This is a genomic window from Rhodococcus sp. NPDC006774 (genome assembly GCF_040636045.1).
Lineage (GTDB): Bacteria > Actinomycetota > Actinomycetes > Mycobacteriales > Mycobacteriaceae > Rhodococcoides.
In genome coordinates, this window is sequence record NZ_JBEYIW010000004.1 from 341,168 (window position 1) to 398,417 (window position 57,250).

Consider the following 57,250-nt stretch of genomic DNA (forward strand, 5'->3'; position numbering starts at 1 on the left):
GGACAGCAGCTCGTCGAGCGAGATGCTGGCGGGGTCCTCGTTGGTGCCGTCGGTGAGGATGATGACGCTGTTGACGGCATCGGGGTCGTAGCCCTGCTGCACGGTGCGGAACGCCGCCAACGTGGTGTCGTAGAGACCGGTACCACCTCCGACCAGTGTCGGAAGCGTCCGAGTCTGCTGCAACAGCACCTCACGCTGCGTGGTGTTGCCGACCTGCTCGTCCATTCGCCGGATCGGTGCGAGCTCACGGTAGTCCTGCGATTCGCCGCCGAGTCCGATCGAGAACGCCCACAAACCCATCGACGCGTTGTCGGGAAACAGCCGATTTCCGGTCTCACTGGCCTGCACCGTCATGGCGATGCGTGTATTCGCCCCGGCGCTGTAGTTCATCGACCCGGAGACGTCCTCCATCACCAACGCACGAGAGGGCAGAGCCAAGACCTGGTACTGACGCAACGTCGACTCGGCGGCCTGCTGGTCGGCCACGGTCAGTGACGTCACGTCACCGATCCCACGACCGGCATCGAGGGGTGCGTTGTCCGCCGATCTGAAGCCGGCGTCGGACAGCGCCTGCTGCCCCAGCTCGGATTCGATGGCCGTGGCCAGTGCCGTCCCGACGGACTTCGCGGCCTCGTGTCGATCGCCTGCGGGTTCGGTCACCGCCAGCGGAAAGTTCAGGAAGATGGTGCCCGTCGGCGGCACCGTCGCGCCCAGTTCGACGCTGTTGTCCTGCTGGTAGGCCAGGAAAGCCTGTTCGGAGACCACTGCGACGCCTCCGTCGGCGACCAGATCGTCGAGCCGTACCGTCGGATCGGCCTCACCACGAGTGGCGGCCTGAGCCTGAGCGATGGGGACGAGCGCCGTCCCGACCGAGTCGAGGGCGGTCTCGTCCGATCCGGCCTCGGCCACCGCGCCCAGGATGGCCGCGTCGGACGTGGTGTTGGCCAACGGGTTACCGATGCGCAGACCTTCGAGCTTCAGGGCAGTGAGCCAGGTGTCGAAGAAAGGCACCTCGTCCTTGCGTGCCGCGAGCACGGCCGGGGTGGCGGCCACCGACTGACTCGCGAGGTCGATCAGTGTCGCGGTCGACCGTACGGTCTTGCCGACCCACAGCGATGAATCCGGGATCCAGAGTGAGGGGACATCGTCGCCCTTGGCAACCGCCGCCGAGACCTGACCGGACTCGGTCGCCGTGACCTCGATCTCGGCGCACCCGAGACTTTCCGCGGATGTGTCGTCGACGATCTTCTGCAGCACAGGTGCGATCGCCGGGTCCGCGGCCAGAGAGTACGACGCGGGGTCGCCGCATTCGGACCCGAAGGCCTTCTGCGCGACGACCACGCCGCCGCCGACCACGAGCAGGACGGAAACGGCCACGACACCGTACTTGGCGAGTCCTCTGCTGCTCGTCGCGGACGACGGCGCACTGTGCCTACCGGGCATGCATCTCCACTCCTACACCGTCAGGCGTAGATCTTGACGAACGTCTTCAACGAGTTCTCGATGTCGCCTTTGAGCGCGCGGGCGACGCCGGAACCGATCGGACCGAACAGCGGCGCACCGCCGAGGTTGATGTCGATGGTGATCTCGGAACCGTCACCCTTGGATTTCACGGACATGTTCAGGCCGATCTTGACGCCGCCCTTGCCGTTGCCCTTCAGCTCGAGCTTCTTGGGCGGATCGTAGGACTCGATCTTCCAGGACACCCGGTTGCGCATGCCCTTCACGCTGGCGATGGAGTCGAGGGTGGTGCCGACGGCCAGCTGCTCGGGCAGCTCACCGCGCCACGCTTCGTGGATGGAGAGCCACTGCTCGTATCCGGACAGATCGGACGCGTGCGCCCACGTCTGCTCGGGGGTCAGCGGGACGTCGAGGGAAACCTTCAGCTTGGCCACAGCAGGGATGGTAACCGCTGAAACGAAAATGCCCGCGTGAGGCCTTCCTCACACGGGCATTTTCGATGGTGCTGCGATCGATCAGTGGGCGCTGGCCTTCTCCGCACCGATACCGGTGAGGGAGCGAACCTCCATCTCGGCCTGCTTGTCGGTGCTCTCGGTGTCCTTCGAGATCAGAGTTCCGACGATGCCGAGGATGAATGCGAGCGGAATCGACACGATGCCCGGGTTGGAGAGCGGGAACCACGCGAAGTCCGAGCCGGGGATCATCGACGTCGGCGATCCGGAGACGGCCGGGGAGAAGATGATCAGCACGATCGTCGAGATCAGGCCGCCGTACATGCTGAACAGTGCGCCGGTGGTGGTGAAGCGACGCCAGAACAGCGAGTACAGGATGGTCGGCAGGTTCGCGGCCGCAGCGACGGCGAACGCGAGTGCCACCAGGAAGGCGATGTTCTGCCCGTTGGCGAGGATGCCGAGGCCGATGGCGAGCAGGCCGATGACGACGGCGGTGATGCGCGAGACCTTGACCTGCTTCTTGTCGTCGACCTTGCCCTTCTTGATGACGCTCGCATAGATGTCGTGAGCGAACGACGCCGACGCGGTGATCGTCAATCCGGCGACCACGGCCAGAATGGTCGCGAAGGCGACCGCCGAGATGACACCGAGCAGAATGACGCCGCCGAGTTCGAAGGCCAACAGCGGAGCTGCGGAGTTCTGACCGCCGGCCGAGGCCAGGATGCGGTCGGGTCCGACGATCGCTGCGGCACCGTAGCCGAGCACCAGGGTGAACAGGTAGAACGCACCGATGAGCGCGATGGCCCACACGACGCTGCGACGAGCTTCCTTGGCGGTGGGCACCGTGTAGAAGCGCATCAGCACGTGCGGCAGACCCGCGGTGCCGAGCACGAGTGCGATACCGAGCGAGAGGAAGTTGATCTTCGAGGTGGCGCTGCCGCCGTACTGAGCGCCTGGCTCGATGACGTCACGTGCTGCCACGGCCTCGTTGGCCGATCCGGCCACCATGGCCTGTGCGCTGCCGAGCAGCTCGGAGAAGTTCAGGCCGAACTTCGCGAGAACCAGAACGGTCATGAACGCCGCACCTGCGATGAGCAGAACGGCCTTGATGATCTGCACCCAGGTGGTGCCCTTCATGCCGCCGATGAGCACGTACGCGATCATCAGCACACCGACGATCGCGATGACGATGGACTGCCCGGTGCGGTCGGAGATGTCGAGCAGCAGTGCGACGAGTCCGCCTGCACCTGCCATCTGTGCGAGCAGGTAGAACAGTGACACCGTCAGCGTGGACAGAGCAGCTGCGGTACGAACCGGTCCTTGCTTGAGCCGGAAGCTCAGCACGTCCGCCATCGTGAATTTGCCGGTGTTCCTGAGCAATTCGGCGACGAGGAGCAGTGCAACGAGCCAGGCGACGAGGAAGCCGATGGAGTACAGGAAGCCGTCGTAACCGTAGACGGCGATGGCACCGGCGATGCCGAGAAAGCTTGCGGCCGAGAGGTAGTCACCGGCGATGGCGACGCCGTTCTGCGGTCCGGAGAATCCGCCGCCTGCGGTGAAGAACTCCGCGGAGGTCGCATTCTTCTTCGATGCGCGGATGACGACAGCCATCGTGATGATGACGAACGCGCCGAAGATCGCGATGTTGACGAGTGGTTCGCCGACGGTGGTGCTTGCTGCTTGCGCGAGATTCATCGCTTGGCTCCCTGGGAGGCTTCCATCTCGGCGCGCAAGGCTGCGGCGCGAGGATCGAGTTCACGGTTGGCGAACTTCACGTAGATGCCGGTGATGGCGAACGTGGTGACGAACTGGCCGAGGCCGAGCAGCAGGCCGATGTTGATGTTGCCCCACACCTTGGTCGACATGAAGTCGACCGCGTAGGTGCTCAGCAGCACGTACAGGACGTACCAGACCAGGAAGAACCCGGCCATCGGGAACACGAAGCTACGCAGGCGTCGTCGGAGTTCCTGGAACTCGGGACTGGCCTGCATGTCGACGAACGCTTGCGCGTCCGGTGGCGAATTGGTTTCCGATGCGGTCACCTTGGACTCCTGAAGTAGATGTGAGCTGTAGCTGACTCGGAACAGTAATGAGAGTCAGGTCACAAAATCAGGAGGTGGTGTCGATCACACGATGGGCTGCGGGAGTGTGCGACGAGCGGTCGAGAATGGCAGTTGAGCGGCTCTGCGGGAGTGGAGCCTGCGGAATGACCCAGTGGTCTCAGAGCTCGCGCTCTCGGTCTTTGCCCATGTCGAGGCCTTCCGGCAGGTGCAGTCGCGCGAAGATGCGGGAGATGTCCGACGGGATCGTTCTTCTGGTGGCGAGGCTGACGGCGATCATCGAGGCGAAGGCGACGGGGACGCTGACGGCGGCGGGGTAGCCGAGGATCGCTGCCGCCCAGCCGCCGAGGACGCCGTCGGAGATGGGGGTGACGACGGAGATCGACGCGGCGACGAGTGAGATGCCGCCGCCGAGGAGCAGTCCGGTCGCGGCTCCGGCTGCGGTGAGGCCGCGCCACCAGATGCCCAGTACCAGCAGTGGGCACAGGGTGGATGCGGCGACGGCGAACACGAGCCCGACGGTGCGCGAAAGATCGAGTGAGACAACGCCGATCGACAGTGCCAGCGGCACGGCACCGGCCAGAACGGCAGCGACGCGAAAATCTCGGACCTTGCCCGAGAGGACGTCGGTACTGAGCACACCGGCGATGCTGACCAGCAGGCCCGACGACGTGGACAGGAAGGCGGCGATGGCACCGGCGGCCACGAGTGCGGCGAGCAGTTGGCCCGGTATTCCGGACAGCACCGAGCCGGGCAGCAGCAGCACCGCTGCGTCGGATGCCCCGGTGATCAGCAGTTGTGGCACGTACAGCCGGGCGAACACTCCGAGCACCGTCGGGAACAGGTAGAACATGCCGAGCAGCGCGAGGACGGTGAGCGAGGTCAGTCGCGCCGCTCGGCCGTCGGGGTTGGTGTAGAAGCGCACCAGCACGTGCGGCAGGCCGAGGGTTCCGAGGAACGTGGCCAGAATCAGCGAGTACACCTGATACAGCGGGTGTGCCCCGCCCAGTCCCCCGCCGGGTATAGCCCACGCCCGGTCGGTGGTCGGCGCTCCCGCGACGACGGGGACGGGCGATCCGGCGTCGAGGGTCAGCAACGTACCCGAGCCCAGCCGGTGTTCACCTGCGTCCAGCAGGACTCGCCCGTCGACGCTCTCGTCGTCGAGAGTCCCCGTCACGGCGACGACGATCGGCGAATCCACCTGTACGAGAACATCGATGGTGATGTCGACGGCGGTCTGTTCGGTCACCGTGGGTGGGGCCGGACTGCCGACGTCGCGGTCGTCGGAATAGAAATGCACGGCCAGCACCAGTGCCGGGATGGCGATTGCGGTGAGCTTGAGCCAGTACTGGAACGCCTGGACGAAGGTGATGGAGCGCATGCCACCGCCGACGACGTTCGCGATGACGATCAGCCCCACCGCCAGGGCACCGACCCAGCCGGGCACTCCGAGCAGAATGTTCAGGGTCAGGCCTGCGCCCTGGAACTGCGGCACCAGGTACAGCGCGCAGATGACCACGACCACCAGCATCGCCACGGTCCGCAACCACGGTGCGCCGAGCCGGAATTCGACGAAATCGGGCACCGTGTACGCGCCGCTCCTGCGCAGCGGTGCCGCGACGAACAACAGCAGACCCAGGTAGCCGGCGGTGAAGCCGACCGGGTACCACAGCGCATCGGCTCCGTACTTCGCGATCAGACCCGCAACCCCGAGAAACGATGCAGCGGAGAGGTATTCACCACTGATGGCGGCAGCGTTCCAGCGTGGTCCGACGGTACGCGAGGCCACCAGGAAGTCGGAGGTGGTGCGAGCCAGCCGAACTCCGTAGATACCGATGCCCACCGTGGCCACGGCGGCCACCAGCAGCGCGATCACCGTCGCGATCGGAATGGATTGGTTCACTGGACGGCGATCTTCTGATCGTGGATCCCAGCGGCGAAACTCATGTGGTGATCGGTTTCGCGGTGGGACACTGAGTGTGTGCACGTGCCGAGCGCGACCCGATGACGGTATCGGCGGCCGTCGCTGCGTGTCTGCCGTTCGCAGCAGGTGCTGTGTTCGCGCATCTGCCCACGGCCGCTGTGGCGGCCGGTCTCGGCTCTCTGAACACCGGTTCCGTGCTCGCTCGGTTCACTGCCGGATGGCTGGCAGGCGTCGCGGCCGTCACCGCCGCGGGGCTGGTGATCGTGGACACCGCAGTCCTGGCGTCGGACTCGTCCGGCTGGGTGCGGTGGCTGAGGGTGGCTCTCGGTCTCGCTCTGCTCGTTCTCGGCGTCCGCAAGCTGGTCGGGCGGGTGCGGAACGGCCCGGCGCAGGAAGAACCGGGGTGGGTCGGGACGGCCCGAAACCTCAGCGGAGGCAAGGCTTTCGTCACTGCGTTCCTGCTCGGATCGGTGAATCCGAAGAGTGCCGTCATCGCGCTCTCCGCCGTAGCGGTGATCGTCGACGCGTCCTCGGTTGTGGCCGTCCAGATCACGGCCGCGGTGGTGTTCGTGGTGGTGTCCAGCCTGGGCGTCGCTGCGCCTGCCGTCGCGCTGCTCGTCTTCCGCGACCGTGCCCGACGTCCCATGAGCACCGTGGTCGACCGGTTCGTCGCGTACAGCGACGTCGTCTTGATCGCGATACTCCTGGCCCTTGGCCTGTACATGACAGTGAACGCTATCTGATCATCGATCGAGTCAATCGTCCATCAAGACGGTGAAGTCGTGTTCGTTGCGTTCGGCTCTACGCACGTACATCCAGCCCACACCGAACAGCATCGGATAGATCGCTGCTCCCAGCACCACCCACGACAGCCCGATTCCCAGCAGTGGAACGTCGGTGACACGTGCGAGGAGCAGCCCCAGCAACGGAATTGCGAACAGAATCGACAGCGTCATCACCGCCAGGCGCACCGACAGCAACAGCTGCGCGCGAACCAGGCTACGGACCAGGGCGTCGCCGACCTCGGTTTGTTCCTGCACTTCGACGCGGGTGCGCACCATCCGTGCGCCGCGACGTTGCGAGAGCACCACCCGCTGTCGGTGCGGCTGGCTCACTGCGTACTCCTCGTCACCGGGACGACCACGATTGCAGCGGCCCGCGGACCAGTCTGTCCTTGAGTTCTCTGGCGTGCCGTCGGCTCACCGGCAGTTCGCAGGCAGCGAGGTTTCCGCTGGCCCGCAGACACACCACCAGACCCGAACCGACGCTGCGGATCCCCGTGACCAATCGCAGCGAGACCAGGTACGAGCGGTGCACGCGGAGGAATCCGGCATCGGCCCAGCGACTTTCGAGGGCCGAGATCGGTATACGCACCAGGTGCGAGCCGTTGGAGGTGTGCAACCTCGCGTAGTCGCCGTCGGCCTCCACCCACGCGACCGACGACCGGTGCACCAAGGTGGTGGTACCGCCGAGTTCGACGGGGATGACCTCGTCGGCCGACGTGTCCGTCGACTCCGCGGGTCGACGCCGCGCCAGCAACACCCGGCGCAGTGCCTCGGTGAGCCGATCCTCTCGCAACGGCTTGAGCAGGTAGTCGACGGCACCGAGATCGAAGGCGGCCAGGGCCCGGTCGTCGTGGGCGGTGACGAACACGACGGCGGGTGGCCGCGCGAATGCCGACAGGATGCCGGCCAGTTCGAGGCCGTCGAGCCCGGGCATGTTGATGTCGAGGAACACCGCGTCGATCGGTTGCGCGGAGGTCTGCTGCAGCTGCCGCAGTGCGGTGGTGGCGTCCTGCGCGGTGAACACCTCGGCGACGGTGTCCTGCTGGCGCAGCAGAAAGGCGAGTTCGTCCAGTGCCGGGCGCTCGTCGTCGACGGCGAGGACGATCAACCCACGGCCGGGGGTGGCAGCCTGCGTCATGCCCGCACACCCGGCCTGAATTTGGGCACCCGCATGCTCACTTTGGTGCCTGCGCCCGGTGCGGTGTCCACCACGAGACCGTAATCGTTCCCGAAGGCTGCCCGCAGCCGATCGTCCACGTTCGCCAATCCGACATGGGCCGCGTCCTCGGTGTGCAGACTTCCCGAGCGCAACACTTCGGGATCCATCCCCACACCGTCGTCCTCGATACTGATCACCGCGTCGGTGCCCTCGTCGGCGGCGATGATCGTCACTCGGCCGCCGTCGGCCTTACCGGACAGGCCGTGGCGGACGGCGTTCTCGACGAGCGGCTGCAGCGCGAGAAACGGCAGTGCTACGCCCAACACCTCGGGAGCGACCTGCAACGTGACCTGCAGGGAATCGCCGAAGCGGGCGCGTTCGAGCGTCAGGTACCGATCGATGTTGCGCAGCTCGTCCGCGAGCACCGTGAACTCGCCCGCGTTGCGGAACGAGTATCGGGTGAAGTCCGCGAACTCGAGCACCAGCTCCCGCGCCCGATCCGGGTCGGTGCGCACGAACGACGCGATCGTGCCGAGTGCGTTGTAGATGAAGTGCGGGCTGATCTGTGCGCGGAGGGCCCGCACCTCGGCGCGGTCCAACCGCGCCCTCGACGCGTCGAGTTCGGCGAGCTCGATCTGACCGCAGGCGTAGCGCGCGACCTCGGCGATGGCCCCGAGCATGCCCGGTCCGGGCTCGGCGACGACAGCGGCGCCCAACACCCCGACCACCGGAGACTCGTCGACGACCAACGGCTGCACCACCAGCGCTCTGACCTCGTGGATCGAACCGAGCGGCAGACGCACCAGGACGCGCCGCTGCCCGTCCACGGCCCGTTTCGCCGCCTCGACGAAGGCCGGCGTCAGCTCGTCCCACGGGCCGTCCCAGGCCAGCAGCGAACCGTCGGGATCGCAGATGCCCAGTGCGTCCGCACCCGTCAGCACCCGCAGATGCGGCGCGGCCGCGGCGGCCGAACGAGCGTCGAGGCCGTCGCGCAGCGGCTTGGCCGCCAGCGAGGCGGTATGCAGGGTGGCGTGGACGGCGCGCTCGGCAGGTGTGGTCAGGTCCCGTCGCCCGCGCAGACTGATCACGGCGATCACCGAGACGATCACGGCCACGATCACCGCCATCGTTGCCAGTGCCGCGGTCATCGCGCGCACGTGGTCGAGGTGGGCACGTTCAGGAAGCGTTCGACGAGCCAGTCGACTCCGATGCCGTTGGCGGCCAGTTCGGCATGGCCCTGCTCCGGTTCGGAGCGAAGCTCGACGTCGTCGCCCAATGCGCAGGCCTCGGCCACCGCGTCGCGGGTCCACTGGGGATCGATGAGGTCGTCGCGTTCGCCGACCAGGACCAACAGCGGTACCCCGGTGCGGGAAGTCGGAACCGCAACCGATTCGAGCCACTGCGTCATCCGATCCGATGCCTCCTCGGAGTCCGGGAGAGCATCGGCCGGATCGAGGACGGCTCCGGCGTCGGCCTTGGAGAAGCCGAGGAGGTCACTGCAGGCGGTCAGTGCGGACACGTTGTCGGCGAACGTGCCGCGGATGTAATCCGAACGTTCGGCAGTCGGATCCACGGCGTGCAGACCCTCGTAGAGATACGGCACCAGCAGTTGACGCGGCACGGTCTGCTCGGTCTCGGGTGCGAAGAAGCGAGTGGCATCGGCCACCGGAGAGAGCGCCGCGGCACCGACCAGTTGCAGACCGTCGCCGTAGTCGCCACTGCGTTCGGCTGCCGCCCAGACCGCTTGTCCACCTTGAGAAGTGCCTACTGCGCCCCACCTGGTGCCGACGTCGGGAACCACGTTGCGGGCCGCACGCACCGCGTCGATGACGTCGTACGCTGCGGCGTCCCGGTCGAGGTAGGCGGGATCTCCCGGCGTCCCGAGGCCCTGGTAGTCCGTCACCACGACCACCGTGCCGCGTTCGAGGAACGGCGTCACCAGGCCGATGGTGCCCAACAGGTTGGGGTACAGCGACGGCGCACACTCGTCGGTGACACCGGTGGTTCCGTGCCCGACGGAAACGATCGGCCAGCCTCCCGGCGGCGCAGACCCCTTGGGCACGAACACCGTTCCCGAGGTTTGCGTGCCGCCTCCGGTGATCCCGTCGGTGGTGCGGTAGACGATTTTCGTGGCGGTCCCGCCGAGGTAGGCGACACCGATGTCGACCTGTCCCAGCAGCATCGACGACACGATCTCACCGCGTTCGAGGCCCTCGGGTGCCGCGACCGCAGTGGGGGCGGGGTCGACGGGTTCGGCGGTGGGACTGCTGCACGCGGCAAGGGCGAACACCAGTGCCGCGGCGACCACCGGTCCGGTCGACCTCACTGTCTCTGCGCTCCTACGGTGTACGTCGTGCGATGCGAGCCTCCGCCGCAATTTCTTCCACGTCCAAGCCATTCAACACTGCCCGCAGAGCTTCGTCTTCCAACTCCCCCGAGTCGCGGGCCGCGATGAGCGCCGCCCGCTGCGCGACCAGCACGTTGTGCCGCAGCGAATCGAACAACGCCCCTGCCGCCGCGATCCGCTTCTCGCGATCCTCGGTCTCGTCGGCATCCAACCGAGCGCGCACCGAACGTCGGACGCGCTCGATCACCTCGTCGACGCGCTCGGCGTCCACTCCGGCAATTCCGTCCTTCGCCGCGCGCTGGAGGTAGTCCTCTGCCGCCGTGCGGGCAATGGCCTGCGAGAGCAGCCGCTGATTGTCGTTGCGCTGCTGCTCGAGTGGATCTGCGACGTCGAGTCGGCGGATCAACAGCGGAAGCGTCAGACCCTGCAGCAGCAACGTACCGACGGCAACGACGAAGGCCACGGCCTGAATCACTGCACGCCCGGGGAATTCGTCACCGAGCACCGTGGTCAGCGGCACACCGGCCGCTGCAGCGAGCGTCACCACCCCACGCATGCCCGCCCACGAGAGCACCAGGTTCTGCTGCCACGTGAGACCGGCGTCACCCGGCGACGATCGCCGGAACAGCTTGCGGAGCACTGTGTTTCGACCGGAATTGACGAAGATCCACGCCGGCCGGACGGCCATCACCACCACGAGCACCAGCAACGCATAGGCGAACACGTGGTGCACCGGCAGCCCTTCACGCTGGACTTCCTCGATGACGAACTTCAGCTGTAAACCCATGTAGGCGAACACGAATGCTTCGAGCAGAAGATCCAGCGTCGGCCACACCTGGCGTTCCTGCACCCGAGTGGAGACCGACACGTCGGCGGTGACGCGGCCCAACACGAAACCGGCGGTGACGACGGCCAGCACACCGGAGGCATGCAACTCCTCGGCCGCCAGATACGCCGTGAACGGCAGCACCAGACCGAGCACGGTCTCCAGCGCCGAGTCCGCGATGCGATTGCGGACGAACCGCACGATGCGAGCCAGGACCAGCCCCACGAGTACGCCGCCCGCGATCTCGTACAGGAAGAACAGCACCGGTGAACCCAGTTCGATCCGACTGCCTGTCACCGACGCCACGGCCAGGGTGAACAGGGTCAACGCGGCCGCGTCGTTCACCAGAGACTCGCCGGTGAGGATGGCCATCATCCGAGCAGGCAGGCCGAGCTTGCGGCCGACGGAGACCGCGGACACCGCGTCGGGCGGGGCAACGACGGCACCGAGCACCAGCGCCGCGCCCAGGGTCAGTTCCGGGATCAACAGATTCGCGAACCAGCCGACCACGAACGTCGTCACGATCACCATGACCAAACCGAGCCGGAGAATCTGGCCGAGGTTGCGCCGAAAGGTGACGAACGAGAAATCCAACGCGGCGGAGTACAGCAGCGGCGGAAGCACCACGCCGAGGATCAGCTGGGGCGAGAGACTGACGTGCGGTACTCCGGGAACGAACGAGGCAATGGATCCGACGGTGACCAGGACGAGCGGGACCTGCAGATCGATGCGCCTGGCGAAACCGGCGACCGCGATCGCGAAGATGACTACGAGAAGAAGAATCGGTCCGTCCACCCCGACGATTGTGCCGTCAGCCGCACCCTGGGGTACGACCGACGGCCACGATCACCGATGCGGGAGACCGAAAGATCCTACTTGTCCGGAATTGCCTTCTTGACTGCGTCCTGAACCTTGTCGACCTTGTCTGCGTACTTGCCGCCGGTCTTGTTGTCGATGAAGTCCCCCGCCTTCTCCACGACGTCGTCGATCTTGTCCGAGTTCTCGGCCGCAAGGTCCTTGCCCTTGTCGACCATGCCCTTCAAATTGTCTGCGAAGCCCATGAAACTCTCCTGCCGGTCGGGTGCAACGGAACACCCGAAAGCCTACGTTTTGTTCTGCCGATTGCGTAGCGCAGTGCCGATCCTGTTCGACACCTCGACGAGCGCGATACCGACGCCGCCGATGATCAACGCACTGGTGGTGGCTCCGACGTTCGACGGATCGAGCTTGAAGAAGGTGCGGCAGAACGGGATCGCGAACAACAGCAGGTAGCCACCGACCGATCCACCGAGAAGAAGGATCTTCCACCAGCTGTAGGGCCGCGCGACGACGGCCAACACCCACAGCGCGATCATGATCAAGGTGATCAGCGCGGTGGTACTGGCCTGCGTCACCTGAGTCTCGGTGGCGTTCGGGCCTGCATAGACCAGCAGGTAGGACACGAACGTGCACGAGCCGACGATCAAACCGGACGGAACCGCCAGTCGCATCACCCGCGAGACGAATCCACTGCGGGCTCGCTCGTTGTTGGGTGCGAGCGAGAGAACGAAGGCGGGGATTCCGATGGTGAACCACGCCGCGATCGTCACGTGCCGGGGCAGGAACGGATACGGAATCGGCTCGAAGTGGAAGATCTGCGACAGCACGCCCGAGAGCCCGATGAGGAACGCCAGCAGTACCGAGTACACCGTCTTGGTGAGGAACAGATTGGAGACGCGTTCGATGTTGCCGATGACCCGTCGCCCCTCCCCCACGACGTAGGGAAGCGTGGCGAACTTGTTGTCCAACAACACGATCTGCGCGACGGCTCGCGTGGCTGCGCTCCCCGAACCCATCGACACACCGATATCGGCGTCCTTGAGCGCGAGCACGTCGTTGACGCCGTCGCCGGTCATCGCGACCGTGTGGCCGCGAGATTGCAACGCGCCCACCATCGCCCGCTTCTGATCGGGCCGAACGCGGCCGAACGTGGTGGAGGTCGCCAGAGTGTCGGCCAGCTTCTCGGAGTCCTCGGGCAGCTCACGCGCATCGATCGGGGCGTCGCCGCCGGGCAGGCCGAGTGATCCCGCGACTGCGCCGACCGAGACGGCATTGTCGCCGGAGATGACCTTGACCTGCACGTGCTGGCTTGCGAAGTACTCCAGCGTGTCTCGGGCATCCTCGCGTACTTTCTGCTCGAGGACCACCAGCGCTCGCGGGGTGACGACACCGGGCGCATCCGGATCGTCGACGGAGATGTCACTGCTGGCAAGCAGCAATACCCGCAGCCCTTTCGAACCTGTGGATTCGGCGCGACGTGCGATGTCGGAGGAGGCGTCGAGCAACACGTCCGGGGCACCGAGGAGCCAGTTTCCGTGCTCGCCGTACGACAGTCCGCTCCACTTCTTGGCCGAGGAGAACGGGGCCACGGCCGTCTGCACCCACCCCGGCGCGTCCGGATACGCCTCGCCGACGGCCTGCACACTCGCGTTCGGCCGCGGATCGTCGTGGGCCAGGGACGCGAGAGCCGCTGTGACGGAATCGGAATCATGCTCGTCGATCAGCACCAACTCGGACAGCCGCATACCGTTCTCGGTGAGGGTGCCGGTCTTGTCGGCGCACACCACGTCGACGCGGGCGAGGCCCTCGATCGCAGGCAGCTCCTGCACCAGGCACTGCCGTTGACCGAGCCTGATGACGCCCACCGCGAACGCGATGGAGGTCATCAACACCAAACCCTCGGGGACCATCGGCACCAGGGCCGCGACCATGCCGTTGAGAGCCGGCTTCAAAGCCTGACCGCTGGAGAACAATTGGTTGTAGATGATCAGTGCGCCGGCCGGAATCATCAGGTACGTGACGAATTTGAGGATCTTGTCGATACCGCTACGCAGTTCGGACTTGACCAGCGTGAACTTGCTGGCCTCCTCGGCAAGCTTGGCGGCATAGGCGTCGCGCCCGACCTTCGTCGCGCGATACGCACCGCTGCCCGAGACGACAAAACTGCCCGAAAGTACCTGCGCTGCCAGAAGTTTGTGCACCGTGTCGGCCTCACCGGTGAGCAACGACTCGTCGATCTCGAGGCTCGCGGTCTCGATCACTTCACCGTCGACGACGATCTGATCGCCTGGGCCCAGTTCGACGATGTCACCGAGCACGACCTCGTCGGGCGGGATCTGCTTCGAGGTGCCCTCGCGTCGCACCTGGGGCTTGTTCTGCCCGACGATGGCGAGTCGATCCAGCGTGCGCTTCGCGCGGATCTCCTGCACGATGCCGATGCCGCTGTTCGCGACGATCAGCAGCCCGAACATGCCGTCGATCACCGAGCCTGTGGAGAGCACGATGATCAACAACACACCGAGAATGGCGTTGATTCGGGTGAACACGTTGCCGCGGACGATGTCGCGAACCGACCGAGAAGCGCGGGCCGGAACGTCGTTCGACTTTCCCTCGGCCCTGAGCCTGGCGACATCCGCCTCGGTCAGCCCGGTATCCCGCTGAGCATCGGCCTCGATAGACATGCGTGCAGCTTAAACCCGGTCCGGTCAGCCCAGCCGAGCCCACCAACGATCGTCGTGCAGCGTTCGCGTGCCGTCTATTCGCTGCCCCGGCATCGGCACCGCCACCTGAACTCCGACGTCCTGGGCGGCGGCATGCAGTCGCACTATCGGCTCGGACCAGGGGTGGAAGGCGAGATTGAACGTGGCCCAATGAATCGGGACGAAGATGCCCGACGCCGTCAGATCGATGTGCGCCGTGACCGCTTCCTCGGGATTCATGTGGATGTCCGGCCAGCGGACGTCGTAGGCCCCGACGGGCAGCAGCGTCAGGTCGAAGGGGCCGTAGTTGCTGCCGATCTCGGCGAACTTCGGTGTGTAGCCGGTGTCGCCGCCGAAGAAGACGCGTCGAACCGGACCGGCGAACGCCCAGGATGCCCACTGCGTCGAGTCCCGGGTCAGGCCGCGGCCGGAGAAGTGCCGAGCCTCGGTGCAGGTGACGGTGAGGCCGCCGAGGTTCGTCTGCTCGTCCCAGTCCAGCTCGATGATGCGATCGTCGGGCACCCGCCACTTGCGCAGGTGCGCACCGATGCCGAGCGGTACGACGAACGGGGCCGACTGTGTGCTCGCCAGCTTCTGCACCGTCGCCTTGTCCAGGTGGTCGTAATGGTCGTGGGAGATGACGATGGCGTCGACCTTCGGCAGATCGGTCAGCTCGACCGGCGTCGGATGCAGGCGCGCGGGCCCCACCACCGACGACGGCGAGACGCGATTGCTCCACACCGGATCGGCGAGGACGCGATAGCCGTCGACCTCGATGAGCACACTCGAGTGGCCGTACCAGGTGACGGCCAGCTCGCCCGCGTCCACCGGCGCGATCGGCGGTGCCAACGGAATCGGACGCTGCGGCCTGCCCTTGCCGCGTTCGGTGACCAGCGAGACGAACATGTTCTGCTGTCCCTTCTCGCCCCGCCCCGGTACATAGCTGGAACTGGGGTCGGAGTTGTGGAACCGGCGATCGCGGTAGCGCGGAGACGCGGCGGCGTAGGGGGTGATGTGCACGCGTCTGGCACCGATGGCCGACGGCAGACCCCACAGCGCACGCGCCAACCATGCCCCGCTCAGTGCTGCCGTGGCTCCCAGAACGAACTTCGTCTTCGTCACGGCCACCACAGTAGGCGGCGCCGACGTCTTCGCAGCTCACCCGTAGCCTTGCCGTAGAATATTCGCGTCGGTTTTGCTGCTAGAAGGGGAGACATTGAGTACCGAACAGCTCGAATTCCAGGCGGAGACGCGTCAGCTCCTGGATCTGATGGTGCACTCCATCTACTCCAACAAGGACAGCTTTCTCCGTGAACTGATCTCCAACTCCTCGGACGCGCTGGACAAGCTGCGCCTGGAGTCGTACCGCAACAAGGACCTGGACGTCGACGTCTCGGATCTGCACATCGAGATCGACATCGACGCTGCGGCCCGCACGCTGACCATCCGCGACAACGGCATCGGCATGTCGCGCGCCGAGGTCATCGACCTGATCGGCACGCTGGCCAAGTCCGGCACCGCGGAGGTTCGCAAGAAACTCAAGGAGGCCAAGGACGCAGCGGCTTCCGAGGAGCTGATCGGCCAGTTCGGCATCGGCTTCTACTCCACGTTCATGGTGGCCGAGAAGGTCACGCTGCTCACCCGTAAGGCCGGCGAGAGCACGGCCACCAAGTGGGAGTCCACCGGCGAGGGCACCTACGAGATCACCGACGTCGAGGACGCCCCGCAGGGCTCCTCGGTGACGCTGGCTCTCAAGCCCGCCGACGAGGAGGATCACCTCCACGACTACGCGTCCGAGCGCAAGATCAAGGAACTGGTCAAGAAGTACTCCGACTTCATCGCCTGGCCCATTCGCATCGACGTCGAGAAGCGCGTCAAGAGCCCAGCTGATGAGAATGGCGATGTCGGCGAGGACACGGTCACGATCGAGACGGAAACGATCAACTCGCAGAAGGCGCTCTGGACCCGCTCCAAGGACGAGGTGTCCGAGGAGGAGTACAAGGAGTTCTACAAGCACGTCAGCCACGCCTGGGACGAGCCGCTCGAGGTCATCCCGTTCAAGGCCGAGGGCACCTTCGAATACCAAGCGCTGCTGTTCATTCCGTCGCAGGCACCGTTCGACCTGTTCATGCGCGAGAGCAAGGCCGGCGTGCACCTGTACGTCAAGCGCGTGTTCATCATGGACGACTCGCAGGAACTGCTGCCCGAGTACCTGCGCTTCGTCAAGGGTGTCGTCGACGCAGCGGACCTCTCGCTCAACGTCTCTCGCGAAATCCTGCAGCAGGACCGGCAGATCCGCGCGATCCGTCGACGCCTGACCAAGAAGGTGCTCTCGACGGTCAAGGAACTGCAGAGCGAGCAGCCCGACAAGTACAAGACGCTGTGGTCGCAGTTCGGCACGGTCCTCAAGGAGGGCCTGATCTCCGACAGCGACAACCGCGAAACACTGCTGGGCATCGCGTCGTTCGCGTCCACCGACTCCGAGGAGGGCGTGACCACACTCGCCGAGTACGTGGACCGGATGAAGGACGGCCAGCAGCAGATCTACTACATGACGGGCGAATCCCGTCAGCAGATCGAGAGCTCGCCGCACATGGAGGCCTTCAAGGCTCGCGGGCTCGAGGTGCTGCTGCTCACCGATTCGGTCGACGAGGTGTGGGTCGGCAACGTCACCGAATTCGACGGAAAGTCGTTCCAGTCCATCGCCAAGGGCGAGGTGGACCTCGACACCGAAGAGGAGAAGAAGGAGTCCGAGGCCAAGCGCGAGGAGCAGGACAAGGAGTTCGCCGACCTGCTCACGTGGCTGACCGAGACCCTCGGTGAGGACGTCAAGGAGGTGCGCCTGTCGACGCGCCTGACGACATCACCGGCCTGCGTCGTCGGCGACGAGTTCAGCTTCTCCCCGCAGCTCGAGAAGATGTACAAGGCATCGGGACAGTTCGTGCCGACCTCCAAGCGCATCCTCGAACTCAACCCCACCCACGATCTGGTGACGGGATTGAAGAAGGCCCGCGAGGATCGCAGCGACGATCCGCACCTCGCCGAGACTGCCGAATTGCTCTACGCGACGGCCTTGTTGGCCGAAGGCACCGAGCTCAAGGACCCGGCGAAGTTCTCCCGATTGCTGGCGGATCGGTTGACGCGCACCATCTGAGCGGCTTCGCCGCATGTGAGTGGAACCTCGTAGCCTGCTACGAGGTTCCACTCACGACCCGAGCTGCACGAGAAGATGGAGGCCCCTCCCCGCCATGACCGACGCACCACTGCTGATCGAGCGAACCGGGGACATCGTCGCCTGGACGTTGAACAACCCCCAGGCCCGTAATCCCATCTCCGAGATGGAGACCATCGACGCTCTCGAGGCCGCGATCGCCGACGCGAACGGGGATCCATCGATCAGGGTTGCCATCCTGACCGGTGCCGGTTCGGCATTCTCGTCGGGCGGGAACGTCAAGCACATGCGGGACAAGCAGGGAATGTTCGGTGGTAGCCCGGCCGAGTTGCGGCAGGGCTACCGCCACGGCATTCAACGAATCCCGAAGGCGTTGTATCACTGCGAGATTCCCACGATCGCCGCGGTCAATGGCCCAGCGATCGGAGCCGGCTGCGATCTGGCATTGATGTGCGATCTTCGAATCGCCTCGACCACTGCGACATTCTCCGAGAGTTTCGCCAAGGTGGGCATCATTCCCGGAGACGGTGGGGCCTGGCTGCTCCCCCGGGCCATCGGCATGGCACGGGCGAGCGAGATGGCGTTCACCGGCGAGGCCATCGACGCCGCTACGGCATTGGAATGGGGCTTGGTCTCTCGGGTCGTCGAGCCCGAAAACCTGCTCGACGCTGCCCACACACTGGCTCGGCGTGTGGCGGCCAACCCACCGCAGGTACTGCGTATGACGAAGAAGTTGTTGCGCGAGGGCCAGCAGCAGAGTCTGGAATCCTTGCTCGAACTCTCCGCTGCCTATCAGGCCATCGCACACCACACCGAGGATCATTCCGAGGCTGTCAACGCGATGCTCGAGCGTCGCGATCCCGAGTTCCGAGGACGCTGACTCGCCAGGTGAGTGGAAACTCGCGCCCCACTACGAGTTTCCACTCACCTGCGACGAAGTCGCCTACTGCTCGGGCAGGATGTGCTCCCCCGTCTTGTCGGTACTCAGCGACAGTGAACTGATGTACTGCTTCTCCCCGTTCGGCCCGGGCACGTTGGACGCGATCATGTCGGGTCGCTCGAATTCCATTCCGCTGACGTGGCACATGACGAGCGCGTCGGACGGGTTTCCGTGCTCGTCGAACATCGGCAGATCGATGCCGTCGTCGGTGCGTCGCAGGTAGTACCTGCCCTTGGTCGCCACCGCCAGGATGGGCGGAAGAACAAGTGCGAGAACGAGAGCCACGATCGGCGAGTACGGCTTGATCGTCGATCCGAATGCCCCGAAGAACACCAGAATCGACAGGATCGCCGACGCCGCCATGGATCCGAAGCCCACCGGATTGATGTTGTAGAGCATGCCGCGTCGGAACTCGGGAACCTTGGGCGAGAGCTTGAGGATGTACTTGTTGAAGACGATGTCCGACGCCACCACGGCGATCCACGCGATACCGCAGTTGGCGTAGAAACCGAGGATGCTGTTGAGGAAGCTGAACATGTTGGCTTCCATCAGGATGAGCGCGATCGCGAGGTTGAACAGCACGAAGACCATGCGGCCCGGGTACGTCTTGGTGAGGCGGGTGTAGGAGTTGGTCCACGCCAGCGATCCGGAATAGGCGTTGGTGACGTTGATCTTGATCTGGCTGATGACGACCAGGATCACCGCGAGGGTCATGGCGAGCCAGCCCGGCATGAAGTTCTCGTAGATCTCCAGGAACTGGTGCACCGGCTCGTTGGCGATGGTGGATCCGTCGACGACGTTGGCGATGAGATACACGGCGAGGAACAGGCCGACAACCTGCTTGAGCGCGCCGAAGATGACCCAGCCCGGCCCGGCGAGAAGCACTGCCGTCCACCAGCGTCGGGAGTTCTCGGGTGTCTTGGGTGGCATGAACCGCAGGTAGTCGATCTGCTCGGCGATCTGCGCGATGAGCGACAGACACACGCCGGCCGCGAGCATCACCGACCCGATGTTGACGCCCTTGCCGTCGGCACCGTCCTGGCCGCCGTAGGCGAAGAACTCCCCGACCGAATCGGGATTGCTGATCACCAGATAGACGAACGGCAGCACCATCAGCACCAGCCACAGCGGCGTGGTCCAGACCTGCAGCTTGGCAAGGGCTTTCATGCCGTAGATGACCAGCGGGATCACCATGATCGTGGACACCGCGTACCCGATGGGCAACGGGATGCCCAGTCCGAGTTCGAGTCCCTGCGCCATGATCGAACCCTCGAGCGCGAAGAAGATGAACGTGAACGTCGCGAAGATGACGTTGGTGACCACCGACCCGTAGTAGCCGAATCCGCTACCGCGCGTGATCAGGTCGAGATCGATGTTGTAGCGGGCGGCGTAGTAGGCGAGCGGGAGTCCCGTCAGGAAGATCACCACGGCGAACACCAGGATGCCCCAGAGTGCGTTGCCGGTTCCGTAGGAGATTCCGATGTTGGCACCGATCGCGAAATCCGCGAGGTACGCGATGCCGCCGAGCGCGGACGTCGCGACGACACCGGTTCCCCACTTGCGGTAGCTACGCGGCGCGAAGCGCAGCGTGTAGTCCTCTAGCGTCTCTTTGAGCGCTGTGTCTGTCGGCGCTGGTTGTACGGCGGTCATGGGTCAACAACGTAGAACCGCCACGTTGCCGGGGTGTCTTGGAAAGATGTAGCTACTGTTACTCACTCCGACGATCAGGACATTACGGACCGAATGCCCCGCTTCTGCGGCTACATCACGCGGCTGCGCGCGCCGCCAGCAGCGAGAAGTTCGACAGTTCCGCACGAAGCATGTTCATCGCCCGGTGCTGGGCGACTCTGACGGCTCCTGCCGTCATTCCGAGCGCTTCGCCTGTTTGCGGTGCCGTCAGACCCCACACGACTCGCATCAGGATGATCTTGCGGTACTTCGTCGGCAGGGTGTCCATCAAGGCCTGGGTGTGGCTGCGCAGTTCGTCGCCGAGCGCGAGCTGCTCCGGCCCGGCATCGGTGGATTGCTCCTCGGGCATCTCGTCTATCGAGAACGTCTGTCGCAGAACCGATTTGCGACCGGCATCGGCCAGCTTGTGCGCGGCGATCCCGTACACGAACGCCATGAAGGGCTTGCCCATGTCGCGGTACTTGGGGATGGCGGTGACCAGTGCGAGGCAGACCTCCTGCACCACATCGTCCGCCGCGACGTCGAGATTTCCGATCCGGGAGGCGCAGTATCGACGAACCGGTGGCTGGATCAGCACCAGCACCTGTTCGAGAGCGAGTCGATCTCCCGCAACGGCTCGGGGCACAACATCCTCGAGCCTGTCCATGCCGAAGCTCATGGTCGATCTCCTCACTGGCAACGCGCGTCCTCTCCTGAACGCTCACCAGTACTTCGGTGCCGATTCCCAACCGGCTTGGTCCGAGCAGCTACCACACCGACCGAATTGTGTGATTCAGGTAACACGGCGTGTCGACGGAGCGAAGTACCCGACAACACCGTCGTCGCAGCACGTGACACTCACACCCGCGGAGCGCCCATGATCACCAGCGAGCAGACCCATCAGGTCGGTCGCCGCAGCACCGTCGCTGCCGGCGACGGCACCGCGCTGGCGGTTCGCGAGTTCGGGCATCCGAATGCGCCGCTGACCGCGGTGTTCGTGCACGGACACTGCCTGCGCATGCAGTCGTGGACCGAACTGCGTCGACAGGTGGAGCACACCTGGGGAGACGATGTGCGGATCGTGATGTACGACCACCGCGGACACGGGGAGTCGAGCGCGGCCGCCCCGGAGAGTTGCACCATCGACCGACTCGGCGAGGACCTGGCCGACGTCATCCGCGCGGTGGTCCCGTCCGGACCGTTCGTCGTCGTCGGCCATTCGATGGGGGGAATGACGGCGCTGTCCTACGCCCGTCAGAACCCGGAGGCCATCGGCACGCGCCTGATCGGAGTCGGTTTGATCGCGACGTCGGCGGGTGGGATAACCGACGACGGACTCGGTAGTTGTCTCGCGCATCCCGCGGTGTCGGCATTCCAGGCCGCTGTGCGACGAGCCCCTCGCCTGATGTCGGGTGCCAAGAGACTCAGTCGTGGCGTGTGTGCACCCATCGTCAGGACAGCGGGATGCGGATCCCGAAAAGTCGATCCGAGGGTGGTGACGCTGGCGACGGCGATGCTGGGCGAGACGTCCATCGTGACGATGGCCGGCTTCCTCGGGGCGTTCCGAGGACTCGACGAGGTGGCCGGCCTGGCCGCTCTCGCCTCGATTCCCACCCTCGTGCTTTGCGGATCCGACGACGTGATGACACCGATGCGACACTCGGAAACCCTTGCCGCACATCTGCCCGACGCCCACCTGGTGCGCGTTGCGCAGGCCGGGCACATGGTGATTCTGGAACGAGCCCACGAGGTGGCCGAGGCCATCGTAGAACTCGTGACGGCCGCTCGACGTGCTCACGTGGGAGATCTTGCGCTGGCTCGCTAGCCACGAGAACCTGCCGACGACTGTGGCCCGCAACGGAAATCCGATGCGGGCCACAGCACTGAAAGAGAATTACTTCTTGACGGCGGGGGGAGCATTGAGGAGCTGAATGAACTGCCCTGCGTTGCCGGCAATGGCACCGAGACCGCCGATGGCGGTACCGGCGAGCGAAGCACCCGAGCCGAGAAGCAGTGCGCCGCCGACGCATCCGGCAACCGGTGCGGCGCCGAAGAGCAGCAGCGCAGGCGCGGAGACGGTGCCGGCAGCGATGGCTCCGAGGAAGCAGCCGGTGACCAGACCGGTTGCGGCTCCGAGGAATCCACCGATCGATGCGGAGAGGCTGATGTTGTCCTTGACGCCGGAGACTGCGGCGGGCAGGTCGACCTGCTGCAGACCCGGGAGTGAGGCGGAGACCGGCGTTGCCGCGGCAGGCGAGACATCGGCGGTCAGGGTGGCGTGGTTACCGTCGATCACGGCGGCGACGGGGTGCGAGAATCCGTCGGCGGCAATGGCCAGCGGAACCGAGTCGACCAGTGCGCCAGTGGCGTCACGAACCACGAGGTGGTTGTCTTCGTTGCTCAGGGTGCCGGCCGTCGTGTCGACGAGGACCTGGTTGCCGGCCTGGGTGACGTTCCACCCGACGGCAGCGGCGGGAGCCGGTGCCGGATCCGCATAGGCGGTGCCCATGGCGGTCGTCATCGCTGCAATGACCAATGCGGACGTTGCCGCGAATCGAGTCAGCTTCATGTTCCTCAGTCTTTCGTCGTGTCCATCACTCGATGCCGAGCAGCGAAAAACTATGGGTGGAACACGCGAGTGAGGCGAACCCGAGATGAACGAACGGGGTCGATCCGAACAACGATCGATCATATCGACTCGAAAGGGACAGAACGACTTTCAGCGACCGATCGGTTTCCAAAGGGCGCGTACGGGTTGCCCCTACTTACCGAAAAGACCAGGCTTGTTGCTGCCTCCGTGGCCCACTCCGAAGTCGTAGGCGGACTCGGCGTGCTCGTGCTCGTCGAGGCCGTCGGCTTCGTGCTGCGCGTCGGCGCGCACTCCCATGACCGCCTTGATCGCGAATGCGATGCCGGTGGTGACGACGGCGCAGTAGGCGAACACCGCCACCACCGCGATCGCCTGCACCCACAGCTGATGAAGCCCGCCGCCGTACAACAGACCGTCGACGCCTGCCGGCATCTCGGCGCTGGCCACGAGTCCGATCATCAGTGTGCCGACGATGCCACCGACGAGGTGCACACCGACGACGTCGAGCGAATCGTCGTACCCGAAGCGGTATTTGAGGCCGATGGCCAGAGCACACAGCGCACCCGACGCGATGCCGATCGCCGCGGCACCGATAGGGGTGACCGCCGCGCACGACGGTGTGATGGCCACCAGTCCGGCCACGACGCCCGAGGCCGCGCCGAACGACGTCGCATGGCCGTCCCGCCACTTCTCGACAACGAGCCACGCCGCCATGGACATCGCTCCGGCACCCATAGTGTTCACCAACGCCACCGCGGCGACACCGTCCGCGGCCAACGACGATCCCGCGTTGAAACCGAACCAGCCGAACCACAGCAATCCGGCTCCGAGCATGACGGCCGGAAGGTTGTGTGGGCGCATGGGATCTCGCGGCCAGCCCCGACGTTTGCCGACGACCAGAGCCAACACCAGCCCGGCGACGCCTGCGTTGATCTCCACCGCGGTGCCACCGGCGAAGTCGACGGCACCGAGCCGGTTGGTGATCCACCCACCGAACTCACTGGTGAGGCCGTCGAGCGAGAACACCCAGTGCGCCACCGGGAAATACACGAGATTGGACCACAGCGCCGCGAACAGCACCCAGGGTACGAACCGCATGCGGTCTGCGACGGCCCCGGAGATCAATGCCACCGTCACCATCGCGAAGCCCGCCTGGAACGCCGCGAACACCAGCGCCGGAACGGTTCCCACCAACGGAATCGACACCGTCCCTGCGGCCGAGGTGTACACCCCACCCAGCAATCCCTCGAACCCGGCGTACTGCAACGGGTTCCCGATCCACCCACCGATCACGTTGTCGCCGAACACCATCGAGAAACCGAACGCCAACCACAGCAACCACACCACTGCGATCGCCGACAAGCTCATCATCATCATGTTGAGCACACTCTTCGAGCGCACCATGCCGCCGTAGAAGAACGCGAGGCCGGGAGTCATGAGCAACACCAGCGCGGTGCTGGCCATCAGCCAGGCGGTGTCGCCCGCATCGGGCGCTCCGGTGATCACTTGCCCACGAACTTCGGCTTGCGCTTCTCTGCTCGTGCGCGGCGCGCTTCTTTCATGTCCTCACTGCTCCACGCGGCCTCGAACGCTGCGGCCTGCTCCGGCGTCGGATGATCGTGAATCCTGTCGTCGTTGAACACGAGCTTGAGGTGCTTCAGCGCCAACGGAGCGAGCTCGCAGATCGATTTCGCCCACTGCGTCGCGACATCGCGATCACCGAGCTTGTTGGCCAGCCCGCACGTGTACGCCTGATCTGCGTGCACCCGCTCCCCGCCCAGCAGGATGGTGCGCGCCACTCCCCCGCCCGCGAGCGCAGCCAATCGCCGGATGGTCCAGTTGCTCACCGCGATACCGAGGCGCGTCGACGGAATCTCGAAGAAGCTGCCCGGCGCAACGACCCGCAGATCGCAGGCGATCGCCAACTGCGTGCCGGCCCCTACGGCCGGGCCGTTGACCGCCGCGACCACAGGAATCGAGGCCGCCTCCACCGCGGTCAGCATGTCCTCGAGGATCTGTCCGAAATGCTCGGGGAACGCGTCGCCGGTCAAATCCGCGCCCGCGCAGAAGCTGGTGCCCTGGCCGGTGATGACCACGACCCGCGCGCCGTCACGCTCGGCCTGTTCGACTCCGCGATGCACCGCGAGGCACAACTCGGAGTTCAACGCGTTCCGTCGATCCGGCCGCTGCAGTTCGATGGTGACGACGTCGCCGTCACGAGAGAGTCCGATCACGAGAGCAGAGGTTACCCACCAGTACAGGAATTGACAGTGCGGGGCCTGATCTACTGGTCTGCATGATCGACACTCGGGTCGCCGTCATCGGTGCCGGCCAAGCCGGACTCTCGGCCGGCTATCACCTCCATCGTGCGGGCCTGACCGCCGGTGAGGGGTTCGTGATGCTGGACCGATCGCCCGGACCGGGTGGTGCGTGGCAGTTCCGCTGGCCCTCGCTGACGCTGAGCACCGTCAACGGCGTGCACGACCTGCCAGGAATGGCGTTCACCGACACCCTCGGCGACGAGCCTGCCGAGACCATCGCAGCCGCCGACGCCGTCCCCCGCTACTTCCGCGCCTACGAGGACCGCTTCGAACTGCATGTTCGACGCCCCGTCACGGTGACCGTCGTGTGCGATCGTGAACCCCGGTTCCGGGTCGAGGCAGGCGAGACCGTCGTCATGGCCGAGGGGCTGATCAATGCGACCGGGACGTGGGAGAAGCCGTTCGTTCCGCACTACGACGGTGCCGAGACGTTCACCGGCAGGCAAGTGCACACCAAGGACTATCGAACCGCCGACGAGTTCGCCGGCAAGCACGTCGTCGTGGTGGGCGGCGGCATCTCGGCCGTCCAGCTGCTCGACGAGATCTCGCAGGTCACGTCCACGACCTGGGTGACGCGCCGACCACCGGTGTTCCGGGACAGCGAGTTCGACCAGGATGCCGGCCGCAAGGCCGTCGCGATGGTCGAAGAACGTGTGCGGGCCGGCCTGCCACCCGGTTCGGTCGTCTCGGTGACCGGGCTGCTGCTGACGCCGTCGTTGGCTGCCGCCCGGAAACGCGGTGCGCTCGACCGGAAGCCGATGTTCTCGTCCATCACGGAAGATTCGGTGGTGTGGGAGGACGGGTCGAGTCAGCACGCCGACGTGATCCTGTGGGCCACCGGTTTTCGGAGCGCCCTCGACCACCTCGCGCCGCTGCGCCTGCGGGGACACGGAGGCGGAATCGTGATGGACGGCAGGCTGACCACCCGGGTCGCCGCGAACCATCGCGTCCACCTGCTCGGCTACGGGCCGTCCGCCAGCACGATCGGAGCGAACCGAGCCGGGCGAGCCGCGGTGACCGAACTACTCGAAACTCTGGATTAACCGAGCTCCTCGGCCACGAACTTCGCCAGCGCGCCCAATCGCGCCCGGCTCGGCATCGAGGTCGGAACACCCAACGCATCCAACGGGGCCGACGTCACCGGCCCGACGCAGATCGCGGCGACAGGGCCGCGAAGTGCGTCGAGGAAGGCGTCGAGCAGTCCGTTGTCCTTTGCGGTCGAGAGCAGGGACGCGACCGCGGGGGCGCTGGTGAACGTGACCGCGTCGACCCGATGCTCGATGATCTGCGACAGCAAGTCGATGAGCGGAGCCTGATCCACGGGGCGGATCCACCGATACACCGGAACCGGCCGCACGTGTGCCCCGAGTTCGATCAGTGCATCGCTCAAGTGGATCGTCGGTTCCCATTCGGTGATCACCCCGTGCAGCTGAACCGCGATGTCCGCGCCGGCAACACCTTCGGCCTCGAGATGATCGGAGACTTCCTGCGAAGCCTCGGTGGCCGGAGACCACTCGTCTCGTAACCCTGCACCACGAATGGCACCGCGCGCCTTGGGCCCTCGGGCAATGATCCGCGAATGCGCAAGAGCCTCAACGAGGTCATCACGGATGCCCCAGTCGGCGGCCGCGTCGAGCCAGCCCCGAAAACCGATGCCGGTGCTGATCACGACGATCTGCGGCGGGCGTTCGACGATGCCCTCGGTGGCGGACTTCAGCTCCGAGTCGTCGATCAGGGGCAGAACGTGAATCGCCGCGGCGTGAACGATGTTCGCGCCGCGGCGTTCGAGCATGGTGGCCAATTCGTTTGCACGTCGCTCGGCGGTGAGGGCAACGGTCTTGCCTGCGAGCGAATCGGACATGAGTACAGACTAGGCCCCCGACGTGCCTGGAACGTGACAGGTCAGCTGCTGAACTTGTCCGGGTCCGGGCCGGTGCGGCCGTATGCGGAGTCCAGCGCGTTGATCTGCTGAATTTCGTCGTTGCTCAGCTCGAAGCCGAAGACGTCGAAGTTGCTGGCGATGCGCTTCGGGGTCACCGACTTGGGGATCACCACGTTGCCGAGCTGGATGTGCCAGCGCAGGATCACCTGGGCCGGGGTGACTCCGTGCGCCTCGGCAATGGGCGCGCAGGCCGGCTCGTCCAGAACGGTGCCCGAGCCCAGCGGGCTCCAGGCCTCGGTGGCGATGCCCTTCGAGGTGTGGAAGGCGCGCAGCTCTTCCTGGATGAAGCGCGGATGCAGTTCGATTTGATTGACCGACGGCACCTCACCGACGGCGTCCATCAGCTTCTCGAGGGTGGGGATGCTGAAGTTGGAGACACCGATGGAGCCGATGCGGCCGTCCGCCTTGAGCTTCTGGAAAGCCTTGAACGTGTCGATGTACTTGTCACGGTCGAGCTGCTGCCAGTGAATGAGGTACAGGTCGAGGTACTCGAGTCCGAGGCGATCCATGCTCGCGTCGAACGCCTTCAAGGTGGAGTCGTAGCCCTGATCGTCGTTCCACAACTTGGTGGTGATGAACAGCTCGTCGCGGGCGATGCCGGACTCTGCGATCGCCTTGCCGGTGCCGGTCTCGTTCTCGTACACCTTGGCGGTGTCGATGCTGCGGTACCCGACCTTCAGCGCCTCGGCCACTGCGGCATGGGCACCGTCGTCGGGAACCTGCCACACACCGAACCCGAGCTGGGGAATGGACGTGCCGTCGTTGAGCACGATGGTCGGGACAGTACTGGTCTCGGCTGAATACGTCATACGAATGGCAACGGTGGGTGGGGTGGTGTTGTTCCCGCCCCTTAGTGTTTCGGTGTGACCGCAACGCTTCGTATCGATGATCTCGCCGCTTTTCACGGCGATCGAACCCTGTTCTCCGGCCTGGATCTGACGGTGGCCGAGGGTGATGTGATCGGGCTCGTCGGTGCCAACGGTGCAGGTAAGTCGACGTTGTTGACGCTGCTCGCGGGTGTGGGGACGGCCGATCACGAGGGTGAGATCTACACGAGCCCGCCCGACGCCACGGTCGGCTACCTGGCACAGGAACCCGAGCGCATTGCCGGGGAGACGGTGCTGGACTTTCTCGGTCGGCGCACCGGGGTCACGGCGGCAGAGTCTGCGATGAACGCCGCCGCCGAGGCTCTCGGTGGCAGCGACTCTGGTCACTCCGCAGGCTCCGCTCCTGCCGACGAGGACCTCTACACCCCCGCGCTGGAGAAGTGGCTGGCACTCGGCGGCGCGGATCTGGCGGAGCGCACGGCGAAGGTGCTCGCGGATCTCGGTCTCGACCTCGACGGGTCTGCGTTGATGACGGCGCTGTCCGGTGGGCAGGCTGCCCGGGCCGGGCTCGCCGCGATTCTGCTCGCTCGCTACGACATCCTGCTGCTCGACGAGCCGACCAACGACTTGGACCTCGCAGGCCTCGAACAACTCGAGCAGTTCGTCGTCGCCACGCGGGCGGCGATCGTCGTCGTCAGTCACGATCGCGAGTTTCTGGCGCGGACGGTGACGGGAGTCGTCGAGCTCGACCGGGCGCAGCGTCGCATCGATGTGTACGACGGCAACTACCAGTCGTATCTCGCAGAGCGAGAGATCGCCCGCCAGCATGCTCGGGAGAAGTACGACGAGTTCGCAGACACCAAGTCAGCGTTGGAGTCTCGCGCGCAGATGCAGCGGAACTGGATGGAATCGGGCGTTCGCAATGCGCGACGAAAGGCGACCGACAACGACAAGATCGCCCGCAAGACCCGCGCCGAGTCGACCGAAAAGCAGGCCGCGAAAGCCCGTCAGACCCAGCGCCGTATCGAGCGGCTCGAGGTGGTCGAAGAGCCCCGCAAGGAGTGGGAGCTGCGGATGGAGATTGCGGCCGCTCCTCGCAGCGGCACCGTCGTCGCAGTTCTGGGCGGAGCCGTCGTGCGGCGATCCGGGTTCACCTTCGGCCCGGTCACGACGCAGATCGACTGGGGCGATCGGATTCTGATCACGGGGCCCAACGGTTCCGGCAAAACGACGTTGCTGTCGGTACTACTGGGCCGGTTGGACCCGGACGAGGGCACGGCCTCGCTGGGTTCGGGCGTGGCGATCGGTGAAATCGATCAGGCACGAGCATATTTCGTCGGCGAGGGCACAGTGTCCGACGCCCTGAGCGCAGCGGTTCCCGAGTGGCCCGACGCCGAGGTGCGCACCCTGCTGGCCAAGTTCGGCCTGCGCGGCGACGATGCACTGCGGCCGGCGTCGTCCCTCTCGCCCGGAGAGCGAACCCGCGCGGCACTCGCCCTGCTGCAGGCCCGCGGAGTCAACCTGCTGGTACTCGACGAGCCGACCAACCACCTCGATCTGCCTGCCATCGAACAACTCGAACGGGCCATGGAGAACTTCGAGGGCACGCTGCTGCTGGTGACACACGACCGCAGAATGCTCGACACGGTCCGCAGCACTCGGCACTGGACGATGACCGACGGGCAGTTGTCGGAACTGTAGTCACGCGAATCGGGTGCAGCTGACCGCGGTGAGCGCGGTCAGCTGCACCCGATTCACGTCAGCTCAGCAGTATTTCGTTCACCTCGGCGGCCGGATGCATCGGCAGCGTGTGGTGCGTGGCTCCGTCGAGTATTGCGATTCGCGCGTCAGGTAATACGGCTCGGACTGCCGCTTCGATCTTGGATGCGTTGTGTACCTTCCCTTTCCCCGCCAGGACCACGGTTGTGCGCACATTGAAGCCCTCGAACGCAGCTGGCTTCGGCCGTTTCGGGACGATGGTCTTCGCCGTCGGGAAATGTGCGGCTCCGAGCGCGAGGACGTCGAGCCAGTCGGGATGCAGTTCCAAGCCATCGGTCTCCCACGCCACGAAGCGTCGCTGCCGCGTCTCGTTGGGAGACAGCAGTATCGGAAGGGCATGAAGCAGGTATCGCGGACTCATGGAACCGAAGCAAGCATTGGGGTCGAGAAGCGTGAGTGCATCGACTCGGGTCGCGTTCCGCAGGGCGTACGCCAGGGCGATCATCGCGCCGTAGGAATGTCCGCAGAGTGCCGCGGTGGGCAGCTTCAGCTCGTCCAGCACCGCCGTCACCCAGTTCAGCAGCTCGTCCACCGAGTCGATGGACTGCTGTCCGGGGACGCTGCGCCCGACGTCGCCCATGAGGTCGACCGCGTACACCCGATATCGCTGCGAGAGCGCCTCTACGTTGGCGAACCAGACGGTCGACGTCGCGCCCGCGCCCGGTAGTGACACCAGAGCCGGTCCGTCGACGGGTCCGCAGGCGTTGATCCGCGTGGTGCCGTGCACCGTTTTCACGTCGATGGCCTGGGTATTTGCCGGCCACTTCCGCAGCACTCGGTCGTAGGCGGAGAAGAATTCGTCCAGCGACATTGCAACCCTCACTTCTCTCGACAATCGAGATAGTAGACAATGGAGAGACCACTCGTCCAGCATCTCCGAGGGATCAGCACATGACCGAACCTGTCACCGCCGTGCATCAGTTGCGAGCACTGACCGTCGAGCTCGATCTCCTCGGCGCAGACTTCGCTCAGAAGCACTCGCTTCACCCGACAGACATCCGCGCGCTGATCTGCCTACTGGATGCGGACCGAGCCGGAACGCGCGCCACACCCGGCTGGCTCGGCGGACAGCTGGGCCTGGAATCCGCGTCGGTCACGGCTCTGATCGATCGAATGGCCAAGCGAGAGCTGGTATCACGTGAACCCGACCCAGACGATCGCCGGCGGGTACTCCTACGTGTCACAGCACACGCAGCCGAACTCGGCACGACGTTCTTCGGCCCCGTCATCGGTCGGGCCGTCGACGAGCTCGCACGCTTCACACCAGAGCAGCGGGCAACGATCGACGAATTTCTGACGACCATGCATGCGGTGGTCGTGGCAGCTCGGGAACAACAAATCCTGTAGGCGCATCAACAAAATCGTTATTAACGGTTGACACATCGTTGGGTTTATACAACACTTCATTGTCATGAGCCCCATCAAGCGCGGTACCGCGCTCCCGATCTACAACAGGGTGGGTGTTCTGCGGGCAGAACGGAAGATGAGCCGCGCGCAGCTGGCCGAACTCGTCGAAGTGAACCCCCAGACGGTGGGAGCCCTCGAACGAGGCGACCACTACCCGAGTCTCGACCTCGCGATGCGCATCTGCGACGTCTTCGATCTGCCGATCGAAGCAGTGTTCTCGCGTACCGAACTCGGACCACTCTCGGCCGAACTCTTCCGAAGGGAGAAGGATCGATGAACACGCACAGTCCCAGCATCTTCAGTAGATATCAAGAAGCCCGGACGAGACTGTTCCTGGAGAACGAAAAGACCTATGCGAACTGGCTGCCGGGATTGCGAGCCCAGAAACGACGCAGAGCCTTCGTCACCATCCTTCTGGTGCTGCTCACGGCGTCCGCGGGCTTCGCACTGTCGGACCCGCTGTTCGAGTGGGCGATCGGATTCTGGGGAATCTGCTACATCGTGTTCGCGTTCGCGACAATCGTCCTCGGCATCGTGTCCAATCGGCGCGCCGAAGCACCGGTGGAAGCGCTCGACGAGCTCGAAGTCCAGCTCCGCAACCAAGCCCGATCCATCGGCTTGACGGTTACTCAGGTGTTGGGCACCGCTGCCGCGGCGTACCTGTTCCTCGGATCGATTTTCGGGGCAACAAATCTCGGGATCTCCGGCGGCGCACTGATGCTGACCGCGTTGAGTACTGGAGGCGCTACTCCCGCAATGCTTCTCGCGTGGACTACTCCGGACTACGACCCAGAGGACGGCTGAGATCATGAGCGAACGACCCGACATCCTCACCCGCTATCAGGCCTATCGAACGCGGCGATTCCTGGAGAACGACGCCAAGACACGGCATTGGCTTCCCAACTGGCGGACGCGGCATCGACGCCGAATCCTCGTCGTCGCCGTGGCTGTCCTCCTGATCGCGTTCTTCGTCGTCAGCATCGGCAGCCTGTTCACCACATGGTTCGCAATCGGATGGATACCGGCCGCGCTGCTGTTCCTTCCGATCTGGACGGCGTTGCAGACAGTTTCCGGCAGGCACAGCGACGCGCCCGTGAGAGCGCTGGACGAGTGGGAAGTGCAGCAGCGCAACGAGGCTCGATCCATCGGCCTGACCATCACGCAGACGCTGGTAATGGCGGCGGCATTCGCTTCCATCTTCCTCTCGGTGTCGTTCGAGGACATGCCCCGACTCGCCTACGCGGGCGGCGGCTGGACACTGGCGGCTCTGATGGCCGGTATCTGCTCCCCCGCAATGATTCTCGCGTGGATCACCCCCGACCCCGAACTCGAAGACAGCGAAGATTTCGACCCGAAGTAACGACCGAAAGGGCACCATGAGCACCCTCACGATCGACTCCGTCTCCAAGAGATACGGCGACAAGATCGCCCTGGACAACCTCAGCTTCGACGTCCGGCCGGGCGAGCTGTTCGGCTTCGTCGGCAGCAACGGCGCGGGCAAGACCACCACGATGCGCATCGCGCTGGGAGTTCTGTCGGCAGATTCCGGCCAGGTTCTGTTGGGCGGCAAGCCCGTCGACCTCGACGTCCGCCGCACCATCGGCTACATGCCCGAGGAGCGCGGACTGTATCCGAAGATGAAGGTCGGTCCGCAACTGGCGTACATGGCCGAACTGCACGGACTCTCGTCGAAGGACGCCAAGGCAGCGGTGATTCGCTGGACCGAACGCCTCGGCATCGATCAGCGCGTCAACGACACCGTCGACGCGCTGAGCCTGGGCAACCAGCAGCGTGTGCAGTTGGCGGCCGCGCTGGTGCACGACCCCGCAGTGCTGGTACTGGACGAGCCGTTCTCCGGTCTCGACCCCATCGCCGTCGACGTGATGAGCGAGGTGCTGCGCGAAAAGGCCGCTGCCGGAGTGCCGGTGGTGTTCTCGAGCCACCAACTCGACCTGGTGCAGCGCCTGTGCGACCGCGTCGGCATCATCGCCGCCGGCTCGATGAAGGCCGTCGGAACCGTCGACGAGCTACGCGGTTCGGGAGATGCGCAACTGCGCGTCCATGCACCGAACGCTGCCCCCGGATGGGCGTCGGGCATCGCCGGGGTGAGCACTCTCGGCCACACTGACGGCGTCACCGTCCTGGGCCTGGCACCCGGGGCCGACGATCAAGAAGTCCTCCGAGCCGCACTGGCGACCGGTCCGGTACACGACTTCTCCATCCAGAAACCTTCCCTGAGCGACCTGTTCCGAGAGGCGGTAGTGGCATGAGCTCCCAACTGAACTCCTTCAGCGCAGTGTCCTTGATAGCCAAGCGCGAGTTCACCGTTCAGGTGATGAAGAAGAGCTTCGTCATCAGCAACGTGATCATCCTGGCCGTCATCGTCGGCGGCATCATCGCGTTCTCGATCTTCTCCGGCAGCGGTGACGAAGAGCGTGATGTCGTCGGCATCGCCGGAGACCAGTCCATCGCGGCCGTGGTGGAAGCGACCGGCGATGCCGTCGGATCTCCGGTCGAGGTGCGCGAGGTAGCCGACGCGGCGGCCGCACGCAGCGGCGTCGAATCGGGAGATCTCGACGTGGCGTTGGTTCCGGACGGAACCGCGGGTGCGTACACCGCTGTCACCGAGTCCGATCTGACCGGCACGTTGCGCGCCGTCGTCGAAGGCAGTGTCGCAACGCAGGCCACCAATACTGCACTGGCGCAACAGGGTGTCGACCAGAACGAGCTCGGGGCAGCGACAAGTGCCGCAACGGTCACCGTCGACGCGATCGATCCGCCGGACCCCGAGGCCGGTCAGCGGACTGCTCTTGCGCTGTCCGCAGTGTTCCTGCTGTACGCACAGATCATCGGCTTCGGCATGTACGTCGCGATGGGCGTCGTCGAGGAAAAGTCCTCGCGTGTGGTCGAACTGCTGCTCTCCACCGTCCGTCCCCTGCAGTTGCTGTGGGGGAAGATCCTGGGTATCGGTGCGGTCGGCATCCTGCAGCTCGCCCTGTACGGAATCGCAGGTGTAGGAGCAGGATTGGGCACAGGGGTACTCACGGTCACCGGTGCCGCGGTGAGCGTCTTCGCGGCAACACTGGCGTGGTTCATCCTGGGGTTCGCCTTCTTCGCGGTGCTCTACGCGGCCGGCGGCTCGATGGTCTCGCGCCAGGAGGACGTCAACTCGACGACCATGCCGCTACTCATCCTGATCATGGCGATGTTCTTCGCGGCGTTCTATTCCGTCAGCGATCCGGAGAGCACCCTGGCCAACACATTGAGCTGGATCCCCCCGTTCTCCGCGATCATGATGCCGCTGCGCATCGCTGCCGGGGTGACCTCGCCGGTACAGATCGTCGGTTCGGCAGTCCTGATGGTGATCACCACCGCGATCCTGGCGATGGGCGCAGCGAAGATCTACCAGCGTTCCATTCTTCGGATCGGCAAGACCGTCTCGTGGAAGGAAGCGTTTGCTCGCTAGGGTCCGCTGCGTAGGCTCCCCGATATGAGCCCACGGACATCCGCCGCCGAGATTCTCGACTCCGTTCTCGACGGCGGATCGTTCGTGTCCTGGGACTCCGAGCCGGTCGACGTTCGCCCCAACGACTCCTATCAGCGCGACCTGGCGAAAGCTCGCGAGAAGAGCGGGGTCGACGAGTCGGTGTTGACGGGCGAGGGCACCATCGACGGCCGACGCGTGGTGATCATCGCCTGCGAGTTCGCCTTTCTCGCCGGTTCGATCGGCGTCGCGGCGGCCGAACGCATCACCTCCGCGATCGAGCGCGCCACCGCAGAGGGCCTGCCGCTCATCGCCTCCCCCACCTCCGGCGGCACTCGTATGCAGGAGGGGACGTTGGCTTTCGTGCAGATGGTCAAGATCGCCTCCGCCGTCACCGCGCACAAGGCGGCGCACCTGCCGTACCTGGTGTATCTGCGCAATCCGACGACCGGCGGCGTGTTCGCGTCCTGGGGGTCGTTGGCCCACGTCACGGTCGCCGAACCCGGCGCTCTCATCGGGTTCCTCGGACCACGCGTCTATCAGGCGTTGTACGACAAACCATTTCCCGACGGTGTCCAGACCGCCGAGAACCTCTACCAGCACGGCGTCATCGATGGCGTGGTGCCGGTCGATCAGTTGGGGAATCTACTCACTCGAGCCCTTCGGGTGATCCTCGACGCGCCGGCGTGGACCGATATCGCTGATGAACGTGCCGCGCCCATGACAGAGCGGTCGGCCTGGTATTCGGTGCAGTCGTCGCGTCGCGCCGATCGCCCCGGGATTCGGCAACTGATCGAACATGCTGCTACCGAGCAGGTTCCGCTCAGCGGCACCGGCCAGGGCGAGGCCGACACGTCGATTCTGTTGTCGCTGTGCCGCATTCGCGGTGTCTCCTGCGTGCTGTTCGGAAACGACCGCAGCAGCAGCTCCGCCACCGCCACGATGGGTCCGGCGGCATTGCGAGAGGCGCGACGCGGCATGCGCCTCGCCGAGGAACTACGCCTACCGCTGGTGCTGGTGATCGACACCTTCGGCGCTGCACTGTCGAAGGAAGCCGAAGAAGGTGGCCTGGCACCGGAAATCGCGCGATCGATCTCCGATCTCGTCACCGTCGACACCCCGACCGTCTCGATTCTCCTCGGCCAGGGAACCGGCGGTGGAGCGCTCGCGCTTCTTCCCGCCGACCGGGTGCTGTGCGCCCAGAACGCCTGGCTCGCACCACTTCCGCCGGAGGGTGCCAGTGCCATCGTGCACCGCGACACCGTGCACGCCCCGGACATGGCCGAGGCCCAAGGCATCAGGTCGGTCGACCTCCTGCGCGACGGCATCGTCGACGCCGTCGTCCCCGAACTCCCCGACGCCGCCGACGAGCCCGCCGCGTTCTCCGGCCGCATCGCCGACGCCATCGCCCGAGAACTGCGCGGGTTGTCGACCGTCGATCCCGCCACTCGGACTCGGAACAGGCTGGGCCGCTACCGCACGCTGGGCTGAGCGGCTCCGCCGCACGTGAGCGGGCGCCCCCAATAGGTCGTTCCGCAGGCACCACTCCCGCCTCGCCCCCTGCTACGAACTTTCGTGCACCTGCGAGGTCACGAGCGCTACCACGTCACCCGCGCGAAGATCGGCCGGCAACTCCACCGGACTGACGCAGCGTCGACCCGGGCCGTGCACATCGACCTTGACCACCGGGCCCACCGAATGCCGATTGACCACCACGGCTTGGCGCAGATCCCCGAACTCGGCGTCGACGCCCACCTCGCCTGCGATCACCGAACGCACCCGAGTCACCAGAATCGAGCCCCACTGCACCGGAGTGCCCTGCGCATCGGCCAGATCCTCCAGCGCAACGCCGTCGACCGTGATGCGGCCACAGACGCAATGCGTATCTGCAGGCCAGAGCGCTGGATCGCACCGCGCAACGTATGCGGCACCGAGGGACGGAAGCATGTCGAGAAGTGTCATGAGAAGAAGTCTTGCGCCGCGCGGTGGCGTCGAACAGAGGTGTTGACGCAATCTTGACGGCACCGGCAGAAAATTTGATGGACTTCGTCTCGCGGTGCCTCCCACTGTACCCGCTGGTACATTCAATCGGGTGATTGCAGACGACGTCTATCGCCGCGGCCGAGCCGGCCTGCCCTCGTGGATCACCGATTACGACGGCCGCCGCACCGAACTTCCGATCGCGCGCTGGATGGGCGGGACCCATTCGACGATCGAAGACATCAGGGCGGACGAAGCCTCGATCGCTTTCTGCACCGGCCCCACCCTCGATCTCGGCTGCGGACCAGGACGTTTGACCGAAGCGCTCACCCGAGCCGGCGTTCCCGCTCTGGGAGTCGATACGTCCTCGGTCGCTGTGGAGATCACGAATCAACGGGGCGGATTCGCCGTCGAACAGGACATCTTCTCGGCACTCCCCCGCGCCGGCCATTGGTCACACGTACTGCTCGCGGACGGCAACATCGGCATCGGTGGTGATCCCGCAGCACTACTGGCGACGGTTCGTGCGCTGCTGCACCAGAGTGGGACGGCCATCGTCGAAGTCGAGTCCACGCCCGATGTCGACGATCGGAACCGAATGGTCCGATGGGAAACCGGTGACTCGGTGGGCGAGTGGTTCACTTGGGCCAGCGTCGGCGTCAGCTCGCTGCGCGCGCTGGCGGTGACCGCGGGCCTTCGAGCCCGTCGAACCATCGAATCGAACGGACGAGTGTTCGTGGAACTCGCTGTTCACAGCATCGACCGAGGAGCCGAGCACCCGTGAGCAAGGAGCTGCCGAGAACGGCCAAGGGCAGACGAACCAGAGCTGCGATCGTCGACGCCGCAGCGTCGATGATGTACGACCACGGTGTCGCGGGAACCACTCTCGACGATGTACTCGCTGCCTCCGAGACCGGAAAGTCGCAGCTCTACCACTACTTTTCCGACAAGTCGGATCTGGTCGAGGCCGTTATCGCACGTCAGCTCGAGCGCGTCCTCGCCGCCCAGCCACGCCTGGCCCACATCGACAGCCTCGAGGACATCGACGCATGGGCCGCCGAGATCGTGCGAAATCACGAACAACCAGGCGGCCCGTTCTCGTGCCCTCTCGGTTCGCTCGCTGCAGAACTGAAGAACGACGCGGCCTTCGTTCCCACCCTGAACGCCGCGTTCCGACGCTGGGAGCAACCTCTCGAGCAGGGACTTCGTCGCATGATCGACCGAGGCGAACTCGACGTCCCGACCGATCCCGCCGCCGCGGCCGCTACCTTGATCGCCTCACTGCAAGGCGGAATGCTGATCGCTCGCATCGCGGGCGATGTGCAACCTCTGCGCGACACGCTGGACGCAGCAGTTGCCGCGTTGCGGCGGCGCGCGACCTGACATCCGACGCCGAGACCAGCCCTGGCGAAAGGACCCCGAGTGCGCTAATCTCGACCTCACAGTTTGTACTACTGGGTACAAAATTGGAGACGGGAACCAGAATGCAGCGACTTCCCACGTTCCGTAGCCCGATCCGCGGTGTCTGGTTCACGTCGGTCCTGGCGTCCGTCCTGCTCGTCGCCCTGCCGATCGTGACGATCACCGGATTCATCTCCTGGGCCGCATACGGCCCACAGTTCGGCCAGGCCATGCCAGGCGACGTCGGGTGGCTACGAATCCCGTCGTTCGACTGGCCGACCGAGCCCGCCTGGCTCTATCGGCTCACCCAGGGCCTGCATGTGGGACTGGGACTGGTCATGGTGCCGATCGTGCTGGCCAAGCTGTGGTCGGTGATCCCGAAACTGATCGAGATGCCCCCGGTTCGCAGTGTCGCGCACCTTCTCGAGCGAATCTCGTTGCTGGCGTTGGTCGGTGGCATCCTCTTCGAGATCATCACCGGCGTCCTGAACATTCAGTACGACTACATCTTCGGTTTCAGTTTCTACACCGCGCACTACTGGGGAGCATGGGTGTTCGTCGCCGGCTTTCTCGCCCACGTGGTACTGAAATTTCCGACCATGTTGAGGGCCTTGCGAACCCGACCGTTCCTGGAGTTGATGCGCATTCGAGTCGCCGATACGGTGCCCGATGCCGACGACGAATCCGGTCTTGCTGCAACCGATCCCGCTCCGGCGACGATCAGCAGACGCGGAGCTCTCACCCTCGTGGGCGGCAGCGCACTGTTCGTCGCGGTCCTCAGCGTTGGGCAGACGACGGGCGGACCACTGCGCTCAGCGGCGATACTGCTGCCTCGCGGACGCTCGTACGGCGACGGCCCCAACGACTTCCAGATCAACCGCACCGCGCAGTCCGCAGGCGTCACCGATGCCCAGACAGGCGATGCGTGGCGGCTGACCGTACTGGCCGGCGGTACCGAGGTAGTACTCACCAGAGCTCAACTCGAGCAGATGGACCTGCACACCGTCGAACTCCCGATTTCCTGCGTCGAGGGCTGGTCGACGGTTCAGACGTGGACCGGAGTTCCGCTCCGAGATCTGGCGGCACTCGTGGGTGTCGATGCCGTTGATACCGGTGAGGTGCGGTCTCTCGAACCCGTCGGGTCGTTCAACCGCGTCACCTTCGGAGGACACCAGATGATGCATCCGGATTCACTTCTCGCACTGAAAGTGAACGGGGCCGACCTGTCACTCGATCACGGCTACCCCGCTCGAATCATGATGCCGGCGATACCCGGAGTGCACGCCACCAAGTGGATCGAGTCCGTCGAATTCTTCGAGGAGCAAGCATGACAACGTTTCGAGCCAGGTACGGCGCAGGACCGATGCATCTCGCGGCCACGGCCTGCTGCCTCGCCCTGGCCGGCGCGGTCGTCCTGACGATCGGCTTCCCTGCCCTGTGGAACACCGATACGTGGTGGCAGTCCATCGGTCTCTGGTTCGTCGGGGCAGCGGTGGTGCACGATGCGATCCTCTTTCCGCTGTACGCCGCGCTGGACCGGACGCTGGTCAGTCGTCTGGGCAGGTTCGTCAACGCGGTGCGCATCCCTGCGCTCGGGGCGGGCCTGAGCCTGCTGCTCTTCGCACCGGGGATCTTCGCCCACGGGAGTGAGACCTACGAGGCCGCCACGGGTCAGACACAGGAGCCGTACGCGATGCGATGGCTGCTGTTGGTAGCGGGGATGTTCGCGGCCAGCGCAGCGTTCTACGGCGTCCGCGAAATTCTCAGGCAGAGGCGTTGACGCAATCTTGACGTACACCGGGCACGGTTGCACGCAACGACCGCCGGTCGACGGGATTCCGCCGGTCGTCGCCGGTAGTGCGCAACCCGGCCCGCACCACGCAGCCCCGAACTACGCTCCACAACATGAGTGGCGAGTATCGGCAGGCATTCGACGACAGCGTCGACAACCGCGAGCAATTCTGGCTCGACGCTGCAGCGGGAGTCGACTGGGACACCCCTCCCACCACTGCGTTCGACGGCTCGCACTGGTTTCCTGGAGCCCATCTGAACACCTGCTTCAACGCGCTCGATCGGCACGTCGACGCGGGGCACGGCGACCGGACCGCGTTGATCTACGACTCGGCGATGCTCGGCCTCACCCGCAGCTACACCTACGCCGAACTGCTCGATCAGGTTGCCCGTTTCGCGGGAGTGCTCAGCAGCAACGGAGTCTCCCGAGGCGACCGCGTGGTGATCTATCTGCCGATGATTCCCGAGGCAGTCGTCGCCATGCTCGCGTGCGCCAGGCTCGGCGCAGTGCACTCGGTGGTGTTCGGCGGCTTCGCAGCCAAGGAGCTGGCAGCGAGAATCGACGACGCAGAGCCGGTCCTGCTGATCACCGCCAACGGCGGGTTCGAGCCGGGCCGCGTCATCGAATACCTCCCGCTGGTGCAACGCGCCCTGACTCTCACGACCGCGGCCGTCCCCGCGGTGATCGTCAAGGCCCGCGACGGTATCCCCGGCGGCCACGATTGGCTGGACTGGGACACCCTCATCGCCGACGCCACCGCCGCCCAACCGGTTTCGGTGCAGGCGACGGATCCGCTGTACATCCTCTACACCTCGGGCACGACCGGAAAACCCAAGGGTGTGGTGCGCGACAACGGCGGTCATGCCGTCGCGTTGACGTGGTCGATGCGCAACATCTACGACGTGGGTGCCGGTCAGGTGATGTGGACGGCGTCCGATGTCGGCTGGGTCGTCGGGCACTCGTACATCGTCTACGGGCCGCTGTTCGCCGGTGCCACAACGGTTCTCTACGAGGGCAAGCCCGTCGGCACTCCCGATGCGGGCGCGTTCTGGCGGGTGATCCAGGATCACGGCGTCCGTGCGTTGTTCACCGCGCCGACGGCACTACGAGCCATTCGCAAGGTCGACCCGCACGCCGCCGAGCTCGAGAAGTACGACACCTCGTCGCTCGAGACCCTGTTCGTCGCCGGTGAACGCCTCGATCCCGATACCTACGAGTGGATTTCGCGAACCCTGAACCGCCCCGTGGTCGACCACTGGTGGCAGACCGAAACCGGCTGGGCGATCTGCGCCAATCTTCGCGGACTCGAACCACTTCCGATCAAGTCGGGCTCGCCGACGGTGCCGGTGCCTGGATTCCAGGTCGGCATTCTCGACGCGACCGGAGCACCGGTGGACGCAGGCACCGAGGGCAACATCGTCGTGAAGCTGCCGCTGCCACCGGGCGCTCTGGTGGGGCTGTGGAACGACGAATCACGCTTCCAGCGTTCGTATCTGGACACCTTCCCCGGGTACTACCTCACCGGCGATTCCGGGTACATCGACGCCGACGGGTACGTCTACGTCCTCGGCCGCAGCGACGACGTCATCAACGTGGCCGGACACCGCCTGTCCACCGGATCGATGGAGGCGGTACTGGCCGGTCACCCGGCGGTTGCCGAGTGCGCCGTCATCGGCATCCACGACGACCTCAAGGGTCAGCGCCCCAGCGGCTACGTGGTGCTCAAGGCCGGGGAGACCATCACCGAGGATGAACTGCGTACCGAACTGGTGGCCATGGTGCGCGATCAGATCGGCGCACTCGCGACCTTCCGCGACGTGACGATCGTCGGTGCACTGCCGAAGACCCGCTCCGGCAAGATCCTGCGGAAGACGATGCGGCAGATCGTCGCCGGTGAGGAGTACGGCGTGCCGTCGACCATCGAAGATCCGGCAGTACTCGATGCGTTGGAGAAGTTGCTCGGCAGATAGGCGGCGGGAATACGAGCAACCATGGCCGAAACCCGCGCGCCACAGGGATGTCCCGCGCGATAGCGTCGTGCTCATGACAGATCTCGACACCCGCCCTGCCGTCGACTGGCTCGCCCTCGGTGCGGTCACCATCACGGTGGTCTCGTGGGCCTCGGCATTCGTGGCGATTCGCGGCGTCGGAGAATCCTTCGGGGCAGGCCCGCTCGCATTGGGGCGATTGCTCATCGGATCGTTCGCGCTCGGCGCGATAGTTCTGGTGAGAAAACAGTGGGTCAAGCCCAACCGCACGCAGTGGCTGCAGATCATCAGCATCGGCGTCTTCTGGTTCGGCATCTACAACGTCGCCCTCAATGCCGCCGAGCAACGCGTCGATGCCGGCACGACGTCGATGATCATTCAGATCGGTCCGATTCTGGTCGCTCTGTTCGCAGGTCTGCTTCTCGGCGAGGGCTTTCCGAGATGGCTGGTGATCGGTGCGGGCATCGCGTTCGCAGGCGCAGTCATGGTCGGTGTCGTCACGGCGGTGACCACCACGTCCACCACCAAGACGGACGCCGACTTCCTCGGCATCGCACTGTGTCTGGTGTCCGCGGTGACCTATGCCATCGGAGTGCTCAGCCAGAAGCCGGTGCTGCGCACCGTCCCCGGACTTCAGGTCACGTGGATGGCCTGCACCATCGGTATGGTCTGCACGCTGCCGTTCGCACCGGCTCTGCTCGACGACCTCGGGTCCGCGTCGGCCGGTGCCACCGGCGGGTTGATCTACCTCGGGCTCGTCCCGACCGCCCTGGCGTTCAGCACCTGGGCCTACGCGTTGACGCGAATGAACGCAGGCAAGCTCGGTATCACCACGTACGCGGTCCCGCCGATCACGATCGTTCTGGCCTGGCTCCTGCTGGGCGAGGTTCCGCATGTCCTCGCCGTGGTCGGCGGAGTGATCTGCCTGGTGGGAGTCGGGTTGTCCCGCAGAAGATAGGGGTCACGGCGGAGAGGTGTTACAGCGCCTTGAAGCGTGCGATCGCCACTTCCCGCTCGTGCTTGTGGTCGACGATCGGATCCACGTATTCCTTGGGTCGGCCGAACTTCAACGTGTGCACGGCTTTTCCTTCTTCACCGCGCAACTCCGGCACCCAGCGTCGAACGTAGTCGCCGGTGGGGTCGAACTTCTCGCCCTGGGTGATGGGATTGAACACTCGGAAGTAGGGCGAGGCGTCGGTACCGGTTCCTGCGGTCCACTGCCAGCCGTGCTGGTTGCTGGCCAGATCTCCGTCGACGAGATGCTGCATGAAGTACCGGGCTCCCCGCCACCACGGCAGGTGCAGATCCTTGACCAGGAACGACGCGACGATCATGCGAACTCGGTTGTGCATCCACTTCTCCGAGTTCAACTGCCGCATACCGGCATCGACGATCGGGAAGCCGGTCTCGCCCTTGCACCAGGCCTCGAACAGCTCGTCGGCGTGCTTGCCCGAGTCCAGTTCGATCGCATCGAACTTCTTGACGTAGTTCTCACGCGCACTGTCGGGACGTTGAAAGAGGATGTCGCCGTAGAAGTCTCGCCAGCAGATCTGTCGACGATACGACGCCGCGCCCTCGTTGCGGAGCTTGCCCAGGTCGGCGAGCATCGTTCGCGGATGAATGGTTCCGTACTTCAAGTGCACCGACATCCGACTCGTCGAGTCGAGATCGGGACGGTTGCGTTCGTCGTCGTACGCCGAGACCTCGTCGAGAAATTCCTTCCACTGCTTCGAAGCCGCCGACTCACCGGCTGCCGCGTCGGAGGCCTCCTTCTCGGAGGGAATCTTCACGCGTCGAACACCTTTGACCTCGTCCGGATCGATCCACTCGGCGGAGTCGGCCGAGGTGTCCGCCGGACCGCGCCAACCGTGGTCCATCCACTGCCGTGAGTACGGCGTGAACACCTTGTACGGCTCCCCGTCGTTCTTGAGGATCCGCCCGGGGGCGACTGCATACGGAGATCCGGTCTCGACCAGGGTCACCTTCTCGCCGACCCGCGCGTCTCGCTCGCGCCCGTAGGGGCCGTAATCGGCACTGATGTGCACGTCCTCGGTGCCGATCGCCTTCGCCACCTTCGGGACCACCGTCTCGGGGTCACCGTGCACCACCATCAGCCGACCGCCGAGTTGCTCGTCGAGTGCTTCGAGCGAGCGGAACAGGAAATCCTTGCGCGGCCCGCCGGAGGGCTTCAGCAGACGATCGTCGAGCACGAAGAGTCCGAGCACCGGATCTCCCGACTCGGCAGCGGCGGTGAGGGTGGGCAGATCCCCCAGACGGAGATCACGGCGAAACCAGACGATCGACATGCTGTCAGTCTTACCCACCCCCGCCCCGAGCAATCCCTCCCTCGCTCGTTCGATTCTCAGAGAACCGCCAACGACGACTCACCATGGCCGCAACATGGGGCTCTACCTTGGGAAACACAGAAGAGAAAAGGAGAACACCATGACGAACACACGCCCCTTCCCCGGCGCTCTTTCCCTGGTGGACAGCACCTGCACCTTCGAGAAGTACTACGAGCAGCTCTACGCCAAGGCACCCGCGCTGGCGTGGTCACTCGATGCCGACACCGGCCGCCGCAGTGCCCTCGAGGACTTCTTCGCCAAGACACCCGAGGAACGCCGCACCACCGTCGACAGCTGGGTTGCATAGCATTGGCCCGGTGACCGAATCGCCGAGCACCCCCGCCACCGTTCTCGTCGTCGACGACGACGCAGACGTGTTGTCGTCGCTGCAACGCGGACTGCGCCTGTCCGGGTTCACCGTCATGACCGCATCGGACGGCGCGGAGGCGCTCGGCGTGGTGTCGCGCTCCACCCCCGACGCCATCGTGCTCGACATCAACATGCCGGTGCTCGACGGTGCCAGCGTGGTGACCGCGCTGCGTGCCATGGGAAACGACATTCCCATCTGCGTGCTCAGCGCTCGCAGCTCGGTGGACGATCGGATCGCCGGACTCGAATCCGGTGCCGACGACTACCTCACCAAGCCGTTCGTGTTGGCCGAACTCGTCGCTCGGATCCGGGCCATGCTGCGTCGCCGCGGCACCGGTCCGGTTGTGCCGGCGGCAGATTCGGGTGCACCGAACTCGGCCGTCGCCGTCGGAACCCTGGTGGTCGACATCCCCGGCTATCGTGTCCACCGCGGCGGAGCCGACATCGACCTGACCAAGCGAGAGTTCGAGTTGCTGGCCATCCTGGCCCGCAACAAGGGCGTCGTTCTCACGCGAGAACGACTGCTCGAACTGGTCTGGGGCTACGACTTCGTCGCCGACACCAATGTCGTCGACGTGTTCGTCGGATATCTGCGACGCAAACTCGAGGCAGACGGCTCGCCGCGAATCCTGCACACGGTCCGCGGAGTCGGCTTCGTCGTCCGGGACACCGCATGAGCTTCTCGCTGCGCGCCCGCGTGGCCGCCGCCACGACCCTCGGCGCCACCCTCGTGGTCGCGGCCCTCTCCGTGGTCACCTCGGTCGCCATCTCACGCAACAACGTCAATCAACTCGACGAGCGACTGACGACGGCATCTCAGGTGCTGGTGCCGACCTCGACGACGCTGGAAGCCTTCCTCGATCAGCTCTCCGGAGCGTTCGCCGTCACCATCCGAAGTGGCGACATCGTCGTCGCGTCCACACCGACGCGGCTACCCGCGCTCGATACCGGGTCGCAGACCGTGGACGTCGACGGGCAACGCTTCCGGGTCTACACCGCCGTATCGACCGCGGTCTCGTCCATCTCGATTTCCATCGGCGTGCCGGCCATCGAAGCGCAACAGGTCACCGACGAGCAACAGAAGCAGGTGCTCCTGCTTGGACTCGCCGCGATCGCGGTGTCCACCGGCCTGGGCTGGCTCTTCGGTGGCAGGGCCGTCAGACCGTTGGTGACGTTGACCCGGCAGGTCAGCGCCCAACCACCGACCGCGCCCGAAACCCGCACCGGTGTCACCGAAGCCGATGCGCTCGCCGTTGCGATCGGCGGCATGCTGACCAGACTGAACGAGGCACAGGACCGCACCAATGCCGCGCTCGACACCGCACGCGACTTCGCGGCCGTCTCCGCACACGAGCTTCGGACCCCACTGACTGCGATGCGCACCGACATCGAGGTGCTCAGAACCCTCGACCTCGAGCCGGCGCAGCAGCAGGAGATCCTGGGCGATCTCGAGCGCACACAGGGCCGAGTGGAGACGACGCTGACCGCCCTGGAACGACTGGCATCGGGCGAATTGTCCAGTGAGGGCGACAGAGTCGAGACCGACATCATCGACATCTGCGACGTCGCAGCCCAGGACGCGCAGCGGCTGCATCCCGGACTCGACATACGCGTCGAATACGCGGCCGACTCCGAGATCACCATGCGCGCTCTGCCGACCGGCCTTCGACTGGCCGTCGACAACGTGATCGGCAACGCCGTTCGGCACGGCAACGCGACGTCGATCGTCATCACCGCCGAACGCGAGGGCGCGACGGTACGTGTCCTGATCGACGACAACGGATCCGGCGTTCCCCTCGACGAACGAGAGACGGTGTTCGGCCGGTTCGAGCGTGGCACCCGAGCAGCCAAGGGCGGCTCGGGACTCGGCCTAGCCCTGGTGGCGCAGCAAGCCCAATTGCACGGTGGGCGGGCCTGGTTCACCGACAGTCCGCTGGGCGGTGCCCGATTGGTGCTGGAGCTGCAGGACAGCTGACGTACGGCAGTCTTTACGCGGGAGAAACCTACGGAGCCATCCGAGCCGAGGATCATGTACCCATGCACACGTCGTCGGATTTCTTCGTCCCCACCATCGACATCTCCCCGTACGTTCTGGGTGACCCCACCGCGGCGGCCGATGGAACCGCCCGCCGCAGCGTCGCCGAGGACGTCGATTACGCCTGCAGCACAGTCGGTTTCATGCAGATTCTCGGACACGGCATTCCCGAGGACACCGTGGCCGGACTCGCGTCGGCGATGGATTCGTTCTTCGGACTCGACTCGGCGACGAAGCGGGCCTACATCTGCCCGCCCGAACGCAATCGGGGCTACACCGCTCCGAAGAGCGAATCGCTCAGCCTGAGTCTGGGAGTCGAATCGGCGTCGGGCATGAACGATTACTTCGAGGCCTTCAACGTCGGCACCGGCGAACCGAACACCTGGCCCGACACTGCGGGATTCCAGCGCGCCGTAGACGAGTATTTCGCGGAGGCGGCACGCGTGGCCCGGACGCTGACCACCGTATTCGCCGACGCACTCGGCGTGTCACCGAATACGTTCTCCGACATCACCGATCGATCGCTGGACACCCTGCGGATGAACAACTACGCGCTCGAACCCGGAATGCAGGTGCCGGACGCCGAACTCACCGGCATGAGTGAACACACCGACTACGGATTGGTGACGGTGCTGTGGGCCGATCGAGTGCCCGGTCTTCAGGTTCTCGGGACCGATCGACGGTGGCACGACGTGCAACCGGCGGACGGAGCGATGTTGGTGAACCTGGGAGATCTGACGGCCAGACTGACCAACGATCGCTGGATGTCGACGCTGCATCGGGTGCGTCCGCCGATCACCGACGCGACGATCCAGCGCAGGCGTTCTGCCGCGTTCTTCCACGACGGCAACCTCGACGCGGTGATCGCGCCACTGCCGTCGTGCATCGAGTCGGGCGACGTGGCCCGATACGAACCGGTGACGGTAGCCGAGCACATTCACGCCAAACTCGCGGGTTCCCGAGGGGGAACTGCCAACTCCTCGGCAACCCGCGAAGCAGAGCGGGTACGCAATGCCGTTGCCGGACCTGCAGTTATTTGACGTCGAGCAGGTCGATGACGAACACGAGGGTCTTGCCGGACAGGCGATGGCCTGCGCCTGCGGGGCCGTAGGCGAGCTCCGGCGGAATGGTGAGCTGACGGCGTCCGCCGACCTTCATTCCGGGAATGCCGTCCTGCCAACCCTGAATGAGCCCGCGCAACGGGAACTGAATGGATTCGCCGCGGTTCCAGGACGAGTCGAACTCCTCGCCCGAATCGAACTCGACTCCGACGTAGTGCACCTCGACGGTGCCGCCTGCAACTGCCTCTGCGCCGTCACCCTCGACGAGGTCGACCGTCACCAAGTCCAAGGGTGCCGGTCCGGCCTGAAATTCGATCACTGGCTTCGTCACTGAAGTCTCCTGCGGTTGATGCCGGCCCGCCGACGCCGGCTGTGAAGCTCTGGGCATATTCCGCTTCGACTTTACGTCGTGACGGTCAACCGATTGGAGCTGGCATCAAATTCGTCTTGTATTCGCAGGTCAACGTGTTGTCGTTTGCGGGGTCGGTCATCTCCACTTTCCAGGCGTCGGAGAACTGATTCACCCCGTGGTGCATCGAGATGGTGCCCGAGATCAATACCGTTCCACGCGAGAACAGTCCACGTTCGGTGAGTACGTCCAGCCAGTACTGCGGAGCGAGAAGATCACCGAGCGTTCCCGATTGGATGAGCACTCCGTCGGCCCACGCGGTCAGGGTGATCTCGTCCAGTCGGTCGGCCACCTCGCTCAACCGCCACGCACCGGTGCCGAGCACGTCGGGAGCCGCGTTCTTGCTCCACGCGACGCTGTGAACTTCCAGGTCACGGTCGGTGTGGTCGCAGGCAACCGTGAGCAGCACGTCGTCGATCGTGTCGCCCAGGATCACCAGAGCCCATTCCGCCTCACCCGAGGTACGACCGTGTTGCACGGCGACGGCATCGGTCTGCTGGGCCAGATACGGCGAGATGGGATACAGCGCCGGGGTCACCGTCGGAGCCGGTACGCCCAGTTCGGCCAGCTCGGCGATGTGCGACGCCACCTCTTCCTGGTTGCGACCGGCATAGCCCGCATTGAGCAGCGCGGTCACTTCTACCGACTCGGTCGTGCCGTCGGGCAACGTGAATGTGAGCATCAGTAAGGACCCTCTCCTCGTAAATTTTCTGTTTCCGATACGCCGGAAGCCTTGCGCATACGTCTTGTATACAGCAAGTATGGAGCACGTACAACGGATAGAGTGATCCCAGGCACACGAAGGAGTCGTCATGACCGAACCAGTTTCGGTGGATAGAAAGGGCCTGGCCAAGGCCTTTGCCGCCAGCCTGACCGGAACGGCATTGGAGTGGTACGACTTCGCCGTCTACTCGGCCGCCGCAGCGCTGGTGTTCCCGCTGGTCTTCTTCCCGGACAGCGACCCACTGACCGGAACATTGCTGGCCTTCTCGACCTACGCCGTCGGGTACATCGCCCGTCCGGTCGGTGGATTCGTCTTCGGGCGACTCGGCGACGTGATCGGCCGAAAACAGCTACTCGTCATCACCCTGATGCTGATCGGCGTCACGACGTTCGCCATCGGATTGATCCCCGGCTACGACACCATCGGCATCGCCGCCCCGATCATTCTCGTCACCATGCGGTTCTGCCAGGGCGTGGCCGTCGGCGGCGAGTGGGGCGGAGCCGTTCTGCTCTCCAGTGAATACGGTGATCCCCGTAAGCGCGGCTTCTGGTCCTCCGCAGCGCAGATCGGACCACCGGCGGGCAACCTGCTCGCCAACGGCGCACTCGCAATCCTGACGCTGTCGTTGACCGACCAGCAGTTCGAGTCCTGGGGATGGCGTGTTGCATTCCTCTTCTCGGCCGTACTCGTCGGATTCGGTCTGTGGATTCGACTGAAGCTCGAGGACACCCCGGTGTTCAAAGCACTTCAGGAAAGCGGCGATCGCTCCGAAGCCCCGATCAGCGAAGTGTTCAAGACCGAACTGCGACCACTGGTGGCAGGCATCATGTCGCGCGTCGCACCCGACGTCATCTACGCACTGTTCACGGTCTTCTCCATCACCTACGGAACCCAGAAGCTGGGCTTCGAGCGCAGCGAGGTGCTCACGGCCATTCTGATCGGATCGGCGTGCCAGCTCGGCCTGATCCCGCTGGCCGGAGCCGTCTCCGACCGCATCAACCGGCGTCTGGTGTACGGCGTCGCAGCCGTGGGCGGCGTTGCCTGGAGCGCGATCTTCTTCCTCGTCATCGGCGGCGGATCTCTGCCGCTGCTGATCCTCGGAGTCGTTGTGGGCCTGGCGTTCCACTCGTTCATGTACGGGCCACAGGCAGCGTTCGTCACCGAGCAGTTCAGCGTGCGACTGCGCTCCACCGGCAGCTCGTTGGCGTACACGATCGCCGGTGTGTTCGGCGGGGCGATGGCACCGCTGATCTTCGTGTACCTGCTCGACAAGACCGACAGTTGGGTACCGATCGCCGGATACATCGTGATCGTCGGCGCGGTGACGCTCGTCGGCCTGGCACTGGGACGCAACCCGGACCCCACCGAGGACGAGCACTACGTGCTACTGAATCAGGAACACGAAAAGGCTACGCGCGCAGCAGAGTCTGAAGTGTGACCTCGAGGTGAGCGTCGATCTTCTCGTGCACCAGGCCCTCGTCGCCGACACTCAGTGCGTCGATGATGGCCTGGTGCTCGGCGCACACCCGATGCTGACGGTTGGCTGCGGTGAACAGGGCACTCAGACCCACCCGCAGCTGCCGAGCGCGCAGCCCGGCGTATGTGCGGGAGAGAAGATCGCTCCCCGCCGAATCGATCAAACTCTGATGGAACGTGCCGTCCCAGTCGATGAACTCCTTCGGCGCATCCGCACTGTCGGAGTTCATCAGCAATTCCTGCTGCTCGAGCGCATGCTGCATCGCCGCGATCGGAGCGTCCCCGGCGCGCAGAGCACGGGTGGCCGCGTGCCGTTCGAGGACGCCGCGCAGATCCATCAGTTCGGCGATCTGCCGTCCGGACATCGCCGGCACGTGCGCACCGCGCTTGGGGACCATCTCGACCAGGCCCTCGGACTGCAACATCAGCAGGGCCTCACGCACCGGCGTGCGCGACACTCCGATTCGAGTCGCGAGTTCTTGTTCGTTCAGAAATGTGCCGGTGGCGGCCGGTGACGACAGCACCTGATCGCGTACGAACAGATACGCCTTCTCCCTCCCCGACAGCGGCTGCATACGATATGTATACCTGTCTTCACCCGACGAAACCAGGAGTCACACCGTGAGCTCGACCATTCGCATCAGCCTCGCCCAGATCACCAGTGGCGAACACCCCATCGAGAATCTCGAACTCGTCGACACCCACGCCCGCGCAGCCGCGCACGCCGGCTCGGACCTCGTGGTGTTTCCCGAGGCGACGATGCGCTGCTTCGGCGGACCCATCCGCAAGTTCGCACAGCCTCTCGACGGCGAATGGGCCGACGCGGTGCGCTCCATCGCGTCGGACGCAGGCATCACCGTCGTCGCCGGGATGTTCACGCCCGCCGAGGACGACCGAGTGACCAACACTCTGCTCGTCACCGGCCCTGGCATCGATGCGAGCTACGACAAGATTCACCTGTTCGACGCCTTCGGATTCGCCGAATCCGACACCGTCGCACCGGGTTCGGACCCGCTGGTGGTCGATATCGCCGGAGTTCGGGTTGGCTTCGCCACCTGCTACGACATCCGATTCCCCTCGCTGTTCCAGAAACTCGGCGACCTCGGCGCGGAACTCGTCGTCGTTCCGGCGTCGTGGGGATCGGGTGAGGGCAAAGTGGATCAGTGGACCTTGCTCGCCCGCGCACGCGCGTTGGATTCGACGACCTTCATCGCAGCCTGCGACCAAGCCGAACCCGCTGCCGCCGAGGGCAATGCACCATTGGGCGTTGGACACAGCATCGTCTGCTCCCCTACCGGCGAGATCCTCGGTCAACTGGACGCGACTCCCGGAATGCTGACCATCGACATCCACACCGAACTGGTCGACGCCGTGCGTGCAAACCTGCCGGTATTGAAAAATCGCGTCGCCTTCGCGTGACGAATCCTGCTCGGTGCAGGTTCGGCCTTTCGTGAGACCTGGCGCGGGAACGCGGTTTCGAGTCACCTCCGTCGTGAAAACGTGGTGTGATGTCGCTTGTCGAACTGGAGAAGTGGCGGGGCACTTCCATCGTTTCAGAAGGAGACGACGATGGTGCAGGTCAACCGACGGGATGCGTTACGACTCGGGTCGATCGCGGCGATGCTGGGCGGGTTGAGGTCAGCGACGGCGTGCTCGAGCAACGACGCCGCGAGCGGCGCCACCGGTACCGATGGATCATCTTCCCCGAAACGCGTACTCGTTCTCGGTGCAGGCATGTCGGGTCTGACTGCCGCACTTGCATTGCACCGGCGCGGTCACGAGGTGACGGTTCTCGAGGCTCAGGACCGAATCGGTGGTCGCCTCATCTCCGTCGAATACGAGAACGGCCAGTTCACCGAGGGCGGTGGAGGGCATTTCCGGCTGAACATGCCGTTGGTCACCGGCTACGTGAGCACTCTGAAGCTCCCGATCGTCGCGATGAACGACGGCGCTCCCGAATACCTGATAGATGGCCTGCGCGGCAACAACACTCAGCTCGGTCGTCGACCCTGGGATCTACTCGAGTCCGAACGCACCGTCGAACTGAGTTCCATGCTCACGAGCTACTTCGTGCCGCTCGGCGCAGACTTCACCACCGTCATCGACCCGGAGTGGCCCGATGCGGCTGCCGCCGACAAGTTCGACGGATTCACCGTTCGTGAATTGCTCGCCGACGCCGGTGCATCGGACGATTTCGCCAAACTCGTCGCAGCCCAGGCCGGCGGTTTCACACTGGAAGTCAGCGTTCTCGGTTTGCTTCCCGACTTCGCCTACCATTTCGGCGACCGCAACTTGTACCGCGTGCAGGGTGGAAACGAGCGGATACCGCGCGCCCTCGCCGAAAGGCTCCCCCAGGACCGCATCCACATGGGCTCTCGAGTGGTGGTCATCGACCAGAGCGGTTCGGACGTCGAGGTGACCACAGCGGACGGTCGCGAATGGACTGGGGACGAAGTCATTTCGACGATCCCCTTCACCGTCCTGAAGGACGTCGACATCCGCCCGGCGTTACCCGATCGAGCTCGGCAGGTGGTCGACGGCATGGTGTGGAGCGACATCGTCAAGGTGTATCTGCAGACCTCGAAACCGACGTGGCTGGATTCCGGTGTGCGGGGTTGGCCCGTGGCAGCTTCCGACCGGCCATGGGAAAGACTCATCGACATCACCGGCAACGAGCCGGGCGGGCGCGGGAACGCGTTTTTCTACCTTTCCGGTGCCAACGCAACTGCCTATCTCGCCCAGCCGAAAGAAACCCGGGCACGAGATCTCGTGAACACCTTCAACGCCGACATGTCCGGAATGATCGAGGACGTCGTGGAAATCGGCGAGTTCTCCTGGCCCGATCAACCGTGGATCAAGGCCGCCTTCGGCGATACACCTCTGGACGGCGGCTGGATGTTGGACGAGATGAAGAAGCCCGTGGACCGGCTGCACAGGGCCGGCGACTTCACCACGTTCAAGTCGGGCTGGGTCGAGGGTGCGATCGAGGCGGGCCTTCGCGCCGCACGCCACATCGACCCCATGGCACCGGCCGAACACGAGGTCGTCTGAACGAGAACACGAGCCCCCATCCACGATGACGCACACACTCCTTCTCTCGAACAAGGACTTTCGACGATGAAAAGAACACCACTTTCGGCGTGCCTCGATGGATCCACGCCGAAGCACGCAGTCTTCGGCGAGCAGTCATGACCGGACGCGCGCTACCCGATACAGGCCATAACGCCTGGAGACGAGGCCGATCGACGTGGGCGATGCTGGACGCGGAACCGTTGATCTACGGCACCGTGATCATCATGACCGTGATGGTGGTCGGAGCGGACGATACGGACGTCGATTTCGGTGACGCGACAGGAATGGTCCTCGGGCCGATGGTCGCGACTGCCGTCGCGCACCTCTTCTCGTCGTGGTTGGGGTACGTGAACAGCCACCACCACATGCCCGACGGTGCAGACAGGCGTCATTTGCTCTGGCACTCAGCACATTTCCTGCTGCTGACAGTGGTGCCGCTCATCATCATCGGGCTCGGACGTGTGAGCGGTCTGTGGTCCGCCTACGGCGCACTCGACACCATTTCCGATCTCGCATTCTTGTTCCTGCTCGTCCTCGGAGCCGCCAGCGGCTGGCACTCGAGCAAGAGGAAATGGCGTGGGGCAATTCTCGGAGGTCTGGTTGCCATCGTCGTCGGTTTGATCGTCACAGTTCTCAAGGTCGTACTCGAGCATTGACAACCGAAAAAGAGGAGTCGACCATGGTTCTCCGCTCCGCCACCCCGTCCCGCCGACGCTGGGCCACAGTGGCTTTCGCCGTCGCAGTCATGCTGTCGGCATGTTCTTCACCTCAGGAAGGGTTCACCGAGATGGACCCCGGTTCGGGCACGCTCGTGGCCTCGTCCGGCTTCGACGTTCGGCGGGACGGCTTCTCCTTCCCCAACTGGGGACCGCCGACAGCGGAGCATGGCCAAGGGCTCACACCGGCCTCGATGCAATCGCTGTTCGGGGATGCCGTGTGCACTCCAGGAACCGAGAGCGACCGATGCGTTCTCTCGCCGATGGGACGGGTCACCTCGGAGGTGTTCGAGAACGGAATGAACGGTGGTCACTGCTTCGGAATGGCCGCGGTCGCAGGGTTGGCCTACCGCAACGCGATCGACACCTCGTCTTTCGTCGCCCCCGGAGCAACACTGTTCGATGCACGTCCCTCCCCCTCGACCGATGCCGTGATCGCGCGATACTTCAACACCCAGGAGGTCGAACCGACAGCCGACTCCGAGATGTCCGAACCTGTGGACGAGGTGATCGATCGACTCACGTCCGCGTGGGCCGAAGGGCAGGACTATCTACTCGCCTTCTACACCGAGGACGGAACGTCCGGCCATGCCGTGACACCGATCGCGATACGCGATCTGGGCGACAGCAAACGCGGAATTGTCATCTACGACAACAACTATCCCGGCGTCGAGAAGATGATCGTCACCGATACGGCCGCCGATACGTGGTACTACACCACCTCGGCGGACCCCGCCGACGACAGCTACCTGTTCTCCGGGACCCCGGACAATCGGTTGAAGTTGTTTCCGCTGGCCGAGATGACCGGCGTTCATCAGTGCCCCTCCTGCTCCGAAGTCGGTGCGCAGGACCAGGACTACTTGGTGTTGGTCACCGACAACACCAACGATCCGGTCGATCTGACCGATGTCGAATGGAGCTTGTCGGTGTCCGACAGTGACCGGGTGAGACGGTCAGCGTTCATCAACAACGACAACACAGCGTTGTTGGAGGCCTCGATCGACACACCGATGCGGCTCACGCTCTCCGACGTCGCGGACAACGATCGCGACGCGTCGATCGACATCTCCATCCTGTCCGACGGTTGGGTGGTTCGATCGACCTCTCTTCGCCTGCCGGCGGGCGCGTCGATCGTCGCCGAGATCAGCCCCACCGAGCGATCGATGACGCTCACGACCGACGCCCCCACCACGAGTGACTACACCGTCGCCACCGAGGATGCTCGGGGATCGCGGTCTGCATTCGTCAGCACCATCGACCTACCCGTCGGCGGCAACCTGGTGGTCGGCCCGACGGATACGGATACGTTGCGCCTCAGCGACGGTGCAGGACAGGTGCTGCGCGAGGTAGCAATGACCTAGCAGCCACGGTGCCGCGAACTCGAAGTTGTGGACGGAATTCGACCGAAAAGCATCCATAACTTCGAGTTCGCGGTTACGCCGAACAGAGTGGACATATTGCCCGCATAACTGCGAACTCGGGGCACACACGACAACGCCGCCGACTCCCGATGGGAGCCGGCGGCGTTGTCGTACAGCGGGAGCTAGCGGGAGCTGACGTCCTGGTAGTCGCGCTCGGTGTAGCCGGTGTAGATCTGGCGCGGACGGCCGATCTTGCCGGTCGTGTCCTCGTTCTGCTCGCGCCAGTGCGCGATCCAGCCCGGGAGACGGCCCATCGCGAACAACACCGTGAACATGCGCGGCGGGAAGCCCATCGCGCGGTAGATCAGGCCGGTGTAGAAATCGACGTTGGGGTAGAGCTTGCGCTCGACGAAGTAATCGTCGGTCAGCGCGGTCTCTTCGAGCTTGAGCGCGATCTCGAGCAGTTCGTCGCCGTTGCCCAGCTTGCCGAGGATCGTGTGCGCGGTTTCCTTGACCAGCGTCGCGCGCGGGTCGAAGTTCTTGTACACACGGTGTCCGAAGCCCATGAGCTTGACGCCGTCTTCCTTGTTCTTGACGCGACGCAGGAAGTCCGTGGCGTCGCCGCCCTCGGCCTTGATCTTGTCGAGCATCTCGAGCACCGCCTGGTTGGCACCGCCGTGCAGCGGGCCCCACAGCGCATTGATGCCGCCGGAGATCGAGGTGAACAGGTTGGCCTGCGAGGATCCGACGAGGCGGACCGTCGACGTCGAGCAGTTCTGCTCGTGGTCGGCATGCAGGATGAGCAGCATGTCGAGTGCCTTGACGATCTCGGGATCGACCTCGTACGGCTCGGCCGGGAAGCCGAACGTCAGGCGCAGGAAGTTCTCGACCAGGCTCTTGGAGTTGTCCGGGTACAGGAACGGCTGGCCGACGGACTTCTTGTAGGCGTACGCCGCGATGGTGGGCAGCTTGGCCAGCAAGCGGATGGTCGAGAGTTCGACCTGCTCCGGATCGTTGGGGTCAAGCGAATCCTGGTAGTACGCCGACAGCGCGTTGACGGCGCTCGACAGCACCGGCATGGGGTGCGCGTTGCGCGGGAAGCCGTCGAAGAACCGCTTGAGGTCCTCGTGCAGCAGAGTGTGTCGACGGATCTTGTCGGTGAACTTCTCGAGCTGATCCTCGGACGGCAGCTCACCGTAGATCAGCAGGTAGCTGACCTCGATGAACGACGACTTGCCCGCGAGCTGTTCGATCGGGTAACCGCGGTAGCGCAGGATGCCTGCGTCACCGTCGATGTAGGTGATGGCCGACTTGGTCGACGCGGTGTTGACGAACCCGCCGTCCAACGTCGTGTAGCCGGTGGTGGCCAGCAACTTTCCCAGCTCGATGCCGTTGTTGCCCTCGGAGGCCTCGGCAATCGACATGGAGTACTCGCCACCGGGATAGGTGAGGGTGGCTTTGGCATCATTCTCAGCGGGCACGAATGGTCCCTCTCGAACTCGTGTAACGGACACGTACTTGAAGCGGACAGTTCTAACGTCGATAGTGAAACTAGTCTCTCGACGCCTCGGACGCCCAGGGAGGGTCGGCACCGGGTCGAGAAACCGTGATTGCCGCTGCTTTTGCGGCGAACTCGAGCGCTTCTTGCCAATCTTGCTTGCTCATCTCTTTCACCGCGTTCGATGTGACAATGCTCTCCTTCTGCAAAAAGCTGAGCAGAGCGCCGTGCACGGTGTCACCAGCGCCGATCGTATCGACGACGTCGACCGCGACACCCGGCACCGAGATCTCCTCGGCCACGGCAACTCCGGTGCTCGACGTCTCCCCTGGCGCCGTGAACACCGAGATTCCGTCGCCGC

56 protein-coding genes (2 of these 56 cut by a window edge) are annotated in these 57,250 nt (G+C 64.9%); 28 read left to right on the forward strand and 28 right to left on the reverse strand.

All coding sequences use genetic code 11. The features are described 5' to 3' along the window. From ABZ677_RS08945 to ABZ677_RS08965, 5 genes are all read right to left on the reverse strand, one after another. A protein-coding gene (locus ABZ677_RS08945) for a VWA domain-containing protein (RefSeq protein WP_037191824.1) crosses the window boundary here: on the reverse strand, positions 1–1,443 show its 5' portion. 189 nt of this gene lie to the left of the window's left edge; 1,443 of the gene's 1,632 nt are visible here — the first part of the coding sequence; the start codon lies at positions 1,441–1,443; its stop codon lies beyond the left edge, outside the window. A gap of 20 nt (positions 1,444–1,463) precedes the next feature. Then, on the reverse strand, positions 1,464–1,895 hold the full coding sequence (locus ABZ677_RS08950; RefSeq protein WP_037191822.1) for an SRPBCC family protein: 432 nt from the start codon (positions 1,893–1,895) through the stop codon (positions 1,464–1,466). Positions 1,896–1,976: 81 nt separating this feature from the next. Further along, entirely contained in the window at positions 1,977–3,608 is a 1,632-nt protein-coding gene (locus ABZ677_RS08955; protein WP_037191820.1) for a cation acetate symporter, read from the reverse strand. Continuing rightward, entirely contained in the window at positions 3,605–3,904 is a 300-nt protein-coding gene (locus ABZ677_RS08960; RefSeq protein ID WP_037192167.1) for a DUF485 domain-containing protein, read from the reverse strand. Before ABZ677_RS08960 ends, ABZ677_RS08955 begins: the two co-directional genes overlap by 4 nt. Positions 3,905–4,133: 229 nt before the next feature. Continuing rightward, positions 4,134–5,876: a cation acetate symporter gene (locus ABZ677_RS08965; RefSeq protein WP_358368474.1), complete on the reverse strand. Its 1,743-nt coding sequence runs from the start codon at positions 5,874–5,876 to the stop codon at positions 4,134–4,136. Between the two features lie 101 nt (positions 5,877–5,977). Between ABZ677_RS08965 and ABZ677_RS08970 the strand changes: the two genes are divergently transcribed. Beyond that, positions 5,978–6,640: a GAP family protein gene (locus ABZ677_RS08970; RefSeq protein ID WP_358368477.1), complete on the forward strand. Its 663-nt coding sequence runs from the start codon at positions 5,978–5,980 to the stop codon at positions 6,638–6,640. Positions 6,641–6,652: 12 nt separating this feature from the next. On the opposite strand, the gene ABZ677_RS08975 is transcribed toward ABZ677_RS08970, so the two are convergent. The 8 genes from ABZ677_RS08975 to ABZ677_RS09010 form a co-directional block, all read right to left on the reverse strand. Beyond that, positions 6,653–7,012 (reverse strand): membrane protein, encoded by a 360-nt coding sequence (locus tag ABZ677_RS08975; protein ID WP_037191813.1) that lies wholly within the window; start codon positions 7,010–7,012, stop codon positions 6,653–6,655. 13 nt (positions 7,013–7,025) lie between these two features. Continuing rightward, positions 7,026–7,820 carry a LytTR family DNA-binding domain-containing protein gene (locus ABZ677_RS08980; protein ID WP_037191809.1) on the reverse strand — a complete coding sequence of 265 codons (795 nt, stop codon included), beginning with the start codon at positions 7,818–7,820 and terminating at the stop codon, positions 7,026–7,028. Continuing rightward, entirely contained in the window at positions 7,817–8,989 is a 1,173-nt protein-coding gene (locus tag ABZ677_RS08985) for a histidine kinase (RefSeq protein ID WP_037192165.1), read from the reverse strand. Before ABZ677_RS08985 ends, ABZ677_RS08980 begins: the two co-directional genes overlap by 4 nt. Beyond that, the gene (locus ABZ677_RS08990) at positions 8,986–10,167 is read right to left on the reverse strand and encodes an alpha/beta hydrolase (protein WP_358368481.1); all 1,182 of its coding nucleotides are present in this window, start codon (positions 10,165–10,167) and stop codon (positions 8,986–8,988) included. The genes ABZ677_RS08985 and ABZ677_RS08990 overlap by 4 nt, the downstream gene beginning before the upstream one ends. 13 nt (positions 10,168–10,180) lie before the next feature. Beyond that, positions 10,181–11,809: a Na+/H+ antiporter gene (locus ABZ677_RS08995; RefSeq protein WP_358368484.1), complete on the reverse strand. Its 1,629-nt coding sequence runs from the start codon at positions 11,807–11,809 to the stop codon at positions 10,181–10,183. A 77-nt stretch (positions 11,810–11,886) separates the two neighbouring features. Then, a complete protein-coding gene (locus tag ABZ677_RS09000) occupies positions 11,887–12,075 on the reverse strand; it encodes an antitoxin (RefSeq protein WP_037191803.1) in 189 nt (62 codons plus the stop codon). A gap of 42 nt (positions 12,076–12,117) precedes the next feature. After that, entirely contained in the window at positions 12,118–14,514 is a 2,397-nt protein-coding gene (locus ABZ677_RS09005; RefSeq protein WP_358368487.1) for an HAD-IC family P-type ATPase, read from the reverse strand. 24 nt (positions 14,515–14,538) lie between these two features. Beyond that, a complete protein-coding gene (locus ABZ677_RS09010) occupies positions 14,539–15,654 on the reverse strand; it encodes an MBL fold metallo-hydrolase (RefSeq protein ID WP_082323719.1) in 1,116 nt (371 codons plus the stop codon). Positions 15,655–15,748: 94 nt separating this feature from the next. On the opposite strand from ABZ677_RS09010, the gene htpG reads away from it, so the two are divergent. Continuing rightward, positions 15,749–17,686: a molecular chaperone HtpG gene (htpG, locus tag ABZ677_RS09015; RefSeq protein WP_037191799.1), complete on the forward strand. Its 1,938-nt coding sequence runs from the start codon at positions 15,749–15,751 to the stop codon at positions 17,684–17,686. 94 nt (positions 17,687–17,780) lie between these two features. Beyond that, a complete protein-coding gene (locus tag ABZ677_RS09020) occupies positions 17,781–18,584 on the forward strand; it encodes a crotonase/enoyl-CoA hydratase family protein (protein WP_094633210.1) in 804 nt (267 codons plus the stop codon). A gap of 63 nt (positions 18,585–18,647) precedes the next feature. Here ABZ677_RS09020 and ABZ677_RS09025 read toward each other — a convergent pair whose 3' ends face one another. Next, positions 18,648–20,294, reverse strand: coding sequence for a membrane protein (locus ABZ677_RS09025; protein ID WP_037191797.1), 1,647 nt, complete (start codon positions 20,292–20,294; stop codon positions 18,648–18,650). Between the two features lie 115 nt (positions 20,295–20,409). After that, positions 20,410–20,991 (reverse strand): RNA polymerase sigma factor ShbA, encoded by a 582-nt coding sequence (shbA, locus tag ABZ677_RS09030; protein ID WP_037191795.1) that lies wholly within the window; start codon positions 20,989–20,991, stop codon positions 20,410–20,412. A 198-nt stretch (positions 20,992–21,189) separates the two neighbouring features. Between shbA and ABZ677_RS09035 the strand changes: the two genes are divergently transcribed. After that, complete coding sequence (locus tag ABZ677_RS09035) at positions 21,190–22,137, forward strand: alpha/beta hydrolase (protein WP_037191793.1); 948 nt, start codon at positions 21,190–21,192, stop codon at positions 22,135–22,137. A gap of 69 nt (positions 22,138–22,206) precedes the next feature. Here ABZ677_RS09035 and ABZ677_RS09040 read toward each other — a convergent pair whose 3' ends face one another. The 3 genes from ABZ677_RS09040 to ABZ677_RS09050 form a co-directional block, all read right to left on the reverse strand. Beyond that, positions 22,207–22,881: a hypothetical protein gene (locus ABZ677_RS09040; RefSeq protein WP_037191791.1), complete on the reverse strand. Its 675-nt coding sequence runs from the start codon at positions 22,879–22,881 to the stop codon at positions 22,207–22,209. A gap of 192 nt (positions 22,882–23,073) precedes the next feature. Continuing rightward, entirely contained in the window at positions 23,074–24,408 is a 1,335-nt protein-coding gene (locus tag ABZ677_RS09045) for an ammonium transporter (RefSeq protein ID WP_358368494.1), read from the reverse strand. Next, entirely contained in the window at positions 24,405–25,136 is a 732-nt protein-coding gene (locus ABZ677_RS09050; RefSeq protein ID WP_037191787.1) for an enoyl-CoA hydratase, read from the reverse strand. Before ABZ677_RS09050 ends, ABZ677_RS09045 begins: the two co-directional genes overlap by 4 nt. A 62-nt stretch (positions 25,137–25,198) precedes the next feature. Here ABZ677_RS09050 and ABZ677_RS09055 point away from each other — a divergent pair, with 62 nt between their 5' ends. Continuing rightward, complete coding sequence (locus tag ABZ677_RS09055) at positions 25,199–26,266, forward strand: NAD(P)/FAD-dependent oxidoreductase (RefSeq protein WP_358368498.1); 1,068 nt, start codon at positions 25,199–25,201, stop codon at positions 26,264–26,266. Here the strand turns inward: ABZ677_RS09055 and ABZ677_RS09060 are convergent. Both ABZ677_RS09060 and ABZ677_RS09065 read right to left on the reverse strand, forming a co-directional pair. Then, complete coding sequence (locus tag ABZ677_RS09060) at positions 26,263–27,084, reverse strand: uroporphyrinogen-III synthase (protein ID WP_358368501.1); 822 nt, start codon at positions 27,082–27,084, stop codon at positions 26,263–26,265. The two genes, ABZ677_RS09055 and ABZ677_RS09060, sit on opposite strands and share 4 nt — an antisense overlap. A 41-nt stretch (positions 27,085–27,125) precedes the next feature. Next, positions 27,126–27,974 carry an aldo/keto reductase gene (locus tag ABZ677_RS09065; protein WP_358368504.1) on the reverse strand — a complete coding sequence of 283 codons (849 nt, stop codon included), beginning with the start codon at positions 27,972–27,974 and terminating at the stop codon, positions 27,126–27,128. Positions 27,975–28,028: 54 nt separating this feature from the next. Here ABZ677_RS09065 and ABZ677_RS09070 point away from each other — a divergent pair, with 54 nt between their 5' ends. Continuing rightward, a complete protein-coding gene (locus ABZ677_RS09070; protein WP_358368506.1) occupies positions 28,029–29,693 on the forward strand; it encodes an ABC-F family ATP-binding cassette domain-containing protein in 1,665 nt (554 codons plus the stop codon). Positions 29,694–29,751: 58 nt separating this feature from the next. Here ABZ677_RS09070 and ABZ677_RS09075 read toward each other — a convergent pair whose 3' ends face one another. After that, positions 29,752–30,582, reverse strand: a complete 831-nt coding sequence (locus tag ABZ677_RS09075; protein WP_358368509.1) for an alpha/beta fold hydrolase — start codon at positions 30,580–30,582, stop codon at positions 29,752–29,754. Between the two features lie 80 nt (positions 30,583–30,662). Between ABZ677_RS09075 and ABZ677_RS09080 the strand changes: the two genes are divergently transcribed. From ABZ677_RS09080 to ABZ677_RS09110, 7 genes are all read left to right on the forward strand, one after another. Continuing rightward, entirely contained in the window at positions 30,663–31,118 is a 456-nt protein-coding gene (locus ABZ677_RS09080) for a MarR family transcriptional regulator (protein ID WP_358368512.1), read from the forward strand. Between the two features lie 64 nt (positions 31,119–31,182). After that, positions 31,183–31,455 carry a helix-turn-helix transcriptional regulator gene (locus ABZ677_RS09085; RefSeq protein WP_008719231.1) on the forward strand — a complete coding sequence of 91 codons (273 nt, stop codon included), beginning with the start codon at positions 31,183–31,185 and terminating at the stop codon, positions 31,453–31,455. Continuing rightward, on the forward strand, positions 31,452–31,982 hold the full coding sequence (locus tag ABZ677_RS09090) for a hypothetical protein (protein WP_358368514.1): 531 nt from the start codon (positions 31,452–31,454) through the stop codon (positions 31,980–31,982). Before ABZ677_RS09085 ends, ABZ677_RS09090 begins: the two co-directional genes overlap by 4 nt. A gap of 4 nt (positions 31,983–31,986) precedes the next feature. Further along, the gene (locus ABZ677_RS09095; protein WP_358368517.1) at positions 31,987–32,538 is read left to right on the forward strand and encodes a hypothetical protein; all 552 of its coding nucleotides are present in this window, start codon (positions 31,987–31,989) and stop codon (positions 32,536–32,538) included. Between the two features lie 16 nt (positions 32,539–32,554). Continuing rightward, positions 32,555–33,448, forward strand: coding sequence for an ATP-binding cassette domain-containing protein (locus tag ABZ677_RS09100; protein WP_358368520.1), 894 nt, complete (start codon positions 32,555–32,557; stop codon positions 33,446–33,448). Beyond that, a complete protein-coding gene (locus tag ABZ677_RS09105; RefSeq protein ID WP_358368523.1) occupies positions 33,445–34,644 on the forward strand; it encodes an ABC transporter permease in 1,200 nt (399 codons plus the stop codon). The genes ABZ677_RS09100 and ABZ677_RS09105 overlap by 4 nt, the downstream gene beginning before the upstream one ends. A 24-nt stretch (positions 34,645–34,668) precedes the next feature. Next, positions 34,669–36,153 (forward strand): carboxyl transferase domain-containing protein, encoded by a 1,485-nt coding sequence (locus ABZ677_RS09110; protein ID WP_358368526.1) that lies wholly within the window; start codon positions 34,669–34,671, stop codon positions 36,151–36,153. A gap of 72 nt (positions 36,154–36,225) precedes the next feature. Here ABZ677_RS09110 and ABZ677_RS09115 read toward each other — a convergent pair whose 3' ends face one another. Further along, a complete protein-coding gene (locus tag ABZ677_RS09115) occupies positions 36,226–36,624 on the reverse strand; it encodes a hypothetical protein (protein ID WP_358368528.1) in 399 nt (132 codons plus the stop codon). 130 nt (positions 36,625–36,754) lie between these two features. Here ABZ677_RS09115 and ABZ677_RS09120 point away from each other — a divergent pair, with 130 nt between their 5' ends. The 6 genes from ABZ677_RS09120 (at position 36,755) to ABZ677_RS09145 (ending at position 42,781) form a co-directional block, all read left to right on the forward strand. Then, positions 36,755–37,426: a methyltransferase domain-containing protein gene (locus tag ABZ677_RS09120; protein WP_252341889.1), complete on the forward strand. Its 672-nt coding sequence runs from the start codon at positions 36,755–36,757 to the stop codon at positions 37,424–37,426. Next, positions 37,423–38,025 carry a TetR/AcrR family transcriptional regulator gene (locus tag ABZ677_RS09125; RefSeq protein WP_358368531.1) on the forward strand — a complete coding sequence of 201 codons (603 nt, stop codon included), beginning with the start codon at positions 37,423–37,425 and terminating at the stop codon, positions 38,023–38,025. The genes ABZ677_RS09120 and ABZ677_RS09125 overlap by 4 nt, the downstream gene beginning before the upstream one ends. Positions 38,026–38,126: 101 nt before the next feature. Beyond that, the gene (locus tag ABZ677_RS09130) at positions 38,127–39,374 is read left to right on the forward strand and encodes a molybdopterin-dependent oxidoreductase (RefSeq protein ID WP_358368534.1); all 1,248 of its coding nucleotides are present in this window, start codon (positions 38,127–38,129) and stop codon (positions 39,372–39,374) included. After that, positions 39,371–39,823 carry a hypothetical protein gene (locus tag ABZ677_RS09135; RefSeq protein WP_358368537.1) on the forward strand — a complete coding sequence of 151 codons (453 nt, stop codon included), beginning with the start codon at positions 39,371–39,373 and terminating at the stop codon, positions 39,821–39,823. Before ABZ677_RS09130 ends, ABZ677_RS09135 begins: the two co-directional genes overlap by 4 nt. A gap of 125 nt (positions 39,824–39,948) precedes the next feature. Then, positions 39,949–41,805: a propionyl-CoA synthetase gene (locus tag ABZ677_RS09140; RefSeq protein WP_358368540.1), complete on the forward strand. Its 1,857-nt coding sequence runs from the start codon at positions 39,949–39,951 to the stop codon at positions 41,803–41,805. 73 nt (positions 41,806–41,878) lie between these two features. Beyond that, complete coding sequence (locus ABZ677_RS09145; RefSeq protein ID WP_358368543.1) at positions 41,879–42,781, forward strand: DMT family transporter; 903 nt, start codon at positions 41,879–41,881, stop codon at positions 42,779–42,781. A gap of 19 nt (positions 42,782–42,800) precedes the next feature. On the opposite strand, the gene ABZ677_RS09150 is transcribed toward ABZ677_RS09145, so the two are convergent. Further along, positions 42,801–44,129 (reverse strand): deoxyribodipyrimidine photo-lyase, encoded by a 1,329-nt coding sequence (locus ABZ677_RS09150; protein WP_358368546.1) that lies wholly within the window; start codon positions 44,127–44,129, stop codon positions 42,801–42,803. Positions 44,130–44,268: 139 nt separating this feature from the next. Here ABZ677_RS09150 and ABZ677_RS09155 point away from each other — a divergent pair, with 139 nt between their 5' ends. The 4 genes from ABZ677_RS09155 to ABZ677_RS09170 all read left to right on the forward strand — a co-directional run bounded on the left by ABZ677_RS09155 (position 44,269) and on the right by ABZ677_RS09170 (position 47,612). Beyond that, positions 44,269–44,475, forward strand: coding sequence for a hypothetical protein (locus ABZ677_RS09155; protein WP_037191758.1), 207 nt, complete (start codon positions 44,269–44,271; stop codon positions 44,473–44,475). A gap of 10 nt (positions 44,476–44,485) precedes the next feature. Continuing rightward, positions 44,486–45,214, forward strand: a complete 729-nt coding sequence (locus ABZ677_RS09160) for a response regulator transcription factor (RefSeq protein WP_358368550.1) — start codon at positions 44,486–44,488, stop codon at positions 45,212–45,214. Then, the gene (locus ABZ677_RS09165; RefSeq protein WP_170945727.1) at positions 45,211–46,512 is read left to right on the forward strand and encodes a HAMP domain-containing sensor histidine kinase; all 1,302 of its coding nucleotides are present in this window, start codon (positions 45,211–45,213) and stop codon (positions 46,510–46,512) included. Before ABZ677_RS09160 ends, ABZ677_RS09165 begins: the two co-directional genes overlap by 4 nt. A gap of 62 nt (positions 46,513–46,574) precedes the next feature. Beyond that, complete coding sequence (locus tag ABZ677_RS09170) at positions 46,575–47,612, forward strand: 2-oxoglutarate and iron-dependent oxygenase domain-containing protein (RefSeq protein WP_358368553.1); 1,038 nt, start codon at positions 46,575–46,577, stop codon at positions 47,610–47,612. Here ABZ677_RS09170 and ABZ677_RS09175 read toward each other — a convergent pair. Next, positions 47,605–47,964, reverse strand: a complete 360-nt coding sequence (locus tag ABZ677_RS09175; RefSeq protein ID WP_032377394.1) for an FKBP-type peptidyl-prolyl cis-trans isomerase — start codon at positions 47,962–47,964, stop codon at positions 47,605–47,607. The genes ABZ677_RS09170 and ABZ677_RS09175 overlap by 8 nt on opposite strands. A gap of 85 nt (positions 47,965–48,049) precedes the next feature. Then, positions 48,050–48,724 (reverse strand): DUF2848 domain-containing protein, encoded by a 675-nt coding sequence (locus ABZ677_RS09180; RefSeq protein ID WP_037191752.1) that lies wholly within the window; start codon positions 48,722–48,724, stop codon positions 48,050–48,052. 130 nt (positions 48,725–48,854) lie between these two features. On the opposite strand from ABZ677_RS09180, the gene ABZ677_RS09185 reads away from it, so the two are divergent. Continuing rightward, positions 48,855–50,204: an MFS transporter gene (locus ABZ677_RS09185; protein ID WP_037191749.1), complete on the forward strand. Its 1,350-nt coding sequence runs from the start codon at positions 48,855–48,857 to the stop codon at positions 50,202–50,204. Here ABZ677_RS09185 and ABZ677_RS09190 read toward each other — a convergent pair. Beyond that, complete coding sequence (locus ABZ677_RS09190) at positions 50,176–50,817, reverse strand: GntR family transcriptional regulator (RefSeq protein WP_037191747.1); 642 nt, start codon at positions 50,815–50,817, stop codon at positions 50,176–50,178. The genes ABZ677_RS09185 and ABZ677_RS09190 overlap by 29 nt on opposite strands. Positions 50,818–50,863: 46 nt before the next feature. Between ABZ677_RS09190 and ABZ677_RS09195 the strand changes: the two genes are divergently transcribed. The 4 genes from ABZ677_RS09195 to ABZ677_RS09210 all read left to right on the forward strand — a co-directional run bounded on the left by ABZ677_RS09195 (position 50,864) and on the right by ABZ677_RS09210 (position 55,391). Beyond that, the gene (locus ABZ677_RS09195) at positions 50,864–51,661 is read left to right on the forward strand and encodes a carbon-nitrogen hydrolase family protein (protein ID WP_094633055.1); all 798 of its coding nucleotides are present in this window, start codon (positions 50,864–50,866) and stop codon (positions 51,659–51,661) included. 150 nt (positions 51,662–51,811) lie between these two features. Then, a complete protein-coding gene (locus ABZ677_RS09200) occupies positions 51,812–53,293 on the forward strand; it encodes an NAD(P)/FAD-dependent oxidoreductase (protein WP_358368558.1) in 1,482 nt (493 codons plus the stop codon). A gap of 203 nt (positions 53,294–53,496) precedes the next feature. Next, positions 53,497–53,970 (forward strand): hypothetical protein, encoded by a 474-nt coding sequence (locus ABZ677_RS09205; RefSeq protein ID WP_094633053.1) that lies wholly within the window; start codon positions 53,497–53,499, stop codon positions 53,968–53,970. Positions 53,971–53,993: 23 nt separating this feature from the next. Next, complete coding sequence (locus ABZ677_RS09210; RefSeq protein WP_358368561.1) at positions 53,994–55,391, forward strand: hypothetical protein; 1,398 nt, start codon at positions 53,994–53,996, stop codon at positions 55,389–55,391. 182 nt (positions 55,392–55,573) lie between these two features. On the opposite strand, the gene ABZ677_RS09215 is transcribed toward ABZ677_RS09210, so the two are convergent. Beyond that, on the reverse strand, positions 55,574–56,872 hold the full coding sequence (locus ABZ677_RS09215) for a citrate synthase (protein ID WP_094633051.1): 1,299 nt from the start codon (positions 56,870–56,872) through the stop codon (positions 55,574–55,576). 70 nt (positions 56,873–56,942) lie between these two features. After that, a protein-coding gene (locus ABZ677_RS09220; protein WP_037191725.1) for a carbohydrate kinase crosses the window boundary here: on the reverse strand, positions 56,943–57,250 show its end. Its footprint extends 664 nt past the window's final position; only the last 308 of its 972 coding nucleotides appear in the window; its start codon lies off the right edge, out of view; its stop codon occupies positions 56,943–56,945.

What these genes read in the sequence shown, in the direction of transcription:
- ABZ677_RS08955 (WP_037191820.1), bottom strand. Translation starts at nt 3,608, where the DNA reads ATGAATCTCGCGCAAGCAGCAAGCACCACCGTCGGCGAACCACTCGTC.
- ABZ677_RS08960 (WP_037192167.1), bottom strand. Translation starts at nt 3,904, where the DNA reads ATGCAGGCCAGTCCCGAGTTCCAGGAACTCCGACGACGCCTGCGTAGC.
- ABZ677_RS08970 (WP_358368477.1), top strand. Translation starts at nt 5,978, where the DNA reads ATGACGGTATCGGCGGCCGTCGCTGCGTGTCTGCCGTTCGCAGCAGGT.
- ABZ677_RS08980 (WP_037191809.1), bottom strand. Translation starts at nt 7,820, where the DNA reads ATGACGCAGGCTGCCACCCCCGGCCGTGGGTTGATCGTCCTCGCCGTC.
- ABZ677_RS08985 (WP_037192165.1), bottom strand. Translation starts at nt 8,989, where the DNA reads ATGACCGCGGCACTGGCAACGATGGCGGTGATCGTGGCCGTGATCGTC.
- ABZ677_RS09000 (WP_037191803.1), bottom strand. Translation starts at nt 12,075, where the DNA reads ATGGGCTTCGCAGACAATTTGAAGGGCATGGTCGACAAGGGCAAGGAC.
- ABZ677_RS09005 (WP_358368487.1), bottom strand. Translation starts at nt 14,514, where the DNA reads ATGTCTATCGAGGCCGATGCTCAGCGGGATACCGGGCTGACCGAGGCG.
- ABZ677_RS09020 (WP_094633210.1), top strand. Translation starts at nt 17,781, where the DNA reads ATGACCGACGCACCACTGCTGATCGAGCGAACCGGGGACATCGTCGCC.
- ABZ677_RS09025 (WP_037191797.1), bottom strand. Translation starts at nt 20,294, where the DNA reads ATGACCGCCGTACAACCAGCGCCGACAGACACAGCGCTCAAAGAGACG.
- shbA (WP_037191795.1), bottom strand. Translation starts at nt 20,991, where the DNA reads ATGAGCTTCGGCATGGACAGGCTCGAGGATGTTGTGCCCCGAGCCGTT.
- ABZ677_RS09035 (WP_037191793.1), top strand. Translation starts at nt 21,190, where the DNA reads ATGATCACCAGCGAGCAGACCCATCAGGTCGGTCGCCGCAGCACCGTC.
- ABZ677_RS09040 (WP_037191791.1), bottom strand. Translation starts at nt 22,881, where the DNA reads ATGAAGCTGACTCGATTCGCGGCAACGTCCGCATTGGTCATTGCAGCG.
- ABZ677_RS09055 (WP_358368498.1), top strand. Translation starts at nt 25,199, where the DNA reads ATGATCGACACTCGGGTCGCCGTCATCGGTGCCGGCCAAGCCGGACTC.
- ABZ677_RS09060 (WP_358368501.1), bottom strand. Translation starts at nt 27,084, where the DNA reads ATGTCCGATTCGCTCGCAGGCAAGACCGTTGCCCTCACCGCCGAGCGA.
- ABZ677_RS09065 (WP_358368504.1), bottom strand. Translation starts at nt 27,974, where the DNA reads ATGACGTATTCAGCCGAGACCAGTACTGTCCCGACCATCGTGCTCAAC.
- ABZ677_RS09075 (WP_358368509.1), bottom strand. Translation starts at nt 30,582, where the DNA reads ATGTCGCTGGACGAATTCTTCTCCGCCTACGACCGAGTGCTGCGGAAG.
- ABZ677_RS09080 (WP_358368512.1), top strand. Translation starts at nt 30,663, where the DNA reads ATGACCGAACCTGTCACCGCCGTGCATCAGTTGCGAGCACTGACCGTC.
- ABZ677_RS09085 (WP_008719231.1), top strand. Translation starts at nt 31,183, where the DNA reads ATGAGCCCCATCAAGCGCGGTACCGCGCTCCCGATCTACAACAGGGTG.
- ABZ677_RS09090 (WP_358368514.1), top strand. Translation starts at nt 31,452, where the DNA reads ATGAACACGCACAGTCCCAGCATCTTCAGTAGATATCAAGAAGCCCGG.
- ABZ677_RS09095 (WP_358368517.1), top strand. Translation starts at nt 31,987, where the DNA reads ATGAGCGAACGACCCGACATCCTCACCCGCTATCAGGCCTATCGAACG.
- ABZ677_RS09100 (WP_358368520.1), top strand. Translation starts at nt 32,555, where the DNA reads ATGAGCACCCTCACGATCGACTCCGTCTCCAAGAGATACGGCGACAAG.
- ABZ677_RS09105 (WP_358368523.1), top strand. Translation starts at nt 33,445, where the DNA reads ATGAGCTCCCAACTGAACTCCTTCAGCGCAGTGTCCTTGATAGCCAAG.
- ABZ677_RS09110 (WP_358368526.1), top strand. Translation starts at nt 34,669, where the DNA reads ATGAGCCCACGGACATCCGCCGCCGAGATTCTCGACTCCGTTCTCGAC.
- ABZ677_RS09115 (WP_358368528.1), bottom strand. Translation starts at nt 36,624, where the DNA reads ATGACACTTCTCGACATGCTTCCGTCCCTCGGTGCCGCATACGTTGCG.
- ABZ677_RS09130 (WP_358368534.1), top strand. Translation starts at nt 38,127, where the DNA reads ATGCAGCGACTTCCCACGTTCCGTAGCCCGATCCGCGGTGTCTGGTTC.
- ABZ677_RS09135 (WP_358368537.1), top strand. Translation starts at nt 39,371, where the DNA reads ATGACAACGTTTCGAGCCAGGTACGGCGCAGGACCGATGCATCTCGCG.
- ABZ677_RS09140 (WP_358368540.1), top strand. Translation starts at nt 39,949, where the DNA reads ATGAGTGGCGAGTATCGGCAGGCATTCGACGACAGCGTCGACAACCGC.
- ABZ677_RS09145 (WP_358368543.1), top strand. Translation starts at nt 41,879, where the DNA reads ATGACAGATCTCGACACCCGCCCTGCCGTCGACTGGCTCGCCCTCGGT.
- ABZ677_RS09150 (WP_358368546.1), bottom strand. Translation starts at nt 44,129, where the DNA reads ATGTCGATCGTCTGGTTTCGCCGTGATCTCCGTCTGGGGGATCTGCCC.
- ABZ677_RS09155 (WP_037191758.1), top strand. Translation starts at nt 44,269, where the DNA reads ATGACGAACACACGCCCCTTCCCCGGCGCTCTTTCCCTGGTGGACAGC.
- ABZ677_RS09165 (WP_170945727.1), top strand. Translation starts at nt 45,211, where the DNA reads ATGAGCTTCTCGCTGCGCGCCCGCGTGGCCGCCGCCACGACCCTCGGC.
- ABZ677_RS09170 (WP_358368553.1), top strand. Translation starts at nt 46,575, where the DNA reads ATGCACACGTCGTCGGATTTCTTCGTCCCCACCATCGACATCTCCCCG.
- ABZ677_RS09180 (WP_037191752.1), bottom strand. Translation starts at nt 48,724, where the DNA reads ATGCTCACATTCACGTTGCCCGACGGCACGACCGAGTCGGTAGAAGTG.
- ABZ677_RS09185 (WP_037191749.1), top strand. Translation starts at nt 48,855, where the DNA reads ATGACCGAACCAGTTTCGGTGGATAGAAAGGGCCTGGCCAAGGCCTTT.
- ABZ677_RS09190 (WP_037191747.1), bottom strand. Translation starts at nt 50,817, where the DNA reads ATGCAGCCGCTGTCGGGGAGGGAGAAGGCGTATCTGTTCGTACGCGAT.
- ABZ677_RS09200 (WP_358368558.1), top strand. Translation starts at nt 51,812, where the DNA reads ATGGTGCAGGTCAACCGACGGGATGCGTTACGACTCGGGTCGATCGCG.
- ABZ677_RS09205 (WP_094633053.1), top strand. Translation starts at nt 53,497, where the DNA reads ATGCTGGACGCGGAACCGTTGATCTACGGCACCGTGATCATCATGACC.
- ABZ677_RS09210 (WP_358368561.1), top strand. Translation starts at nt 53,994, where the DNA reads ATGGTTCTCCGCTCCGCCACCCCGTCCCGCCGACGCTGGGCCACAGTG.